The 49,106-nt window shown below is 72.6% G+C and carries 52 protein-coding genes, 1 tRNA gene and 1 pseudogene (1 of these 54 only partly in view); 12 read left to right on the forward strand and 42 right to left on the reverse strand.

Features of this window, described 5'->3' with window-relative positions:
* The 4 genes from AB0D08_RS07130 to AB0D08_RS07145 all read right to left on the reverse strand — a co-directional run.
* A protein-coding gene (locus AB0D08_RS07130; protein ID WP_033817593.1) for an MBL fold metallo-hydrolase crosses the window boundary here: on the reverse strand, nt 1-16 show its 5' end (the start). It extends 806 nt beyond the left edge of the window; only the first 16 of its 822 coding nucleotides appear in the window; its start codon is at nt 14-16; its stop codon lies beyond the left edge, outside the window.
* A 394-nt stretch (nt 17-410) separates the two neighbouring features.
* The gene (locus AB0D08_RS07135; RefSeq protein ID WP_199520231.1) at nt 411-1,283 is read right to left on the reverse strand and encodes an NUDIX hydrolase; all 873 of its coding nucleotides are present in this window, start codon (nt 1,281-1,283) and stop codon (nt 411-413) included.
* A gap of 105 nt (nt 1,284-1,388) precedes the next feature.
* Nucleotides 1,389-1,859, reverse strand: coding sequence for a RidA family protein (locus AB0D08_RS07140; RefSeq protein ID WP_033817596.1), 471 nt, complete (start codon nt 1,857-1,859; stop codon nt 1,389-1,391).
* Nucleotides 1,859-2,017, reverse strand: a complete 159-nt coding sequence (locus tag AB0D08_RS07145; RefSeq protein ID WP_095874066.1) for a DUF4177 domain-containing protein — start codon at nt 2,015-2,017, stop codon at nt 1,859-1,861. Before AB0D08_RS07145 ends, AB0D08_RS07140 begins: the two co-directional genes overlap by 1 nt.
* A 160-nt stretch (nt 2,018-2,177) precedes the next feature.
* On the opposite strand from AB0D08_RS07145, the gene AB0D08_RS07150 reads away from it, so the two are divergent.
* A complete protein-coding gene (locus AB0D08_RS07150; RefSeq protein WP_233288859.1) occupies nt 2,178-3,251 on the forward strand; it encodes an ArsA-related P-loop ATPase in 1,074 nt (357 codons plus the stop codon).
* Nucleotides 3,248-4,396, forward strand: a complete 1,149-nt coding sequence (locus tag AB0D08_RS07155) for an ArsA family ATPase (RefSeq protein WP_033817597.1) — start codon at nt 3,248-3,250, stop codon at nt 4,394-4,396. The genes AB0D08_RS07150 and AB0D08_RS07155 overlap by 4 nt, the downstream gene beginning before the upstream one ends.
* 234 nt (nt 4,397-4,630) lie before the next feature.
* Here AB0D08_RS07155 and AB0D08_RS07160 read toward each other — a convergent pair whose 3' ends face one another.
* Entirely contained in the window at nt 4,631-4,954 is a 324-nt protein-coding gene (locus tag AB0D08_RS07160; RefSeq protein WP_033817598.1) for a WhiB family transcriptional regulator, read from the reverse strand.
* A 400-nt stretch (nt 4,955-5,354) separates the two neighbouring features.
* On the opposite strand from AB0D08_RS07160, the gene AB0D08_RS07165 reads away from it, so the two are divergent.
* A complete protein-coding gene (locus AB0D08_RS07165) occupies nt 5,355-7,616 on the forward strand; it encodes a transglycosylase domain-containing protein (RefSeq protein WP_359886735.1) in 2,262 nt (753 codons plus the stop codon).
* A 180-nt stretch (nt 7,617-7,796) separates the two neighbouring features.
* Here AB0D08_RS07165 and AB0D08_RS07170 read toward each other — a convergent pair whose 3' ends face one another.
* Nucleotides 7,797-8,252: a GatB/YqeY domain-containing protein gene (locus AB0D08_RS07170; protein ID WP_033817600.1), complete on the reverse strand. Its 456-nt coding sequence runs from the start codon at nt 8,250-8,252 to the stop codon at nt 7,797-7,799.
* 187 nt (nt 8,253-8,439) lie between these two features.
* Between AB0D08_RS07170 and AB0D08_RS07175 the strand changes: the two genes are divergently transcribed.
* On the forward strand, nt 8,440-9,381 hold the full coding sequence (locus AB0D08_RS07175) for a metallophosphoesterase (protein WP_033817601.1): 942 nt from the start codon (nt 8,440-8,442) through the stop codon (nt 9,379-9,381).
* A gap of 110 nt (nt 9,382-9,491) precedes the next feature.
* Nucleotides 9,492-9,565 (forward strand) — tRNA-Pro (locus AB0D08_RS07180).
* Between the two features lie 77 nt (nt 9,566-9,642).
* Here AB0D08_RS07180 and AB0D08_RS07185 read toward each other — a convergent pair.
* From AB0D08_RS07185 to AB0D08_RS07250, 14 genes are all read right to left on the reverse strand, one after another.
* Complete coding sequence (locus AB0D08_RS07185; protein WP_359886737.1) at nt 9,643-10,809, reverse strand: site-specific integrase; 1,167 nt, start codon at nt 10,807-10,809, stop codon at nt 9,643-9,645.
* Entirely contained in the window at nt 10,810-11,016 is a 207-nt protein-coding gene (locus AB0D08_RS07190) for a helix-turn-helix domain-containing protein (RefSeq protein WP_359886740.1), read from the reverse strand. It lies immediately after the preceding gene.
* A complete protein-coding gene (repSA, locus tag AB0D08_RS07195; RefSeq protein WP_359886799.1) occupies nt 11,013-12,389 on the reverse strand; it encodes a replication initiator protein RepSA in 1,377 nt (458 codons plus the stop codon). Before repSA ends, AB0D08_RS07190 begins: the two co-directional genes overlap by 4 nt.
* 102 nt (nt 12,390-12,491) lie before the next feature.
* A complete protein-coding gene (locus tag AB0D08_RS07200; RefSeq protein ID WP_359886743.1) occupies nt 12,492-12,662 on the reverse strand; it encodes a hypothetical protein in 171 nt (56 codons plus the stop codon).
* A gap of 1 nt (nt 12,663) precedes the next feature.
* Nucleotides 12,664-12,846, reverse strand: a complete 183-nt coding sequence (locus AB0D08_RS07205) for a hypothetical protein (protein WP_359886801.1) — start codon at nt 12,844-12,846, stop codon at nt 12,664-12,666.
* A gap of 98 nt (nt 12,847-12,944) precedes the next feature.
* Nucleotides 12,945-13,484 carry a GGDEF domain-containing protein gene (locus AB0D08_RS07210; protein WP_359886746.1) on the reverse strand — a complete coding sequence of 180 codons (540 nt, stop codon included), beginning with the start codon at nt 13,482-13,484 and terminating at the stop codon, nt 12,945-12,947.
* 77 nt (nt 13,485-13,561) lie between these two features.
* Entirely contained in the window at nt 13,562-14,098 is a 537-nt protein-coding gene (locus AB0D08_RS07215; RefSeq protein WP_359886749.1) for a hypothetical protein, read from the reverse strand.
* The gene (locus tag AB0D08_RS07220) at nt 14,095-14,298 is read right to left on the reverse strand and encodes a hypothetical protein (protein WP_359886752.1); all 204 of its coding nucleotides are present in this window, start codon (nt 14,296-14,298) and stop codon (nt 14,095-14,097) included. The genes AB0D08_RS07215 and AB0D08_RS07220 overlap by 4 nt, the downstream gene beginning before the upstream one ends.
* Before the next feature lie 13 nt (nt 14,299-14,311).
* Nucleotides 14,312-14,503 carry a mobile element transfer protein gene (locus tag AB0D08_RS07225; protein WP_359886754.1) on the reverse strand — a complete coding sequence of 64 codons (192 nt, stop codon included), beginning with the start codon at nt 14,501-14,503 and terminating at the stop codon, nt 14,312-14,314.
* Between the two features lie 14 nt (nt 14,504-14,517).
* Nucleotides 14,518-15,216, reverse strand: a complete 699-nt coding sequence (locus AB0D08_RS07230) for a DUF2637 domain-containing protein (RefSeq protein WP_359886757.1) — start codon at nt 15,214-15,216, stop codon at nt 14,518-14,520.
* Nucleotides 15,217-15,219: 3 nt separating this feature from the next.
* Nucleotides 15,220-15,459 (reverse strand): hypothetical protein, encoded by a 240-nt coding sequence (locus AB0D08_RS07235; protein ID WP_359886760.1) that lies wholly within the window; start codon nt 15,457-15,459, stop codon nt 15,220-15,222.
* Nucleotides 15,460-15,542: 83 nt separating this feature from the next.
* Entirely contained in the window at nt 15,543-16,913 is a 1,371-nt protein-coding gene (locus AB0D08_RS07240; protein WP_359886804.1) for an FtsK/SpoIIIE domain-containing protein, read from the reverse strand.
* A 20-nt stretch (nt 16,914-16,933) separates the two neighbouring features.
* Complete coding sequence (locus tag AB0D08_RS07245; protein ID WP_359886762.1) at nt 16,934-17,281, reverse strand: hypothetical protein; 348 nt, start codon at nt 17,279-17,281, stop codon at nt 16,934-16,936.
* A gap of 137 nt (nt 17,282-17,418) precedes the next feature.
* Nucleotides 17,419-18,198: a GntR family transcriptional regulator gene (locus AB0D08_RS07250; protein ID WP_359886764.1), complete on the reverse strand. Its 780-nt coding sequence runs from the start codon at nt 18,196-18,198 to the stop codon at nt 17,419-17,421.
* Between the two features lie 17 nt (nt 18,199-18,215).
* On the opposite strand from AB0D08_RS07250, the gene AB0D08_RS07255 reads away from it, so the two are divergent.
* Nucleotides 18,216-18,695 (forward strand): NUDIX hydrolase, encoded by a 480-nt coding sequence (locus AB0D08_RS07255; RefSeq protein ID WP_359886805.1) that lies wholly within the window; start codon nt 18,216-18,218, stop codon nt 18,693-18,695.
* A 1-nt stretch (nt 18,696) separates the two neighbouring features.
* On the opposite strand, the gene AB0D08_RS07260 is transcribed toward AB0D08_RS07255, so the two are convergent.
* Nucleotides 18,697-19,740, reverse strand: coding sequence for a nuclease-related domain-containing protein (locus AB0D08_RS07260; RefSeq protein WP_359886767.1), 1,044 nt, complete (start codon nt 19,738-19,740; stop codon nt 18,697-18,699).
* A 1,012-nt stretch (nt 19,741-20,752) separates the two neighbouring features.
* Here AB0D08_RS07260 and AB0D08_RS07265 point away from each other — a divergent pair.
* Complete coding sequence (locus tag AB0D08_RS07265) at nt 20,753-20,971, forward strand: hypothetical protein (RefSeq protein WP_359886770.1); 219 nt, start codon at nt 20,753-20,755, stop codon at nt 20,969-20,971.
* A gap of 1,164 nt (nt 20,972-22,135) precedes the next feature.
* Here AB0D08_RS07265 and AB0D08_RS07270 read toward each other — a convergent pair.
* The gene (locus AB0D08_RS07270) at nt 22,136-23,128 is read right to left on the reverse strand and encodes an ADP-ribosylglycohydrolase family protein (protein ID WP_359886773.1); all 993 of its coding nucleotides are present in this window, start codon (nt 23,126-23,128) and stop codon (nt 22,136-22,138) included.
* 142 nt (nt 23,129-23,270) lie between these two features.
* Nucleotides 23,271-23,777, reverse strand: a complete 507-nt coding sequence (locus AB0D08_RS07275; protein ID WP_033817602.1) for a pyridoxamine 5'-phosphate oxidase family protein — start codon at nt 23,775-23,777, stop codon at nt 23,271-23,273.
* Nucleotides 23,778-24,007: 230 nt separating this feature from the next.
* Between AB0D08_RS07275 and AB0D08_RS07280 the strand changes: the two genes are divergently transcribed.
* Both AB0D08_RS07280 and AB0D08_RS07285 read left to right on the forward strand, forming a co-directional pair.
* Nucleotides 24,008-25,081 (forward strand): right-handed parallel beta-helix repeat-containing protein, encoded by a 1,074-nt coding sequence (locus AB0D08_RS07280; RefSeq protein WP_033817603.1) that lies wholly within the window; start codon nt 24,008-24,010, stop codon nt 25,079-25,081.
* Between the two features lie 182 nt (nt 25,082-25,263).
* Nucleotides 25,264-26,259: a methyltransferase gene (locus AB0D08_RS07285; protein ID WP_149037855.1), complete on the forward strand. Its 996-nt coding sequence runs from the start codon at nt 25,264-25,266 to the stop codon at nt 26,257-26,259.
* Between the two features lie 68 nt (nt 26,260-26,327).
* Here the strand turns inward: AB0D08_RS07285 and AB0D08_RS07290 are convergent, their stop codons facing one another.
* From AB0D08_RS07290 to AB0D08_RS07325, 8 genes are all read right to left on the reverse strand, one after another.
* Nucleotides 26,328-26,852, reverse strand: a complete 525-nt coding sequence (locus AB0D08_RS07290) for a hypothetical protein (protein ID WP_033817605.1) — start codon at nt 26,850-26,852, stop codon at nt 26,328-26,330.
* A gap of 202 nt (nt 26,853-27,054) precedes the next feature.
* On the reverse strand, nt 27,055-27,405 hold the full coding sequence (locus tag AB0D08_RS07295; protein WP_033817606.1) for a TcmI family type II polyketide cyclase: 351 nt from the start codon (nt 27,403-27,405) through the stop codon (nt 27,055-27,057).
* On the reverse strand, nt 27,402-27,857 hold the full coding sequence (locus AB0D08_RS07300) for an SRPBCC family protein (RefSeq protein WP_033817607.1): 456 nt from the start codon (nt 27,855-27,857) through the stop codon (nt 27,402-27,404). Before AB0D08_RS07300 ends, AB0D08_RS07295 begins: the two co-directional genes overlap by 4 nt.
* Nucleotide 27,858: 1 nt before the next feature.
* On the reverse strand, nt 27,859-28,113 hold the full coding sequence (locus AB0D08_RS07305) for an acyl carrier protein (protein ID WP_033817608.1): 255 nt from the start codon (nt 28,111-28,113) through the stop codon (nt 27,859-27,861).
* Between the two features lie 53 nt (nt 28,114-28,166).
* The gene (locus AB0D08_RS07310) at nt 28,167-29,399 is read right to left on the reverse strand and encodes a ketosynthase chain-length factor (RefSeq protein WP_033817609.1); all 1,233 of its coding nucleotides are present in this window, start codon (nt 29,397-29,399) and stop codon (nt 28,167-28,169) included.
* Entirely contained in the window at nt 29,396-30,661 is a 1,266-nt protein-coding gene (locus AB0D08_RS07315; RefSeq protein WP_033817610.1) for a beta-ketoacyl-[acyl-carrier-protein] synthase family protein, read from the reverse strand. Before AB0D08_RS07315 ends, AB0D08_RS07310 begins: the two co-directional genes overlap by 4 nt.
* The gene (locus AB0D08_RS07320) at nt 30,658-31,098 is read right to left on the reverse strand and encodes a cupin domain-containing protein (protein WP_033817611.1); all 441 of its coding nucleotides are present in this window, start codon (nt 31,096-31,098) and stop codon (nt 30,658-30,660) included. The genes AB0D08_RS07315 and AB0D08_RS07320 overlap by 4 nt, the downstream gene beginning before the upstream one ends.
* A 79-nt stretch (nt 31,099-31,177) precedes the next feature.
* The gene (locus AB0D08_RS07325) at nt 31,178-32,269 is read right to left on the reverse strand and encodes a SchA/CurD-like domain-containing protein (RefSeq protein ID WP_359886778.1); all 1,092 of its coding nucleotides are present in this window, start codon (nt 32,267-32,269) and stop codon (nt 31,178-31,180) included.
* A 337-nt stretch (nt 32,270-32,606) separates the two neighbouring features.
* On the opposite strand from AB0D08_RS07325, the gene AB0D08_RS07330 reads away from it, so the two are divergent.
* Complete coding sequence (locus AB0D08_RS07330; RefSeq protein ID WP_359886780.1) at nt 32,607-34,244, forward strand: FAD-dependent monooxygenase; 1,638 nt, start codon at nt 32,607-32,609, stop codon at nt 34,242-34,244.
* A 9-nt stretch (nt 34,245-34,253) separates the two neighbouring features.
* Here the strand turns inward: AB0D08_RS07330 and AB0D08_RS07335 are convergent, their stop codons facing one another.
* The 3 genes from AB0D08_RS07335 to AB0D08_RS07345 form a co-directional block, all read right to left on the reverse strand.
* Entirely contained in the window at nt 34,254-35,753 is a 1,500-nt protein-coding gene (locus AB0D08_RS07335) for an MFS transporter (RefSeq protein ID WP_051811467.1), read from the reverse strand.
* 169 nt (nt 35,754-35,922) lie between these two features.
* A complete protein-coding gene (locus tag AB0D08_RS07340) occupies nt 35,923-38,151 on the reverse strand; it encodes an MMPL family transporter (RefSeq protein WP_033817614.1) in 2,229 nt (742 codons plus the stop codon).
* A 143-nt stretch (nt 38,152-38,294) separates the two neighbouring features.
* The gene (locus AB0D08_RS07345; RefSeq protein ID WP_033817615.1) at nt 38,295-38,837 is read right to left on the reverse strand and encodes a hypothetical protein; all 543 of its coding nucleotides are present in this window, start codon (nt 38,835-38,837) and stop codon (nt 38,295-38,297) included.
* Nucleotides 38,838-39,001: 164 nt separating this feature from the next.
* Between AB0D08_RS07345 and AB0D08_RS07350 the strand changes: the two genes are divergently transcribed.
* Both AB0D08_RS07350 and AB0D08_RS07355 read left to right on the forward strand, forming a co-directional pair.
* Complete coding sequence (locus tag AB0D08_RS07350) at nt 39,002-40,819, forward strand: prolyl oligopeptidase family serine peptidase (RefSeq protein WP_033817616.1); 1,818 nt, start codon at nt 39,002-39,004, stop codon at nt 40,817-40,819.
* The gene (locus AB0D08_RS07355) at nt 40,816-41,163 is read left to right on the forward strand and encodes a hypothetical protein (protein ID WP_359886785.1); all 348 of its coding nucleotides are present in this window, start codon (nt 40,816-40,818) and stop codon (nt 41,161-41,163) included. The genes AB0D08_RS07350 and AB0D08_RS07355 overlap by 4 nt, the downstream gene beginning before the upstream one ends.
* 37 nt (nt 41,164-41,200) lie before the next feature.
* On the opposite strand, the gene AB0D08_RS07360 is transcribed toward AB0D08_RS07355, so the two are convergent.
* The 8 genes and pseudogenes from AB0D08_RS07360 to AB0D08_RS07395 form a co-directional block, all read right to left on the reverse strand.
* Nucleotides 41,201-41,989, reverse strand: coding sequence for an SURF1 family protein (locus AB0D08_RS07360; protein WP_359886788.1), 789 nt, complete (start codon nt 41,987-41,989; stop codon nt 41,201-41,203).
* A gap of 488 nt (nt 41,990-42,477) precedes the next feature.
* Nucleotides 42,478-43,587, reverse strand: a complete 1,110-nt coding sequence (locus AB0D08_RS07365) for a hypothetical protein (protein ID WP_359886791.1) — start codon at nt 43,585-43,587, stop codon at nt 42,478-42,480.
* Nucleotides 43,580-44,149 (reverse strand): SigE family RNA polymerase sigma factor, encoded by a 570-nt coding sequence (locus AB0D08_RS07370; RefSeq protein ID WP_033817620.1) that lies wholly within the window; start codon nt 44,147-44,149, stop codon nt 43,580-43,582. Before AB0D08_RS07370 ends, AB0D08_RS07365 begins: the two co-directional genes overlap by 8 nt.
* A 355-nt stretch (nt 44,150-44,504) precedes the next feature.
* Nucleotides 44,505-45,785 carry an aspartate kinase gene (locus tag AB0D08_RS07375; protein WP_033817621.1) on the reverse strand — a complete coding sequence of 427 codons (1,281 nt, stop codon included), beginning with the start codon at nt 45,783-45,785 and terminating at the stop codon, nt 44,505-44,507.
* 362 nt (nt 45,786-46,147) lie between these two features.
* Nucleotides 46,148-46,792, reverse strand: coding sequence for a DUF5063 domain-containing protein (locus tag AB0D08_RS07380; protein WP_033817622.1), 645 nt, complete (start codon nt 46,790-46,792; stop codon nt 46,148-46,150).
* On the reverse strand, nt 46,785-47,384 hold the full coding sequence (gene recR, locus AB0D08_RS07385) for a recombination mediator RecR (RefSeq protein ID WP_033817623.1): 600 nt from the start codon (nt 47,382-47,384) through the stop codon (nt 46,785-46,787). Before recR ends, AB0D08_RS07380 begins: the two co-directional genes overlap by 8 nt.
* Nucleotides 47,385-47,625: 241 nt before the next feature.
* On the reverse strand, nt 47,626-47,970 hold the full coding sequence (locus AB0D08_RS07390) for a YbaB/EbfC family nucleoid-associated protein (RefSeq protein WP_082526132.1): 345 nt from the start codon (nt 47,968-47,970) through the stop codon (nt 47,626-47,628).
* Between the two features lie 120 nt (nt 47,971-48,090).
* A pseudogene (locus tag AB0D08_RS07395) lies at nt 48,091-49,106 on the reverse strand (DNA polymerase III subunit gamma and tau); the annotation flags it as partial.

The following is a 49,106-nucleotide window of genomic DNA, read 5'->3' on the forward strand; positions in this document are numbered from 1 at the left end:
GGAGGAGACCGCTCACCGGCCGCCCTCGGTTCCGCTGCGATCCACGTCCGCGCTGTACCGGGTCAGGCTGCGCGCCGGAAGCCGACGCGTCAGCGCCCTGGGCGCGTAAACGTCGTGGGTGGTGGCGCCGCCGGACCGGAGGCGGGGCGTCAGGCTTCGGGCGGGCAGGTCGTGCGCCGTCCGGCGAGCCACGTCGTTGTGAGTCATCGGCCGAGTTTCCTTCCGTGTGCTGACCCGGTCTCTGATCCGGGCACGGTCCAAATGCCCCGGCGCGACTACGCCGGGCCGCTCGTACATGGTCCCGGCCGCGCTGCGCCGGGGCCCTACTGCTGTCCCGGCGCCGCTGCGCCGGGCCGCTTTCCCTTGTCCCGGCGCCGCTGCGCCGGGCCCCTTCCCTTGTCCCGGCGCCGCTACGCCGGGAACTCTCCGTCGATGGTCAGCTCTTCATACCCAGACCATCGCACTGTCATACGATCGCCCGCGACCTCGGCCGTACCGAGCACCGGGGTGATCGTCCGCTGCGCCGCCAACGTCAGTGCCTCGGCCGCCGTACGGGCCGGCAGCAGCTCGCGGAGCACGGTCACGGTGGGCGGCAGCATCCCGAACCGGCCCGCCCGGTAGCCCTCGACCGCGTCCGCGGGAGACAGCCAGGCGACCCGGTCGGCCTCGCCGACGCGGTCGGCCGCCTGCTGCCCGGGCGGCAGGGCGGCGACGAAGAACCAGGTGTCGAAGCGGCGTTCCTCGAAGGCGGGGGTGGTCCACCGCGCCCAGGCCGCCAGCAGGTCACTGCGCAGCACCAGACCGTGCTTGCCGAGGAACTCGCCGAACGACAGCTCGTGCGCCTCCAGCGCAGCCCGCTCGGCGCTCCAGTCCCTGGGTTCGGCCATGGTGTCGGCGTCGGGGCCGGCCAGCAGCACGCCGGCCTCCTCGAACGTCTCCCGGACCGCCGCGCAGACCACGGCCTTGGCCGCGCGGGCGTCCACGCCCAGCCGCTCGGCCCACTCGGCGGGCGAGGGCCCGGCCCAGCGCAGTTCCGCCTCGGCGTCCCTCGGGTCCACCCCGCCGCCGGGATAGGCGTACATGCCGCCGGCGAAGGCCATCGAGGTGCGCCGGCGCAGCAGGTACGCCTGCGGTCCGGCGTCCGTACCGGGCTGTGCGTCGCGCAGCAGCACCACGGTGGCGGACGGCTTCGGCGCGACCGGCGTCAGTTCGCCGGACGCGAGCGCGCGAATCCGGGCCGGCCAGGACGGCGGCATCGGGAGCGACCCTGCTCGATGATCCATGAGCGGATGCTAGACGCGCGGGGCCGGGATTGGACAGACCCGACCCCGACCCCGCGCGCAGGAGCGGGCACACCTTCCGGCAGGCAGGACCGCCGGTGGGGCGGATCAGCCCTCGGCGCGGACCCGGACCTGGATCTCGATCTCGACCGGGGCGTCCAGCGGGAGCACCGCCACGCCGACGGCGCTGCGGGCGTGCACGCCGGCCGCGCCGAGCGCCTCGCCCAGCAGCTCGCTGGCGCCGTTGATCACACCGGGCTGGCCGGTGAAGTCGGGGGCGGAGGCCACGAAGCCGACCACCTTCACGACCTGCTCGATCCGGTCCAGGTCGCCGATCACCGACTTCACGGCGGCCAGCGCGTTGAGCGCGCAGATCTGCGCGAGCCGCTTGGCCTCCTCGGCGGTGACCTCGGCGCCCACCTTGCCGGTGATCTCCAGCTTGCCCGCCACCATCGGCAGCTGGCCGGAGGTCAGCACGTGGTCGCCCGACCGGACGGCCGGCACGTACGCGGCGACCGGCGCCGCGACCCCGGGCAGGGTGAGCCCGAGCTCGGCCAGCCTCTCCTCGACCTTGCTCATCAGCTCTTCTCCCGCTTCAGGTAGGCAACCAGCTGCTCCGGGTTGTTAGGACCCGGCACCACCTGGACGAGCTCCCAGCCGTCCTCGCCCCAGGTGTCCAGGATCTGCTTGGTGGCGTGCACGAGCAGCGGCACGGTGACGTATTCCCACTTGGTCATGGCGCTGACTCTAGCCGTCCGCCACGGTGTGAGGTGGGACACAGCGGGGCGGTCAATCCCGGCGGCCGTCGGGATGCTCCCGCCATCGGCCGCGCTCGCTGGTTACGCTCACGGGGAGGGCACCAGGCGGTGCCGGTCGACGGACGGACGGAGACGGAGCGTGGCGAGCACCCCCGGCCCCGAGGAGCGCGGCCCGGACTGGGAGGGCGTGCGCCTGCATGTCGTCAGCGGCAAGGGCGGCACCGGGAAGACCACGCTGGCGGCCGCGCTCGCGCTGGCGCTGGCCGCCGAGGGCGGCCGGACCCTGCTGATCGAGGTGGAGGGCCGGCAGGGCATCGCCGAGCTGTTCGGCATCGCCGCGCTGCCCTACGAGGAGCGCAAGGTCGCCACCGTCGGCCGGGCCAGGCTGGGGCTGCCGGCCGAGCCGGGCGCCAAGCAGGGCGAGCTGTACGCGCTGGCGATCGACACCGAGCAGGCGCTGCTGGAGTACCTGGAGATGTTCTACAAGCTCGGCCGGGCCGGCAAGGCCCTGCAGAAGGTCGGCTTCGTGGACTTCGCCACCACGGTCGCGCCGGGCGTCCGCGACGTCCTGCTCACCGGCAAGGCCTGCGAGGCGGCCCGGCGCAAGGGCCCGGACGGCCGCCGGGCGTACGACGCGATCGTCATGGACGCCCCGCCGACCGGCCGGATCACCCGCTTCCTGAACGTCAACTCCGAGGTCGCCGGGCTGGCCAGGTTCGGGCCGATACACAATCAGGCGCAGGCCGTGATGCGGGTGCTGAAGTCCCCGGAGACCGCCGTCCACTTCGTGACCCTGCTGGAGGAGATGCCGGTGCAGGAGACGGTCGACGGGATCGGCGAACTGCGCGAGGCGCAACTGCCGCTCGGCGGGGTCATGGTGAACATGGTCCGCCCGCCGCTGCTGGACGCGGCCGCGGTGGAGGCGGTGCACGGCGACCACCGCGAGGAGGTCGCCCAGGCGCTGGGCGAGGCCGGCCTCGGCGGGCGCTCGCGGAAGCCGGAGACCATCCGGGCGGCCGTCGAGCCGCTGATCGACCCGCTGCTGGAGCAGGCCAGGGAGCACGCCGAGCGGGTCGAGCTGGAACGGGAGCAGCGGGCCGACCTGCAGCAGCTGAAGGTGCCGACGTACGAGCTGCCGCTGCTCGGCGAAGGCGTGGACCTGGGCGGGCTGTACCGGCTCGCGGGCGAACTCAAGCGGCAGGGGGCGGCATGACCACGCGGCTGGAGATCGACGCGCTGATCGACGATCCGGCGACCCGGATCGTGGTGTGCTGCGGTTCGGGTGGCGTCGGCAAGACCACCACGGCCGCGGCGATCGGGCTGCGGGCCGCCGAGCGCGGCCGCAAGGCCGTGGTGCTGACCATCGACCCGGCCCGGCGGCTCGCCCAGTCGATGGGCCTGACCGAGCTCGACAACACCCCCCGGGTGGTCAAGGGCGTCGAGGGCCCCGGCGAGCTGCAGGCGATGATGCTCGACATGAAGCGGACCTTCGACGAGGTCGTGCTGGCCCACGCCGACCCGGAGCGCGCCAAGGCGATCCTGGAGAACCCCTTCTACCAGTCGCTGTCCGCCGGTTTCGCCGGCACCCAGGAGTACATGGCGATGGAGAAGCTCGGCCAGCTGCGGGCGGCCGATCAGTGGGACCTGATCGTGGTGGACACCCCGCCGTCCCGCTCCGCCCTGGACTTCCTGGACGCCCCCGGGCGGCTCGGGTCCTTCCTCGACGGCCGGGTGATCCGGCTGCTCACCGCCCCGGCCAAGGTCGGCGGCCGGAGCGCGATGAAGTTCCTCAACGTCGGGATGGGCCTGCTGACCGGCACCCTGGGCAAGATCTTCGGCGCCCAGCTGCTGACCGACATCCAGACCTTCGTCAGCGCGATGGACTCGATGTTCGGCGGCTTCCGCGAGCGGGCCGACCGGACCTACCAGCTGCTCAAGGCGCCGGGCACGGCGTTCCTGGTGGTCGCCGCGCCGGAGCGGGACGCGCTGCGCGAGGCGGCGTACTTCGTCGACCGGCTGGCCGCGGACGAGATGCCGCTGGCCGGGCTGGTGCTCAACCGGGTGCACTCCACCGGCGCCGCCCAGCTCACCGCGGAACGGGCGCTGGCCGCCGCGGAGGCACTGGAGGAGAACGGTTCGCAGACCGCCACCGTGCAGGCCGAGACGCTGGCCGCGGGCCTGCTGCGGCTGCACGCCGAACGGATGCAGATCATGGGCCGGGAGCGGCGCACCCGGGACCGTTTCGTCTCGGTCTACCCCGACGTTCCGATGGTCGAGGTGCCCGCACTCGCCGGTGACGTGCACGACCTGGCCGGCCTGCGGACCGTCGGCGAACGCCTCAACGCGCAGCACGCATGAGCGCCGTGGCCCCGGTGGCGGGCACGGCGCAGCGCGAGTACCTGTGGACGGCCGATCGAGGACCGGGATGGACCCGGATGCCCGGACGGGCCTGGATGTTCGGATGAGCGGCTCGGGCAGCAGACCCCCTCTGGTGCACCGGGCCGACTGCTCCCGCACACCTGCCGACTGCCCGTCAGCTGCGCTGCATCCGCGAGGTTCGAGAAATCCCCGGACTCCTCGAACCGGAGGATGTCAGCCCGCCTGCGCGTAGTCCCGCAGGATCACGCCGGTGGCCAGCGACTCCTCGTACTCCGTCCGCGCCGTCTCCAGCAGCCTCCGCCAGGAGCCCACCGTCGGCCGGCGGCGGAGCAGTGCGCGGCGCTCCCGCTCGGTCATTCCTCCCCAGACACCGAATTCGACCCGGTTGTCGAGCGCGTCGGCCAGGCACTCGGTGCGGACGGGACACCCGCTGCACACCGCCTTGGCGCGATTCTGCGCGGCCCCCTGAACGAACAATTCATCCGGATCGCTCGTGCGGCAGGCCGCCTGTGCGCTCCAGTCGTCTACCCAGCCCATGCTGGCGCCGTCCTCTCCCGATTCGGGGCTCCCCCACGGCGGCAACGGCATATTCACCGTTGCCAGTTGAGGACGTTACGGAAGAACTGGACTCCGCAACAGCCCCTTCGGGCTCAATCTCAAATGACCCAATCGGACTATGGGTACCCAACACCTCACTCGTTGGAGTGATCGCAGGTCGTAGGCCTTGCCGACACTCCCAGAGGCGCTATCGTCACACTCCGTGTCCAAATATGGAGACACGCCGAGGTGCATCCGACCGCAAATGATGCCAAATCGGGCAAAGCTCATCACTCACACGAGTGATGATGATGAACAGAGCGAAGCTGTCGCAGCTTTGTGACAAGCGTAGGCGAACACCTGCCCCCATGGAGGGGAATCCGGCACGTAGGGTTCTCCCATGGCACCTCAGCGAACCACGGGATCAGCGCTCGGAAAGGCGAGCCTCGGGATCAAGTTCCTGGGCGGCAGCGTGCTGGCCGGCGTACTGGTCGCCGGCATGGCCCTGCCGGCGGTCGGCGCGCTCGGGCTCACGGCCAAGGACACGGCCGACAGCTTCGACAGCATCCCCGCCGACTTCAAGACCCCCACCCTCTCCCAGGCGTCGTCCATCTACGACGCCAAGGGCGGGCTGATCGCCAAGGTGTACGACCGGGACCGCACCATCCTCACCGCGGACCAGATGGCACCGATCATGCGCAAGGCGCAGGTGGACATCGAGGACGCCCGGTTCTACGAGCACGGCGCGGTCGACCTCAAGGGCGTGCTGCGCGCCGCCACCAAGAACGCCGAGGCCGGTTCCGCGACCCAGGGTGCCTCCACGCTGACCCAGCAGTACGTGAAGAACGTCTTCGTCGAGCAGGCCGGCGACGACCAGGCGGCGTTCCTGGAGGCGACCAAGAAGAGCCTGGGCCGCAAGATCCAGGAACTGAAGTACGCCATCAAGCTGGAGGAGGACCTGACCAAGGATCAGATCCTCACCAACTACCTCAACATCACCTTCTACGGTCACCAGGCGTACGGCATCGAGGCGGCGTCCAACCGCTACTTCAGCAAGAGCGCCAAGGACCTGACCATCCCCGAGGCCGCCATGCTGGCCGGCCTGGTGCAGAACCCGACGGCGTACGACCCGGTGCTGCACCCGCAGGCGGCCCAGACCCGGCGCAACACCGTGATCGGCAAGCTGCTGGAGTTCAAGCACATCACCCCGGAGGAGGCGAAGGCCGCCACCGACGCGCCGCTGGGGATCAAGTACAACGAGCCGCTGAACGGCTGCATCACCGCGCAGGCGGGCATGGGCTTCTTCTGCGACTACGTCCGCCGGGTGGTCAAGCAGGACCCGGTGTTCGGCAAGACCGCCACCGACCGGCAGAAGCTGTGGAGCCAGGGCGGCCTGAAGATCTACACCACCATCGACCCGGACAAGCAGGCCGCCGCGTTCAACGCGGTGACCAAGAAGGTCTACGTGACCGACGCGGTCTCGGCCGCGGCCACCATGGTCAAGCCGGGCACCGGTGAGATCCTCGCGATGGCGCAGACCCGGCCGTACGGCCTGGACGGCAAGCAGAACCAGACCGTCCTCAACTACAACGTCGACGCCGCGATGGGCGGCGGCAACGGCTTCTCCCCCGGCTCGACCTTCAAGCCGATCCTGGCCGCGGCCGCCCTGGAGTCGGGCGTGCCGATCACCCAGGAGTTCCCGTCCCCGCACGACATGGACTACCCGTCCATGAGCACCTGCGAGGGCACCTGGAAGAACGACACCCGCAAGCCCGCCACGGTCGAGAACGAGTCGGCCAGCGAGATCGGGCCGTTCTCCATGAAGGACGCCATGGCGAAGTCGGTCAACACCTACTTCGTGCAGATGGAGCAGCAGGTCGGCCTCTGCCCGATGAAGCAGATGGCGGACAAGCTCGGCATCCGCAACAAGGCCAACGGCAAGCCGATGGAGCAGGTCCCCTCGATGGTGCTCGGCACCCAGGAGGTCTCCCCGCTGACCATGGCCAACGTCTACGCCACCTTCGCCGCGCGCGGCATGTACTGCACCCCGATCGCGATCACCTCGATGGTCGCGGCGGACGGCAAGAAGCTGGACGTGCCGAAGGCCAACTGCAACCAGGTGATGTCCCAGTCCACCGCGGACGGCGTCACCACCCTGCTGCTCGGCGTGACCGAGAAGGGCACCGGCTCCTCGCTCGGCCTCGACGGCGGCCGCCAGATCGCCGGCAAGACCGGTACCACCGACAACCGGTACGCGGCCTGGTTCACCGGCTTCACCCCGGAGCTGTCCACCTCGGTGTGGCTCGGCGGCACCACCGGCAACGTCTCGATGAAGAACATCAAGATCGGCGGCAAGTACTTCAGCGCCGTCTACGGCGCCGACGGCCCCGGCCCGATCTGGCAGCTGGCGATGAACGACGCGCTGGACGGCACCGCGAAGTCCACCTTCCACACCGTCAACATCCCGGTGCCGCAGACCCCGGTCACCCCGCCGACCGACGGTGCCTCGCCGCCCTCGGGTGACGCGGCCACCACGGCCGGCACCAACGGCGGCTTCACCTTCCCGCCGATCTTCGGCACCGACGGCGGCCTCGTCAACGGCGGTGGCGGGAACGGGAACGGCGGCAACAACGGCGGTGCCACCGGTGGCCGCCGCCACTGACCGCCGTCCCCCACGGTGTGACCTGAACAACGCCCGAGGGCGGCTCCCGGAGTCCGGGAGCCGCCCTCGGGCGTTTGCGGTGCGCGGCCGGTGCGACCTGTGCGGCGGGCGCGACCTGTGCGACCTGTGCGACCTGTGCGACCTGTGTGGCGCCTCGGCGCCGGGTACGGCGGCTGCCGGTCAGCCCGCCAGCGCGGCCTTGATCGCGGCGGCCACCCGGCCGCCCTCGGCGCGGTCGCCGACCTTCGGACGGACCAGCTTCATCACCGCGCCCATCGCCTGCGGCCCGGTGGCCCCGCTCTCGGCCACCGCCGCGGCGACGATCGCGGTCAGCTCCTCGTCCGAGAGCTGCTGCGGCAGGTACTGCGCCAGCACCTCGCCCTCGGCCCGCTCACGGGCGGCCGACTCGGTGCGGCCGGCCTGCTCGAAGGCCTCGGCGGCCTCCCGGCGCTTCTTCGCCTCCCGGACCACGACCTTGAGCACCTCGCTGTCGGAGAGCTCGCGCTTCGACTTGCCGGACACCTCCTCCGCGGTGACCGCCGACAGCGTCAGCCGGATGGTGGAGGAGCGCAGCTCGTCCCGGGCCCTGATCGCAGCCGTCAGGTCCTCCTGCAGCTGCTGCTTAAGCGTTGTCATGCCGACGAGTGTGGCATCCGCCCAGGTCCGGCGCTCCCCATTAAGCCCCCGGCCGGGAAAAGGTCCGCAGCGATGGCCACCCCACGGGCACCCCGCGGAGCCCGGCGCCGGACTCCGCGGCTCGCTCGGCAGAGCGGTGACCACCTGCGCGTTCGGCGGTTGATCCACTGTCTGAGAGCATGGACCGATGCGACCGCTGTACTCCGTCCCGCTCGGAATCGCCGCCACCGGCGCCGCCTGCCTCGCCTACTCCGCCGGGTACGAGGTCCGCTCGTTCCGGCTGCGCCGGGTCGAGGTCCCGATCCTGCCGCGCGGCGCGCGGCCGATCCGGGTGCTCCAGATCTCCGACATCCACATGGTCTCCGGGCAGGGCAAGAAGCAGCGCTGGCTGCAGAGCCTGGCCGGCCTGCGGCCCGACCTGGTGGTCAACACCGGCGACAACCTCTCCGACCCGCTCGGCGTGCCCGCCACCCTGGACGCGCTCGGCCCGCTGATGGAGTTCCCGGGCGTCTACGTCTTCGGCTCCAACGACTACTACGGCCCGGCCCGCAAGAGCCCGACCCGCTACCTGAGCGCCCTGCGCAGCGGCATCCACGGGCTCAACAACCCGGACGGCACCGGGCGCCGCGGCATCACCGGCGCCGTCCACAACCCGTGGCAGAAGCTGCGCGACGGCTTCGACGAGGCCGGCTGGCTGAACCTCACCAACACCCGCGGCCGGCTCACCCTGGCCGGGCTGGACGTCGAGTTCACCGGCCTGGACGACCCGCACATCCGGCACGACCGCTACGAGAAGGTGGCCGGCGGCCCGTCCCCCGACGCCGACCTCTCGCTCGCCGTGGTGCACGCCCCGTACCTGCGCGTGCTGGACGCCTTCGCCGCCGACCGGTACCCGCTGATACTGGCGGGCCACACCCACGGCGGCCAGCTCTGCATCCCCTTCTACGGCGCCCTGGTCACCAACTGCGACCTGGACACCGGCCGGGTCAAGGGCCTGTCCACCCACCAGGCCGGCGGCCACCGCTCGTACCTGCACGTCTCGGCGGGCTGCGGCACCAACCGCTACACCCCGGTCCGCTTCGCCTGCCCGCCCGAGGCCACCCTGCTCACCCTCACACCCCGTCGCTGACCCCCGCCGACCTGCGAGGACGCCCTCCAGGGAATCGGATTTCGTCTCTCGGCGCGCGTCCGGTAGAGTTCTACTCGTTGCGCCGGAGACGGAAGCAACAACAGCAGGACCGGGGTGTGGCGCAGCTTGGTAGCGCGCTTCGTTCGGGACGAAGAGGCCGTGGGTTCAAATCCCGCCACCCCGACCCAGTAGTTGCAGGTAAGGGCCCTGCCGGAGAAATCCGGTAGGGCCCTTCCTCGTTGTGCGTGTCCAACTGCGTGACTACCCCTCAGGGGCGCGCTTGAAGAGCTCGTCCATGACAGTTGCCCCGGTCTGGATCACCGGGCGGATCTGCTTCCGGTAGACCTCCTCGGTGACCGCGGTACTCGAATGGCCTACCAGGCGGGAGATCTCCTCCAGGGGCACGCCGCTGTCCGAGAGCAGGGACACGAAGCTGTGTCGTAGCTCACGCGGAGTCCAGTCCGCCGCGGTGACGCCCTCCGCCTTGGTGATGGCGGCGCGGAAGGCGCGTCGGACGTGGGACGGGTCGAGTTCGTTGCCGACGGCGGAGTGGAAGACGAAGTTGTTCTCTTCCCACTTGTCGCCGGCCGCCAGGCGGTCCCAGCCCTGGTCGACCCAGTGATCCCAGAGCGCCTCCACACACCGGGCCGGGAGGGCGAGGGTGCGCCGGGACTTCCGGGTCTTGGTGTCCCCGCCCGCACGGACCGAGCGCCAGACGGCCATGTACGGCGGGATCGGCGGAGTCGTCTCGGGCTGGCCCTTGAGGAAGACGTGGTCCCAGGTCAGCGCTCGCAGTTCCTCGGTCCGTGCCCCGGTGAGGAGGGAGACCACGATGTAGGCGTGCATGCCGGTCTTCTCGGCCGCCTTGAGCACCGCCTCGGCCTGAGCAAACGTCAGTGCCTTGGACGGCCGTCCCGGCTGGCCGGTCGGGACGGAGCACAGCTCCACCACGTTGCGCTTCACCTTGTCGCGGGCCATGGCGCGCTTCACGGCCCGGTTCAGGCAGGAGTGGAGGCCCTGGAGGGTGCGGGTGCTCAGCGTCTTGGCCTTGGCAGCCAGCCAGCGATCGACGTCCTCCGCACTGAGGTCCCGGAGCTTGCGGGCGCCGAGCGCAGGGACCACATGCAGTCGGCAGAGGACCGAGGCGGTGTCGATGGTGCGCGGGTCCCGGCCAGCGAGGCCGTAGGTCAGCCAGTCGTTCACCGCGTTCCCCACGGTGTAGTTGGTCGGTGCGATGGCAAGGCCGTCCTCGTGGTCCCGCAGGACCTCCTTGAGCTTGTTCTTGGCCTCGGTCTTGGTCTTGCCGCTGCCGCGCTTCACGATGCGCTTACCGCTCGGGTCGTAGCCCAGGTTGGCAGTGGCGATCCAGCGCTGACGCTTCTCGTCCCAGTGGAGGCCGCCGTCTCCCCTGCTGCGGCGGGTGGTCACTCAGCTCCCCCTTGCTTCGCGCTCCAGGAGCGCGACGTAGTCAGCGATGGCGGACGCCGGGATGAGCCGCGAACGGCCTTCCTTGACCGTGCGGAGGCGTCCGGTGCGGATCAGGTCGTAGATGACAGTCCGGCTCATGCTCAGGGCATTCATGGCGTCCGCCACCCGGTAGAGCAGGGGCGGCGCGCCCGCGGTAGCAGTGGTCACTGTTGCCTCTCTTCGGCGGCTAGCTGGGCGAGCAGTTCCTGTCGGTCGGTGGTGCGGCGTTCGTGCAGTTCGCGGGCGATGGTCGCGGCGAGCAGGGATTCGCCCGGGGAGTTGCCGGCACCGGCGAAGGCCCAGTGGGCGAGGACGAAGGTGTCGGTGTTCGAAAGCTCGTCCAGGTCGGGGAAGCCGGCTTCCAGGAGGCGTTCGCGCAGAGCGCGGCGGGCCTCATCGGCGCGGAAGTCGGCCCGGACCTGGCGGAGCGCGCCGAGGGTGGTCGAGTAGGTCGGGGACTTGCTGGAGAAGTGGCCGCGGAAGCCGAGCATGTGGGACCAGTGGGCGAGCAGCCGGTCCGGGTAGAGCGGATCGAGGTCCCAGCAGGTTTCGATCAGGCGGCGGGTGTGGCCGGGGAGGTCGTGCCGGTCCAGTTCCTGGCGCTCCAGGATCCGGCGGTCGACGGTCTCGGTCGTCTCCGCGCTCTTGGTGGCGTACTTGGCGACGTAGGAGGCGACGGCCTGTTCGGAGATCTCGCCGGAGCCGAAGGCGCCGATGGGCCGGACGTCCACCTGCTTGCCCCAGTCGAGGACGCGGGCGGGAAGGTGGCCGACGGCCGGGATCGGGACACCGGCTCGGCGGGCTGCCGCGCGGATCGCGTCGTCCAGCAGAGCGACCGAGGCCCAGGACGGCGGCGGGGAGTCGGGACCGGCCGGGCCGTCGATGCGGATCACGGCGTGGAAGTGGACGGCGCCCCGGCGCTGGTACTCGGCGACCTTGCCGAACGAGATCTTCGCCTGCTCCTTGAACTCCCACTGGTAGAGCCCGGCCATCTTGGCCATCACCCGGAAGAGGTAGATCGTGAAGCGGCGCCACAGGTCGGGTGCGTGGTTGTTCCACAGCACGGCGTGCGCGTAGTCGTACGTGTCCGGGTCGAGGGGCGTGCCGAGGACCGGTGAGCCGTCGGGGTGGTCGGTGCCGCAGCGGCAACGGCCGGTGTCCGGGCGGTTGTGGACCGGGCCGAACGACGGCGCGGTGAGGGTGGCGAAGACGCGGGGGTGTTCGCGGACGGTGGTGGGGATCCCCTTGGTCTCGTCCCCGGCGAGGCCGGCGCGGATCAGGTGGAAGGTGTCGGCCGAGTAGGTGCGGGCGCACGAGGTGCAGCGGGAGGCCCGGCGGTTACCGCAGGCGACCTTGAGCCGGTGGCCGGGTTCGTGCTCGGTCGAGTACCGGTGCAGGACGTTGCCGGTCGGCGTGTGGATCAGGCTGCGGAACCCCTTGAGATGGATCGGGTTCGAGCAGCCGCCGGTGCGGAGGATCTGGTCCTGGAGCCGGGGCAGGTCACCCCGGGCAGCGAGCCGACCGAGGTCCGCGACTGCCAGACGGTCCAGGTCCTGCGGCGGGGTGGTGGTGCGGGGCACGGGTCTATCCCTCCAACAGAGGCCCCGGAGCCGGGCGGTGGGCACGGCTCCGGGGCAGGGCGGTCAGGACTGGTCGGGCGCAGGCTTGGCGTGCTGCTCGGTCCAGGTCTCGGCGCAGACCTTGTGGGCGGGCTTGCCGCGGTCCGAGCGGAGGTTGGTGGGCTGCTCGCAGACGCCGCAGGGGGCGGGCTTGTTGTCCCAGTGGCGGGAGTCGCGCCAGTCGAGGAGGGCCATCTCAGGCGGCCTTGGCGGTGGCCAGCGGGCGCAGGGTGAGGCCGAGGCCGCGGCAGGCCCGGCAGTTGACCAGGACGGTGGCGCGGGACCCGTCGCGCAGGCGGGTGCCGGTGGCGATGGCGGCGCGGGCGAAGCCGTCGCAGTCGGGGCAGATCCGGCCCGGGGTGTGGGCGTGCTGGGGCATCATGAAGGTCTCCTTCGTGGGCTTCGGTTCGTGGAGGGGTTGCGGTTCCCGGGCCGGTGGGATGCTTGGCGGCTTTTGCCGGCCCGGGGATCGGTCTTTCAGCGACGGCGGGAGGTCCGGCCGTCGGGCTTCTGGGCGTACATGGCGCGGTCGGCGGCGGACAGCGCTTCGGTCAGCAGCAGGGCCGCGGGGTGCGACGCGCCGACGGACGCGCCGACGTCGAGCAGCAGGACGCCGTGCGGGACAGGTTCGTGAAGCGCGGCGTACAGCGCCGGGAGCCGGTCGGCCGAGTCGAGGACGACCGCGGCGAACTCGTCGCCGCCGAGGCGGGCGGCCAGGCCGTGAGTGCCGCACCAGTCGGTGATCCGGCGCGCGGTGGCCGACAGGACGGTGTCCCCGGCGGCGTGGCCGTGGGTGTCGTTGACGGTCTTGAAGTCGTCCAGGTCGATGAGCAGGACCGTGACGCGGTCGGGGTGGGAGCGGATCAGCCGCTCGGCCCGGGCGGTGAAGCCGTCGCGGGTGAGCAGTCCGGTGAGCGGGTCGCGGCGGGCGGTGGCCAGGCGGCGGGCGAGCCAGGTGCTGTGGGTGGTCCAGCCGAGGATCGGGACGCCGGCGGCCAGGAGCGGGGCGAGGTCCATGGTGCGAGTCCTTCCGGAGCGGGTTGCGGAGCTCCGGGGCGGCGGGATGCTTGGCGGCTCGGCCGCCCCGGGACCGGTCAGATGCCGAGGGACAGTGCGCGGGCGGACGCCCGGTCGAGAAGGTGGTGCACGTCGGCCTGCCGGGTCGTCGGGGCGTCGTTGTAGACGTCCGGGGAGGCGACGGGGCGGCCGGTGGCGTGGAGGACTTCCATCACCTGGATCCGGGCCCGGACGACGGTCTCCGGGAGTCCGTAGCCGTTGGCCAGCACGGCGGCTTGGGCGCCGAGCAGGCAGACCCGGCCGGCGGTGTCCCAGAGCGCTCCCTGCGTCCAGCCGAAGGCCGAGATGTAGCGCGAGGCGAGCCGCAGGTGGTCGGCGACGGTCACCGGTACGGCCCGGGCCGGACGCTGGGCGAGCCGGTCGAGGAGCGTCGGCCGACGGAGCGGGTGACCGGCGTTCCAGGGCTGGAGGGTGCTGCCGAGCGGGCAGACGTACGGCACGGTGGGCCGGGCCGCGGCGGGGATCGTGGCAAGGTACGCCTCGATCTCGGCGACGAGGGCGGAACCCTCAGGGGTGAGCGCGAGCGGCCCCCAGGCCAGGACGGCGGTGGTCACGGCCGGTCCTGCTGGGTGCCGTTGACGACCTGGACACCGGTGCGGGTGGTCCCGTCGATGACCGGGGCGAGGAAGGAGTGGGCGAGGTAGAAGCCGAAGAGCCCGATCACGACGGCCACCCAGAGGCGGATGCCGAGGAAGCGGACGACGGCCCAGGTGACGATGCCGAGCACGAGGACCAGGGGCAGGGTGATGGTCACGGTCGATCTCCTGTCAGCGGACGGTGCAGCGGTGGGTGCGGGCGGCGATCTCGGCGGCGGCGCGGCCGGTGTACTCGGCGGAGAAGCCGCAGCGCGGGGCGGTGCAGACCGCGGTGTGCCTCTCGCGGCCGCGGCCGTCGTAGTAGGTGGCGACCTGGACGGGACCGAGGCGGACGACGTTGCGGGGGCGGATCGGGCGGGGCATGGAATGACCTCCTGTCAGGTGAGTTGTGCGGCGATGGCGTCGGCGAAGTGCGGCGGGACGCCCAGGCGGGCCCGGAGGGTGTCGGTGTCGATCGGCCGGCCGGTACGGGTCCGGTGGTCGTCGGCGACCTTGCGGGCGTGGTCGATCAGGGCGGCGGGCACGGCCACGGCAGGCGGAGCCGGGGTGGTCACGGTCGGCAGGGCGGGCAGCGGTTCCGGTGCGGCGATGAGCTCGGGAACGGGCTCGGGGACGGGAACGGATCCGGCGGCGGCCTGGTCGACCGGCTCGGCGGTGGCTTCGTAGAGCGGGAGGTCGGCTTCCTCGTCGGCGGGCTCGCCGTGGCCGGCGGGGCCGTGGGCGAGGAGCGTCCCGCCGAAGAAGGCGAGCGCGGGCCAGCCGGCCACGAGGATCCGCAGCCAGGCCGGGACGTCGACCAGGTCGAGGAGTCCGGCGGTGGCGACGTTGGCGCCGAGCGAGGCGGTGAGGGCGATGCCGAACCACGTCCAGGCCGACCGGGCCGGGTGACCGGCGGCGCGGAGGATCCGCATCCGGCGCCAGGCGGCGACCAGGAGCAGATCGACGGAGACCGGGTAGGCCCACGCCTTCCATCCGTGCTGCCCCGCCGCTTCGGCGATGTCGTGAAGGTGGGCGAAGGACAGGGCTCCGGCGATGGCCGCCTGGATCAGGACGGCGTCCGGGCGGGGCAGGCGCATCGGTCAGTCGGCCTTCACCTGGGTGGCGGCGAAGTGCTCCAGCGCGGCCAGGTAGGCGGCGGTCTCCCGCACCAGGGATCGGGCGAAGGCGAGGTGGTCGGGCAGCGAGGTCGTCTCGCGGGCGGAGAGCGTCAGGTGCACACCGCCGCCCCAGATGGCCAGAATCGGGGTGCGCTCCTCGCGGTAGTCGTGGCAGCTCACCCGGGACTCACCGTCGGCGGAGAAGGACATGGACGCGGTCATTTCGGGTCCTCTCGGATCCAGTTCGGGCATGGCGGGGGTAGGGACTTGGCGCGGGGCGGCCGCGCCGGCCGGAGGGCGGACTCCTACTCGGTGGCCGGGTTCGCGGAGAACCGGGGCGGCATCGAGGGCTTGGGCGGGATGACGGCCGCCGGTACCACCGGGCGGAAGGCGGCCAACGTCGCCACGGCGGGCACGAGGTGCGCCGTCTGCTGGCAGATCGCGGCAGCGTCGGCGAGGGACAGGTTCGGTGTCCGGATCCGGGACCAGCCGCCGGAGGTGTCACCGGCCACGGCGGTGCCCGGCATGTCGGGGGCGATCTGCGTTGCGGTGAGTACGGCTTCGGGCGAGATGTCGGCGAGGCCCATTTCGGCGGTCGGCTTGTCGTTGACGCGGTGGACGACGCGGCCGGTTAGCTGGGCACGGAGCATGGTCGCGCCCCGGCCGAGCTCGGCCCCGAACCGTTGGCCGCAGATCTCCATGAACATCCCGGCGGCCCGGCCGAGCTGGGCGAGGCGGATCAGCTGCGTGACCATGTGGTCGCGCCGTTCCTCCTCCTTGCGGGTGGGGACCAGGAACAGCTCCGCGACCTCGTCCACGATCACCACGACGGGCACCGGCCGCAGCTTCGCCGGCAGGCCCCAGATGTCCGAGGCGATCTCTTCGGCCGGGACCGCCCGGGTGATCCCCTGGTACTGGCGGATCAGGTCGTACCGGTCCTCCATCTCGCGGACCAGTGCGTCCAGCAGTGCCCGGGCCATGTCCGGATCGGTGGCGAGCGCGGACAGCCGCGGGGCGAACGGGGCCTGTTCGACTCCCCGCTTGCAGTCGATCCCCACGAGCGCCACGTCCTGCCGGGCGAGCTGGGTGATCAGGTTGCGCAGGTACACCGACTTGCCGGTCAGCGTCGCGCCGAGCGTCATGCAGTGCGGCACCGCCCGGTAGTCCCGGGTGTACGCCGTGCCGTCCTCCCGCATGGCCACGGGCACCACCAGGTGACCGGACGGCGTTCGGCGCGGCATCCGGACCTTCCGCAGGACGTCGAAGCCCGTCATCCGCAGCTCGACGACGCCGGGCTTGATCTCGGCGACGTGGACGGCGTGGACGCCCCAGGCGTGCCGCAGCCGCTCGGCCGAGGCCGCGACGTCGGCCGGTTCCTGCCCGGGCGCCAGCCGGAGCCGGACCCGAAGGCCGGTCGTGGTCGGCCGGACCCGGCGGATCCGCGGCGGCACCGGGCGGATCTCCCGCCGGGTCGTGGCCCGGGTGACCAGCACCCGAAGCCGCGACGGAGCGACCGTCAATCCGCACGCGTCCATCGTGCTGCCGTACGTGGTCGAGAACCGCATGGCCGTCACGGGCAGACCGACCGTCGACCAGAACACGGCCGGAGCCTTGGCCCGGGCGTACGCGGCACCACCGGCGACCGCAGCGAGCGAGCCGCCGAGCTCGGCCAGCATCAGACCCCCCGACACGGCGGTCAGCCCTGAGCCGTGACCGGGACGAGCGAGGTCACCGCGGCCGCGCGGAACGAGATTCCGTGCCGCTTCTGGCCGTTGAACTCGTTCTCCCAGTCGCGCGCCTTGAGCCCGGTCACCGCGACCGGCATACCGATGCCGAGCCCGTCGGAGATACCGGTCTCCGGGACGGAGACGGTGTACAGGTTGGCCTCGCCCTCATCGGCGATCGTCAGCCCGACGGTCATCATCCTGGCGCCGGTCTCCCGGTCGGTGGCGATCTCGCCGGTCTGACGGTTCGCCACCTTGAGCACCGGCGGAACGGCCACGAAGACGAAGGCGGTGGAGGTGTCGACCTTGAACACAGCCATGGCTGCTCTCCTCTAGATGAGGCTTACTCCTGCACTCATGTACAGGAGTGATGAGTAGAAGAGTGCCCGACTCCTATACATGAGTCAACCCGCCGCGAGAAAGAATCTTGCGGCGGGTCGAGTGGGATGAGCGTCCGTCAGTCCTTGGCGGCGAAGCGGTAGTCGAGAACGAACTGGTCAGCGGCCATGACGGTGTCACAGACCTCCACCACGCGGCCTTCCGAGGTGATCGCGTCGCGGACGAGATGGATCACAGGTGACCCCGGGCTCAGCGCGAGCGCGGCGGTCTCGGGCTTCGTCGCCAGGCGGGCCCGTACGGTCTCGGTGAACTCGGCGAGCTGGTAGCCGCGCTCCTCCAGCCGGGCGTAGATCCCGCCGCCGCCCGGGTTCTCCGCGAACATCTCGGGGATGTCCTTGACCACGTCCCACGGCAGGTAGGAGGTGGCTTCCTCGGTCGGGACCCCGTCACGGAAGTACCGCCTCTTGCGGGCGAGTACCTGAGTGCCGGCCCGGACGCTCAACCGGTCGGCGATCTCCGCGGGCGCCTCGGTCGGCCCGACGAACAGCACGGTGACGGATGGCGTCCCGCCGGACACCTCCGCCTCAGCGAGGTACGCGGCCTTGCCGGCGTTCCGGTGGGCCCGGCGGAAGCGGTCCGAGGACTTGCGCTGCACCGGGGGACGGGAGCGGACGAAGGACCCGCGGCCGTGGTGCGTCTCGATCAGCTGCGAGGTCCGAAGCTCCGCGATGGCCTTACGCACCGTGCCGGAGGCGACGGAGTACCGCTGCATCAGCTCGGTCTCACTGGGTACCGCGGAGCCAGGGGCGAGAGCACCCGACTTGATCTGTGCGGCGAGATCATCGGCAATCTGCAGATACTTCGCCTTGGCCGAAGAGGCCACGTCATCACTCGCCATAGTCCTTCAGGGCTCCTATTCTCCTGTACATGAGTAACAGCGCCCCGAAGCCCCAGTCAACGCCGCTCCACTCCGTGTCGGTGGCTGGCGCTGTCGTGCGCGAGGACGGACGGGTCCTGGCGATCCGGCGAGCCGACAACGGGACCTGGGAGCCGCCCGGCGGCGTGCTCGAACTGACCGAGACCGTCGAGGACGGCGTCCGCCGCGAGATCTTCGAGGAGACCGGGCTCAAGGTCAGCGTCGAACGGCTCACCGGCGTGTACAAGAACGTGACCCGCGGAGTCGTCGCCCTGGTCTTCCGCTGCCACCCCGAGGGCGGGACCGAGCAGCTGTCCGACGAGTCGACCGCGGTCGACTGGCTGACCCCGGCCGAGGTGTCCGACCGGATGGGCGAGGTCTACGCCGTGCGCATGCTCGACGCACTCCGCGACGAGGCAGCCCCGAGCATCCGCACCCATGACGGCCGGCAGTGGATCGGCGACCAGGCCGCCGGCTGACTCAGGAGCGCGGGGTCCGACGCCCCACCTGAGCCCAGACGCTCCGGCGGCGGGCCACGGTGAAGACCGCATCGACCCGGGCGGGCGCCAGCACCGGAGGCCGAGCCGCAAGCTCCGCGGCGATCTGCTCACCGGCGAGCACGTTCACCGCCGACTGCCCGTTGTGGATCAGCTTCCGTGCTCCCACGACCGCCACCACCGGCTGAACCGGCACGTCGAAGCCGCACCACCGGGCCAGCAGTGCGGCCGTTCGCCGTGCCTCGAACTCCGCGTTCTCGATGTACGGGTAGCTGTTCCGGTTGACCGTGACCCGCTTGTCGCCCACCCAGACGGAGGCGTCGGGGTGGTGCTTGGTGTTGACGGTGAACACGCCCGGCGGCCCGATGACCACGTGGTCGATGTCCGCCCCGCTCGGCAGCGGCACCCCGTGCAACACGTACCAGCCGGATCCCCGGAGGCCGTTCAGCAGGTTGCCGACGAGCTGTTCACCGTGGAGGCCGGTGACCAACTCCGGGCGGGCGAGGTTCGAACGGGTCAGCTTCACCGCGGCTCTGACCAACCAGTTCTGTCGGCTCTCTTCTGCTCGGATCATGCTCTGCACGCCGGTGCCAGGGAGGTTCCGGGCGAGATCGTCAGCGTCGGACAGCGGTGCCAGCGGCGGAATCGACGTCGGCGGCCTGGTCGGCGGCGGAGGGGAAGGCGGCGAGGCTGGCGGCTTCGGAGGGCGCTTCACGGACGAGGGTGCCCCATGTCGCGGTGCGATTGTCAGCGGCGGGATCGGGCGCCCGCACGAGCTGACCCATTCTCTGATCTTCGCCATCGCAGCAGTCTCGAAGGCATCGTCGGTGATGTCGACGACCCCGGTCAGGCAGTCCAGCCAAGCGACGCTCTTCCCGCGGACGCCGGCCAGGTTGACGTATAGCCGGTCCTTCCCGGGCACCCGCCACGGCTTGACCGTCAGTTCCTGCACGCTTCCCCCTCTGCGCTGGCCCTGACACGAGATCAGCATGGGAGCCCAGTCCCTGACAAGAACGCGATCAGCCAAGCCCGGCGCCAGCGCCCGGCGGGGAGGAGGAGGGAGGGAGATGGGAGGAGGTTGTTACGAGTTTCGCTACTTAATCAAGGCGCCGCGTGCCGCGGCGCGGGCGAGGGTCGGCGGAGCCGGAGGGGCAAGGCACATCACGGCGGCATCGGAGATACCGGCGAAGATTCCCGGCCTCCTGAACTGACTGGTAAGCAGCCTCACACAAGGTTCGGGGTGCCGCGCTGCGCGCGGCGGCGCCGGCCGTCCGCCGGCGCGCGCCCCGCCTCCTGTCTTCGCCCCGGCTGGGGCTTCGCCGTCGACCGGCCGCGCCCGATGGGCGGAAAGCTAAGGCCGGGGCGGAAACGGACAAGGTCCAGACTGACACCCTCCCCGGCCACGGCAGCGGACCAGGAAGACAGGTCAGAACCAACCCCACCGGGGCTGGGGCGGGCGGCTCCACGGTTTTACCCACCTGCCCGGACCGGGACCCGCACCGAGCAAGACCGGGGGGCCACTCGGCCAAATTGCGGTCAGGCCCAAAGAGCCCTGACCGAGTCGCAACAGCTTACGGCCCCCCGATCATGCTCGGACCCAGACCAGACAGGACACCGGCCAAAACCGCTCCACCACCCTTGCATGCCCGTTCGGCCAGGAGCCGACGGGCCCAGACGTTCGAAAGTCTTGACCGAATCGTCCCTCCCGCAGCGCAGGGCAGAACTACCCCGTTGGGCCGAGGCATTCCTCCCTCTTGGCCAGCCGGAGATCGCGCCGGACAATTGATGGGAGCACTGACGTCCCGCTGCAACCCCGCTGGGGGGAGCCAGGGGATGCCATCAAGAAAATATCGCATACATCTGATGCACGATTCAACAAGCACCACGGAGGCGAGGAAATGCCTGCTCGATCATTCCTGATCCGATGCCGGAACCTTACCGGAGATGAATTGCAACGTGGAGAATGGGGCCTCTCGCATGGAATATGGAGCCACGGTGGAAATCTGGCCCCACCCGGGACGATACCGCCCGGAAGATCGGTGACCTGGCAGAGTGAGTCAAGCGGAACACTCACAGGAACGGAAGGCTTTGCCACCTACCAATCAAGCGCGGGATCGTTTTCACTCCACTGGGATGATCCCTTTATTGGAAGTGATTCGCTCGACGTCCAGGTGCCCGCCGGTTTCGAATACTCGGTCGCCGGAGTCCAAGGCAACAATATTGACGCAACAGTTGTTCTTATGCCGCCAGATAGCTGATCCGACCCGCATTACCGCCGATTTCTTCTGCAACCTGACACCACCCCAGAAAGTGCTCCACTGAAACCAGTATGCCGCCGTAATGTCAACTGGCATACGGGGGTTGCAGGAATCCAACACGCGGCCGTGGGCCCCATTTCCGCCGCGCCAACCTGCTTTTCCGCACGCACCACTCAGGCCATGTAAGACACCACCTAGCGGAGCGCGGGGGCACAACTACCCCACGGGAGGGCCTGGCCATTCCTCCCTTTTGGCCAGCTGGAGATCGCGCCGGACAATTGATGGGCGCACCGACGTCCCACTCAACCCAATTGAAGGGAGTGAGGGGACACTGACACGCAAATGTCACACACATCCGATGCGTGGGCTGGGTTAACTAGATACCGAAGGAGGCGAAAGGAATGCCTGCTCGATCATTCCTGATCCGATGCCGGAACCTTACCGGCGAAGAATTGCGATTTGAGGGGGCGAGCCTCTCGCATGGCATATGGAGCCACGACGGAAATCTGGCTCCGCCCGGGACTATACCGTCCGGAAGGTCGGTGACCTGGCAGAGCGAATCAGACGGAACAGGCACAGGAACGGAAGGCTCTGCCACCTACCATTCAAGCGCTGGAAAGTTTTCACTCCACTGGGATGATCCCTTTATTGGGAGTGATTCGCTCGACGTCCAGGTGCCCGCCAGTTTCGAATACTCGGTCGCTGGCGTCCAAGGTAACAACGTTGACGCGACGGTAATTCTTATGGCGCCAGAGTAGTTCGGTCGCCGGAAGGCGCTAATCCAATCGGCGAGGACGGCGGCAAGACCGTAGCAGACAACCCTGTCCGCACCCCGGGTCCCGTGCCTAGCAGCGAGCTGGTGCCAGGAGCCGCAAGTTCCCCGGCAGGCGTCGGCGTGTGCTGAGTGTCTAACTGCGCTACAACGGTGCCGTACTTTGGCGGACGCTCAGGGACGTTCGGGGACTATTCGCGCAGGTCAGCGATGCTTGTCCCCCACGTCGTGTGGGCGCCCGGGTTGCTTCGGGACGAAGAGGCCGTGGGTTCAAATCCCGCCACCCCGACCCAGTGCAGAGGGCCCGTCAGAGAGATCTGACGGGCCCTCTGTCGTTGTGCCCGCATGCGGGCCCGCGGCCCCGCCGGGCGGGGCGCGCCTCCCCCGCCGCCCTACCGGCCGGCCTCGCCGTCGCGGAACCAGGCCGGGAGGGTCTCGGTCGACTCCCGCCAGGCGAGCGGGATGCCGGCCGTGCCGACCCGGGCGGCGACGATGCCGCCGACGATGGCGCAGGTGGTGTCGACGTCACCGCCCACCGAGGCGCAGGCCTGGAGTGCGCCCTCGTAGTCCGTCGGGTGGGCGGCCGCGCACCACAGGGCGAACGGCACGGTGTCCACGGCGCTCACCTGCCGGCCGTTGCCGAGCCGGTGGGCGGCCAGTTCGGCGTACGGCTGGTCGAGCAGGTCCCAGGCCTCCAACACCCCGTCGCGGACCCGGCTCGCGGGAGTGAGCCGGGTGACGGTGCTCAGCAGTTCGCCGCCGCTGAGCGGCGCCGTCCGGCCGCCGACCGCGACCGCCGCGGCGACCGCGACGGCGACCGCGCCCGCCACCGCCTCGGGGTGGGTGTGGGTCACCGTGGCCGAGCGGGCGGCCTGCCGGGCCGCGTGCTCGGGGTCGTCGGCGAGCAGGGCGCCGAGCGGCGCCACCCGCATCGCGGCGCCGTTGCCCCAGGACCCCTGTCCGTCGAACAGCCCGGCGGCCTGCTCGCGCCAGGAGGCGCCCTGCCGTACCAGGCGCAGCAGCCGGTTCATCGCGGGTCCGTAGCCGCGGTCGAAGTCGTGGTGCCGGGCGAAGGACTGTGCGAGCGCGTCCTGATCCAGTGCCCCGTCCTGATCGGCCGCCCCGTCCTGATCGGCTGCCCCGTCCTGATCGGGCGCCCCGTCCCGGGCCGATACCCGCAGGACGGAGCAGGCCATCTCGGTGTCATCGGTCCACGGCCAGGGTGCCGGGGGCAGGCGGTGGGCCCGCAGGCCGGGGAGGTTCTCGGGGACGAAGTGCTGGGCACCGAAGGCGTCGCCGACGGCGAGTCCGTTGAGGCTGTCGTGAGCGGCGGCCCACGGGTCGGTGGGGACCGCAGGGAAGGAGGGACGGTCGGAGAAGGTCATCGGCCGTCATGGTGCCCCAGTTCGGGCCAGCCGGCGACCGGTTATTCGGCTCGTCCCGCAGGCGCCCCCGGCGCTCATCCGGCAGCGGGTGCCGGGTACCGGGACCGCTGCGCCATCCGGTGGGCCCGGGCACCGTCGGGTGTCAGCCGTCCGGGTGGAAGGCCCAGCGGGTCGGGGAGCCGGTGAAGTCCTCCTGGAGGAGCCCGAACACCTCGGTGGGCCGCACCCGGAAGACGGAGTTGACCTCCGGATCGAGGAAGTCGAGGGCGTAGTCGGTGCGGTACTTGGCGTTGAGCGCGGCCAGGAAGGCGCCGATCGCGTCCGGTTCGGTGACGGTCGCGGCCCGGCCCTCCAGGACGACCGGCTCGTGCGGGTTCTCGGTGGCGAGGACGCAGTCGGCGCGGTGGGCGAGGTTGCGGGCCTTGCGGGAGGCCCGGCTGCTGCTGAACCACAGCGCCCGCTCCAGCCAGACGCCCCACACCGGCATGGTGTGCGGCCGCCCGTCGGGCCGGACGGTGGAGAGCCAGTAGTCGTGCGAGCCGGTGAGCTGCCGTTCCGCCCAGGACCACGGCAGCAGCCCGGTGCCCTGGTCCGCGGGCAGGATTCCGTAGCCGGGCATGTGGGGCCGGTACGCGACCGGGTCGGCCATGGGACCACCTCCGTACGACGGGCCTGCCGCCACTGGGCACGGTAGCCGGGCGCGCCCCGCCGGGCCTCGCAGGCGCGCGCCCGTTCACCCCGGGGAATCGACCGGACACCCTGAGTGGCGGGGTGCCGGGATCGCCCATAGCTTCGATTCGGCGGCCGTGCACCCTGCCGGGCCCCGTCACGCCGCCACCCAAGGACTCATCCGGACCCCGGAAGGCAGGTCTCCACCCCATGCCCACGCGACCGATCCACTACTGTGCGGGCCTCTCCGCAGCCCTGATCGCCGGCCTGGGGTCGGCTCCCCCCGCACACGCGGCCACGTGGCACCTGGTGCGGCCGGGCGAGTCGATCCAGCAGGCGGTCGACGCCGCCGCGCCCGGTGACGGCATCCAGCTGATGGCCGGTACCTACCGCGGCAGCGTCGCCGTCGGCACCGCGAACCTGACCATCCGCGGGGTGGGCGAGGCCACGGTCCTCACCCCGGACGAGAGCGGCGCTGCCGCGACCGGCTCGGCCGCCGCGTGCGCCGCGGCCGGCCACGGGCTGTGCGTCACCGGCTCGGCGGCCGCGCCGGTGTCGGGCGTCCGGATCGAGGCGCTGACCCTGCGCGGGTTCCCGAAGAACGGGCTGAACGCCTCGATGACCGACCGGCTGCGGGTGCGCGCCGTCCTCGCCGAGGGCAACGGCCAGCAGGGCATCAGCCAGGAGAAGTCCACCCGGGCGGAGGTGACGGGCAACCAGGCCAGGGACAACGGCCAGGCCGGCATCTTCCTGGCGAACGCCGCCAACGAGGAGGGCGGCGCCATCGACACCCAGGGCGCCCTGATCAGCGGGAACCGGCTGTCCGGCAACCGGATCGGGGTCGTCGTGCGCCGCGCCCGGGAGCTGACCGTCGAGCGCAACGACATCTCCGGGAACTGCGGCGGCGTCTTCGTCGTCGGCGACGAGGGCCTGCCCCGGGCCGGCGCGCTGAGCGTCGAGGACAACTACGTGCACGCGAACAACGCGTACTGCCCGCCCAACCCCCGCCTCGACTTCATCCAGGGCACCGGGATCCTGCTCACCGGCGTGGAGGACACCCGGGTGACCGGCAACCGGGTGGAGGACAACGAGGGCGCCTCGCCGATGTCCGGCGGCATCGTGCTGTTCCGCAGCGTGGTCGGCACCCCGAGCTCCCGGGTCACCGTCGAGGGCAACACCGCGCTGCGCAACGGCCCGGCCGACCTCGCGGACCGCGACACCGGTACGGACAACTCCTTCGCCCGCAACACCTGCCGCACCTCCGAGCCCGCCGGCCACTGCTGAACCTCCGCAGGCAGGCCCCGCCGCCGGTCCGCTGTTCCGCCGACCGCCGAAGCCCCGCCGTCCGGCCCCGGCCGGACGGCGCCCACCATGAGAGAGCTGGCCCGATGACCACCACCGCACAGCCCCCGACCGCCGCACAGCCCCCGACCGGCACCGCCCAGCCCGTCTCCCCGCAGGCCGCGATGCGCCTGCGGGAGCTGGTCTTCGGCGCAGCCTGCGCCGCCGCCGTCCGCGCGGCCGCCTCGCTGGGCGTCGCCGACGCGCTCGGCGAGCAGCCCATGACGGTCACCGAACTCGCCGCGGCCGTCGAGGCCGAGCCCCGGCCGCTGCGCCGGCTGCTGCGCGCGCTGTCCTGCTACGGGGTGTTCACCGAGACGGACGACGACCGCTACGCGCACACCGACATGTCCCGCCAGCTGCGGGTGGACGCGCCGAACAGCCTGCACTACATCGCCCTGTGGTGCACCGAGCCGTGGACCTGGCAGGCCTGGCCGCGCCTGGACGAGGCGGTGCGCACCGGCCGGAACATCTTCCCGGAGCTCTACGGCAAGGAGTTCTTCGAGTACCTGCACGACGACGCGGGCGACTCGGCCCGGGTGTTCAACAACGCGATGACCAGTTCCAGCCGCCAGTCGGCGGCCGAGCTCGCGGCCTTCCTCGACCTCGACGGGGTCTCCAGCGTCGTCGACATCGGCGGCGGCCAGGGCCACGTGATCGCCAGCCTGCTGGAGAAGCACCCCGGCCTGCACGGCACCCTGCTCGACCTGCCGCAGGTGGTCGCCAACGCCGATGCCCGGCTGCAGCCGGGCGGTTCGCTGGCGGACCGGGCTCGGCTGGTGCCGGGTGACTGCCGGGCCGAGATCCCGGTCCGGGCGGACCTCTACATCATCAAGAACATCCTGGAGTGGGACGACGAGAGCACCCGCCGCACCCTGCGCAACGTGGTCTCCGCCGCCGCTCCCGGCGCCCGGGTGGTGGTGGTCGAGAACCTGGTCGACGACAGCCCGTCGATGCGTTTCACCACCGCGATGGACCTGATGCTGCTGCTCAACGTCGGCGGTGCGAAGCACTCTCGGGAGAGCATGCTCGCGCTGATGACGGAGGCCGGTCTGCAGGTGCGTGACGTACGGCCGGTCAACCCGTACCTGCACGCCTTCGAGAGCACCGTGCCCGCCTGAGTCCGGCCCCCCATGGATCCGGCCCGTCAGCAGCGCTGACGGGCCGGATCCGTGCTGTCCGCGAGGGTTCAGTGCGCGCCGAGGCCGGACCGGCGCCGGTGCAGCACCACGGCGCCGGCCGTCACCGCCCCGCCGAGCAGGACGAACGCGGCCGCGCCGGGCTCGGTCCCGAGCTGCGCGGTGCCGCCGCCACCCGCGTGCACCCCGCCCGTCGGGGCCCGGTGCTCGACCCGCGGCGCGGCCTCCTCGCCGATGTCCTCCACCGCCTCCTCCACCGCTCCCTCCGCCGTGCCCACGGCGTCCTCCACGGCGTCCTCCACGACGTTCTGGCCGGTCTCCCCGGCGGCGTCCTCCTCCTCGGCCGCCGCGGCCTCCGCCGCGCGGCTCGCGGCCGGCTCCTCACCGGCGGCGGCCCTGGCCTGCTTCTCGGCCCAGGTCTGCTGCCCCTCGGGGGTGGCGGCCTTGGCCTGCTTCTCCTCCCAGCTCAGCACCGGGCGGGACTCGTCGGAGTCCTCGGCGAGTGCGGCCGGGGCGGCCAGCAGGGTGGTGGCGGCGAGGGCGGCGCCGGCCAGGACGGTACGGACAGAACGCATGAAGATCTTCCTTTCGGCGGCCCGGACGGTGGGCTGACTGACCGTCAGCCACGGTGCCCGCCGGGGCCTCAACCACCGTCCGTCACCGGGCGGTCACCCGCCACCCGGGTGCTGCGTCAGGGTCACGGCGCCCGGGCGGGCGGCCGGGCCCGGACATGGCTGGACCCCCCGGGGGACCGGGGGGTCTGCGCGGCGGCCGGGGTCAGGAGGTGCCGGCGCGCTCCCAGCGGTAGAACTCGCGGGCCATCGCGTCCTTCGGCTCACGCCAGGTGGCGGGGTCGTAGGCCTGGACGAAGGCGGTGAGCTGCTGGCTGACGTCCCGGAACTCGGGGTGGCCGGTCAGCTTGGCGACCGAGGGGCCGGGCGGGCGGTCCGCCTCGATCAGGTGCAGGTAGAGGTCGCCGAACTGGAACAGGCTGCGGCTGGTGACGCCGATCAGGTGCGGCAGCTCGCCGCGGTCGGAGGCGGCGAAGACCTCGGCGATCCCGGCGGCCGACTCGGGCTTCATCCGGGCGACGATGAGGGCGCGGTGGGTGCGGTCGGGCTCGTTCATGCGGCACCGACCCGCTTCTCGACCTTCTCCCGGATCAGCTCCATCTGGATCCGGGAGTTGCGGTTGATGTGGTTGGTCATCGCGTCGTCGTCGACCGGCGCGGTGGGCTTCATGGCGAAGTCCTGGATCCAGCGCATCCGGGTGCCGTCGGGCGCCTCGGCGTACTCCCACCGGATGTCCATGAACTCGAACGGCCCGGGCTCGACCCGGCGTGCCCGGACGGCGAGCCCGTGGCGGTCGGTCTCGCGCTCGGAGACCCAGCTCCACACGGTGCCGTTCTCGTCGGGGTGCATGGTGAGGCGGAAGGTGGTCCGCTGCCCCTCGCGCTCCAGCACCTCGACCGAGGCGTACTCGCTGAACAGCTGCGGCCAGTTCTCCAGGTCGTTGGTGATGTCCCAGACCAGGTCGACCGGGGCGGCGATGAGGATCTCGTTGTCGGTGTGTCCGGGCATGTCAGGCTCCTGTCTTCACGGACGCGTTGACGGCGTCGAGGAACTGCTGCGGGGTCTTGGACATCTCGGCGCCGGGCGCGATCTGGGTCCCGTAGCGGTTCTCCAGCTCGCCGACGATGCCGAGCAGGCCGAGCGAGTCGACGCCGAACTCGTCGAAGGTCGCCTCGGGGTGGCCGATCGCGGCCGGGTCGACGGTGATCCCGGCCCGGCTCTTGATCAGCGCGGCGAGCTCTTCGTGCGTCAGGTGGTGGTCCATCAGGGTGTTCTCCTCGTCGGGGTCGTTCGGGCGGCCGCGGGCCGCGCGCCCGGTCAGGGGCGGCGCAGCACCAGGGCCGCGTTGGAGCCCATCAGCCCTCGGCTGAGCACCAGCGCCGTCCGGAGCTCGGCCGTACGGGCGTAGCCGGTCACCAGGTCGATGTCGTGGGCGACGTCGGTGACGTTGGGGGTGGGCGGGACCAGGCCCTGCTCCATGGCGAGCACGGCGGCGGCCGCGTCGATCAGCGGCGCGCCGCAGTACGCCCGGCCGGTGCCGGCCTTGGGGGCCGTCACCGGGACCCGGGCCGCGTGCTCGCCGAGGGCGTCGGCGATGGCCAGGGCCTCGGCGCGGTCCGCCTCGGGGACGCCGAGCGCGTCCGCGAAGACCACGTCGATCTCGTCGGGGGCGCAGTGCGCCTCCTCCAGCGCGCCGCGGATCGCGTGGGCGAGGCCGTGGCGGGACTCCGCCCAGCGGGACGCGCCGGTGAAGGTGGCCGCGTGGCCCGCCAGGACGGCCCGGATCCGGGCACCCCGGCCGCGGGCCGACTCCTCGGCCTCCGCCACGAACATCGCGCCGCCCTCGGCGGGGACGAAGCCGCGGGCGTCGGCACTGAACGGCAGGTAGGCCCGGTCGGGGTCGGCAGCGAGGCTGAGTTCGCGGTACCCGAGCTGGCAGACCATCGAGTAGGGGGCGAGCGGCGCCTCGGCGGCGCCCACCACCACCCGGTCGGTGCCGCGCCGGATGGTGCGGACGGCGTGGGCGAGCGCGTCCAGACCGCCGGCCTCGTCGCTGGCGACGACCGCGCACGGGCCCTTGAAGCCGCCGCGGATCGAGATCTGGCCGGTGCTGGCGGCGTAGAACCAGGCGATCGACTGGTAGGGGCCGACGAAGTGCGGGCCCTGTCCCCAGAGGTTCTGCAGTTCGCGCTGGCCGAACTCGCCGCCGCCCGAGCCGGCCGCCGTGACCACGCCGACCGCGAACGGGTCCTCGGGACCGTCGCCCAGCCCGGCGTCGGCCAGGGCCAGGTCGGCCGCCGCCATCGCGTAGTGCGTGAAGCGGTCGGTCTGGACCAGGTAGCGGCCCTCGATGGCGCCCTCGGCGTCGAAGCCGTGCACCTGTCCGGCGATCCGCAGCGGCAGCTTCTCGCAGCCCTCGCGGGTGATCGGCCCGAGGGCGGTGGCGCCCTCCCGGGTGGCCTTCCAGAAGTCGTCGGTGCCCACGCCGTTGGGCGCGATCACCCCGACCCCGGTGATCACCACCCGGCGGCCGTTCCGATCGCTCGTCATGCCTTCACCCCTTCCCGGCGCAGGACCACCGCGGACTGGAATCCGCCGAAGCCGCTGCCGACCGACAGGACGTTGCGCAGCGGGATCGAGCGGGCGGTCCTCGGCACGTAGTCGAGGTCGCACTCCGGGTCCGGGGTCTCGTAGTTGGCGGTCGGCGGGACGACGCCCTCGGCGAGCGCCAGCGCGCAGGCCACCAGCTCGATGGCGCCGATCGCGCCGAGCGAGTGCCCGACCATCGACTTGATCGAGCTCATCGGGGTCCGGTACGCGTGCTCGCCGAGCGAGCGCTTGACGGCCGCGGTCTCGTGCCGGTCGTTCTGCTTGGTGCCGGAGCCGTGCGCGTTGACGTAGTCGATGTCGTCGCTGTTGACCTTCGCCTGGGCCAGTGCGCTGTCGATCGCCTCGGACATCTCCCGGCCCTCCTGGGTGAGGCCGGTCATGTGGTACGCGTTGCCGAACGTCGCGAACCCGCCGACCTCGCAGTACACCCGGGCGCCGCGTCGGCGGGCGTGTTCGAGCTCCTCCAGGACCAGGACGGCGCCGCCCTCGCCGAGCACGAAGCCGTCCCGGTTGGCGTCGAACGGCCGGGAGGCGTGCGCCGGGTCGTCGTTGCGCTCGGAGGTCGCGTGGATGGCGTCGAAGCAGGCCACCGTGATCGGTGAGATCGGCGAGTCCGAGGCGCCGGTGACGCAGACGTCGGCCCGGCCGTCCTGGATGGCCTGGAAGGCGTAGCCGACCGCGTCGAGTCCGGAGGTGCAGCCGGTGGAGACGGTCTGCACCGGGCCGCGGGCGCCGGTCTGCTCCGCGACGGCCGAGGCGAGCGTGCTCGGCGCGAACGCCCGGTGCAGGTGCTGCTGGGCCTCGCGGTGGTCCACGTCCCAGCGCGAGCCACCGGCGCTGACCAGCGCGTAGTCGTGCTCCAGCCGGGTGGTGCCGCCGACCGCGGTGCCCAGGGACACCGCGATCCGCCACGGGTCCTCGGCGGCGAGCTCCAGGCCCGAGTCGCGGACCGCCTCGGCGGCCGCGACCAGGGCGAACTGGACGTAGCGGTCGGCGCGGGCGGTCTGCTCGGCGTCGAGTCCGCAGGCCGCCGGGTCGAAGTCGCACTCGGCGGCGATCCGGGAACGGAATCCCGTGGGGTCGAAGAGGGTGATCCCGCGGGTCGCCGTACGGCCGGCGGTGAGCAGGTCCCAGAAGGCCCGCACGCCCAGCCCACCGGGGGCCACGATGCCGATCCCGGTGACCGCAACCCGCCTCGTCACGAGGTCACCCGGGCGTGTTCCGGCGGCACGGCGCGGGGTGACTGGTGGCTGTGGGTCTCCTCGGTGTCCACGTGGCCGACCTCGGGGCGGGGGGCCAGCGGGCCGAGGTGGAAGACCATCCGGGCCTCGGTGTCACCGACGTTGCGGAAGCGGTGGCGCATGTTGATCGGGATCATCAGGCCCTGCTCCGGGCGCAGCGGGTGGGCGACCCCGTCGAGGTCCACCTCCAGGTCGCCGCAGACCACGTACACGAACTCCTCGGAGTACGGGTGGTAGTGCTCGCCGATCCGGTCCCCCGGCTGGACGATGGCCAGGCCCATGAACCCGCTGGTGGCCCCCACCGTGGTCGGTGTGAGCATCGCGCGCAGGTCACCGCCGCGTCGCCGGTTCGGCTCGGCCTCGTCGACGTGCACGATCCGTGGGAACTGCGTGGTCATGGTGCTACCTCCAAGATGACTTGCTGGGAAGGCCCCTGGGCGGCGGTCGCCGGCCGGAGCGAGGACGGCCCGCTGGGGTTCAGGCGTCCTTCGAGCTGCGGTCGGTGACCAGGTCCATCCGGCACTCGGTGACGAAGCGGGCGATGCCCGCGTTGTCGCCGAGGTCGTGGCCGCCGAGCTCGACCAGCCGGGCGAACAGGCCCGCAGAGCGGTCGCCGGCCACGCCGAGCACCGCGGCCGGCGCGTGCTCCCGGTCCGCCGGCAGGTCGACCACGCGGACCACCACGTCCTCGCGCTGGAACAGCGTGGCCGCCGCGATCACCCCGTCCGGGTCGGCCACCGCCTGCTGGTCCTGGCCGGCCAGCAGGTCGGCCAGTGCCGCACCGCAGCCGCTGCGCACCGGGTAGCTCACCGCGTACCGGGTGACGTCGCCGGCCATCCGCCCGGGGCGGGCGACGTGGTGCACGGCCGGAAGCGCGGCCCGCATGAAGAAGGAGCGCGCCGACTCCGGGTTGTTCAGGTCGCGGGCCTCCTCCAGGTACGGGTTGATGGCCTCCTCGACCGCCCGGACCTCGGGCTGCTGCGCGACATGGCGCAGCGCCGCCGCCAGGTCGCCGGCCACCTCGACGGCCCGCACCACCCGGTTGCCGCGCATGAACAGCGAGGTGCGCAGCAGGCGGGTGTGGTCGTCCACCCGGGCCTGCGGCGAGCTGTAGCCCGCCAGGATTTCGGCGACGGCCCGCTCGCTGCCGGGCTTCACCTTGAAGGTGAGGGCGTGCCGGACGGTGCCGTCGATGACCGGCGCCGGACCGTCGAAGGTCTCGTTGCCCGCGGTCTCGCGCATGATGTTGTACCGCAGCGAACGGGTGTCCCGGACGCAGCCGTGCAGCGGCTTCACCATCTCGCGGTGCGCCTCGCTGTCCACCCAGGCCAGGAACGGCTTCGCGCTCTCCCACTCACTGGTGATCAGCCACTGCGACGGGTCCTCGATGGACTGGCAGAGCTGGTCGCTGACGTGCCCGGGCACCGCGGCCACCTGGTGGCGCAGCTGCTCGTAGGCGTCCAGGAAGCGCTGCTGGGTGCCGTCCATGATGTCGCAGAACAGCACCACGCGAAGGCGCGAGGCCACCAGGGACCGGGTCTGCGACACGGGTTCGGTCAGGGTCGTCATGTTCCACTTTCTCCTTGAGGGGGCGAGCGGGCACCGGCGGCGGATGCCGGGTGTGCGGTGCCGCGTCGGCGAGCTGACGCCGTGTTGGACCCGAGGGGCGGCGGGGCCGGGTGGAGCTCCGCGACGAGGGCCTTCGGGTCTGAGGTCGATCGTGGGGTGCCGTCACGGGCGGCGCGAGGGCTGGAAGCCATCCGAGCGAAAACCCGGGACATGACATCCGCTCACCGGGCGTGGAGGGCCGGGCCGCCGGAGTCTGTACCTGGGCTTCCACTCGTCGGCACCCAGCCGCCGGCAGCCCCGGTGTCCCCGCAAGGTCCCGTAGAGACTGGAGTGATCGATGAATTCGAAGGTCGGCGACCGGGTGCCGGTCCTCATCGTGGGCGGCTCACTGGTGGGGCTGTCCGCCTCGCTGTTCCTGAGCCGCCTCGGTGTGGGCCACCTGCTGGTCGAGAAGCATTCCGGCACCTCGCACCATCCGCGCGGCCGGGGCAACAACGTCCGGACGATGGAGCTGTTCCGGGCCGCGGGGGTCGAGCAGGCGATCCGCGAGGCCGCCTCGGTGCTGGCCGAGAACCACGGCATCCTGCAGGCCGACACCCTCACCGGTGCCGACCAGGAGTGGCTGTTCAAGGAGATCGACCCCGGCGGTGCGCTCGCCCGTTTCAGCCCGACCGGGTGGTGCCTGTGCAGCCAGAACGACCTGGAGCCGGTGCTGCTGCGCCGGGCCCGGGAGCTCGGCGGTGACCTGCGGTTCGGCACCGAGCTGACGGAGTTCGAGCAGGACGGCGACGGGGTCACCGCCACCCTGAAGGACCGCGCCACCGGTGAGCTGCGGACCGTCCGGGCGGACTACCTGATCGCCGCGGACGGGCCGCGCAGCCCCGTCCGGGAGCGGCTCGGCATCGGCCAGGACGGGCCCGGCGACCTGTTCCACAACGTGTCCATCACCTTCCGGGCCAAGCGGCTGGCGGACGTGGTGGGCGACCGACGTTTCATCGCCTGCTACCTGACGAACCCGCAGGGCGACGGTGCGCTGCTGCCGGTCGACAACCAGGAGCAGTGGGTCTTCCACGCGCCCTGGCACCCGGAGCACGGCGAGCCGCTGGAGGACTTCACCGACGAGCGCTGCGCGGCGCACATCCGCACCGCCGTCGGTGTCCCCGACCTGGAGCTCGAGATCACCGGGAAGGCCCCCTGGCACGCGGCCGAACGGGTGGCCCGGCGGTACCGGGAGGGCCGGGTCTTCCTGGCCGGCGACTCCGCCCACGAGATGTCCCCGACCGGCGCGTTCGGCTCCAACACCGGCATCCAGGACGCGCACAACCTGGCGTGGAAGCTGGCCGCCGTGCTCGGCGGCTGGGCGGGCCCGCGGCTGCTGGAGACGTACGGCGAGGAGCGGCAGCCGGTGGCCCGGGAGACCGGTGCGCGGGCCTCCGCCCGGTCGGCCGAGCACCGGCACCCGGGGTACGACGCGGTGCCGGGGGCCGGCCGGCAGAAGAACGTGCTGGCCGTCGCGCTCGGCTACCGCTACCCGGTGGGCGCGGTGGTGGGCACCGACCCGCAGCTGTCGGCGGTGCCGGAAAGCTTCGCCTCCACCGGTGAGCCGGGTACCCGGGCGCCGCACCTGTGGGTGCGGCGGGCGGGCGTGCGGCTGTCCCTGCTGGACCTGTTCGAGGAGTCGATGGTGCTGCTCACCGGTCCCGAGGGGGCGGGCTGGAAGGCGGCGGCCGAGCGGCTCGCCGAGCGGCACGGCATCCCGCTGGCCGCGTACCGGGTCGGGGGCGGCCCGGACCACGAGCTGGCACCGGAGCCCGGCCGGGACTGGGCCGAGGCGTACGGGACGACGCCGGGCGGCGCGGTGCTGGTGCGCCCCGACGGGTTCGTGGCCTGGCGCTCCCCGGCTGAGGAGCCGGGGGCGGACCAGTTGGCGGTGCTGGACGGCGCGCTGCGGGCGGTGCTGCGGCTGGAGGGCTGAGCGGGACGCTCAGCGTCCTTCGCCGGCCGGGCTGCGGTCCTCCTCCCGGGGGGCCGCGGCCCCGGCGCGGGCCCGGCGGGCGTGCGGGCCGAAGGCGTCCGCCAGGGCGACCAGCAGGGCCAGTGCGACGAAGCCCAGCGCCACCAGCAGGCCCTCCTGGAAGGCGCCGGCCCAGTCGCCGCGGTGGGCGGCGGTCCAGGAGAAGAACACCGAGCCGACGGCGGCGATGCCGACCGCCGAGCCGATCCGCTGCGCGGTCTGCAGCACGCCGCCGGCGCTGCCGGCCCGTACCACCGGGACCTCGCTGAGGGTGAGGGTCTGGTTGGGCGAGACGACCAGGCCGCTGCCCACGCCGGCCAGCAGGAGCGGGGCCGCGGTCGCCCAGCCGACGTACCGGCCGGACCACAGGTGGACGGCGAGGGCCGCGGCGGAGAGCCCGGTCACCACCAGCACCAGGCCGCCGGTGACCAGCGGCCGGCCGTAGCGGTGCACCACCCGGCCGCCGACCGTGGCGGCCACCGCGGAGCCGAGCGCGAACGGGGTGATGGCCAGGCCCGCCAGCAGGGCGCTGTAGTGCTGCCCGTTCTGCAGGTAGAGGCTGAACACGAAGAAGATCGCGGTGAAGCCGGCGAAGTACACCAGCGAGAGCAGCACCCCGAGCGAGTACGAGTGGGCCCGGAACAGGCTCATCCGGACCACCGGCTCGCGGGTGCGGCCGTAGTGCACCTCCCAGCCGGCGAACGCGGCCAGCAGCGCGGCCGCGCCGAGCAGCAGCAGCCACTTGGCGTCGCCCTGCCACTGCTGCTCGACGAACGGCAGGAGCAGCAGCAGCGTGCCGCCGCCCAGCAGCAGCACGCCGACCGGGTCGAAGTGGCGGTGGTGGGAGTCCCCCGGCCCGCGGGGCGGCGCCTTGGGCAGCAGCCGGTAGGCCGCGGGCAGGGCGAGGGCGCCGATCGGCAGGTTGACGTAGAACACCCAGCGCCAGCCCTCGCGGGGGCCGAAGGCCTCGATCAGCAGGCCGCCGAGGAGCGGTCCGATCGCGGTGGAGATGCCGATGGTGGTGCCGAGCATGCCGAACGCCCGGCCGCGTTCCGCGCCGCCGAACAGCTGCTGGATGAAGCCGGAGACCTGCGGCACCAGCAGGCCGCCGGCCAGGCCCTGCAGCAGCCGGGCGGCGACCAGCCAGGTCTCGTTCTGGGCCGCGCCGGCGAACGCGCTGGCGGCGGTGAACAGGGCCAGGCCCGTCATGAAGACCGCGCGCCGGCTGCGGGCGTCGCCGAGCCGGCCGGCCGGGATCAGGACCAGGCCGAACGCGAGCGCGTACCCGGACAGCACCCACTGCAGGCCGCTGTCGGACAGCCGCAGGCCGGTCCGCGCGGAGGGCAGGGCGACGTTGACGATGCTGATGTCGAGCAGCGTCATGGAGCCGGCGACCAGGCACACCGAGAGCGCCTGCCAGCGCCGGTCGGGGGCCTGGGCGCGGTCGTCTTCGGGAGGGGATGTGGTCACGGTGGGCCTTTCGCGGTGCCGCCTGCGGTGGACGCGCTGACGGTCCGTCCGGGCCGGCCCCCGCCCGCCGGCCCGGACCTGCCGCCGGGTGCACTCGATCATCGTGGACCGGCCCCGGCGGACCGCCGCGCGCCACGCCGGAGCGGCCCCGACGGCCGGAGCAGCCCGGTCAGCCCTCGGGGTCGAGGTGCGGCAGGATCCGGTCGAGCCAGCGCGGGGTCCACCAGGCCCAGCGTCCGAGCAGGGTCATCACGGCCGGGACGAGCAGCAGGCGGACCACGGTGGCGTCGACGAGCACGCTGACGGCGAGGCCGAGGCCGAGCATCTTGACGACGATGTTGTCGCTGACGACGAAGGCCACGAAGACCGAAAACATGATCAGCGCCGCGCAGCTGATCACCCGTGCGGTGATCTCCAGCGCGTGGGCCACGCTCTCCTTGCTGTCCTGGGTGCGCTTCCACGCCTCGTGCACCCGGGAGAGCAGGAAGATCTCGTAGTCCATGCTCAGGCCGAAGACGATGGCGAACATCATCATCGGCACGTAGCTCTCGATCGGGACCTTGCCGTTGACGCCCAGCTCCGGGCCGCCCCAGCCCCACTGGAAGACCGCCACCACCACGCCGTACGAGGCGGAGATCGACAGCAGGTTGAGGACGGCGGCCTTGAGCGCGACCAGCGGGCCGCGGAACACCAGCACGATGATCAGGAAGGCCAGGCCGACCACCACCGCGATGATCACGGGCAGCCGGCTGGAGACGATGTCGAGGAAGTCGACCTGGCCGGCGGTGCTGCCGGTGACGTACCCGCTCGCCGGGGTGCCGGTCAGGGCCTGCGGCAGGACGTGGCGCTTGAGCTGGTTGACCACGTCGGTGGTGTTCTCGGCCTGCGGGCGGGTCGAGGAGTAGACCGTGCCGAACAGCACCTGGCCGTTGGAGGTCGGCTGCAGCTGGGTGACGCTGGAGGTGCCGGGCAGGCCGGTCAGCGCCTGCTGGACGGTGGCCGACTGCGCGGAGCGGTCCGCGGACGGGACGGCGCTCTGGTCGATCACCACGGTCAGCGGGCCGTTGGAGCCGGGCCCGAAGGCGTCGGACATCAGGTCGAAGGCGCGGCGGTCGGTGAAGGTGGTCGGGTCGGCGCCGTCGTCGATGTGCCCGAGCTGGATCGAGAACAGCGGGATGGCCAGGATGCCGATCACCACCAGTCCGCCGACCAGGAAGTGCCAGGGCCGGTACTCCACCCGGCGGGCGTAGCGGTGCCAGAAGCCGTGCGCCTGGTCCGCCGCCGGGTCGGTGCCCTCGGGGGCCGGCGCCGCCTCGGCGACCGGGGTGCGCACCCGGAAGCGGTCGATCCGCGGGCCGATCAGCCCGAGCAGGGCGGGCAGCAGGGTGAGCGCGCCGAGCACCGCGGAGATCACGGTGATGCCGGCGGCGACGCCCAGTTTGGTGATGAAGCTGACGCCGGAGGCGGACAGGCCGGCCAGCGCGACGATCACCGTGCAGCCGGAGACCAGCACCGCGCGGCCGCTGGTGGACACGGCCCGGCCGGCCGAGGAGACCGGGTCCATCCCGTCCATCAGGTCCTGTCGGTGACGGGTGATCAGGAAGAGTGCATAGTCGATCCCGACGCCGATGCCGATCATGGTCGCCAGGGTCGGTGACACGGTGGCGAAGGTCGAGAGCCTGGCGACCAGGCCGAGGCAGGCCAGCCCGACGATCGCCCCGATCAGGGCGGTGAGCAGGGGCAGTCCGGCGGCGATCACGCTGCCGAAGCCGATCAGCAGGACCAGGATCGCCACCCCGAAGCCGATCGCCTCGCTGGTCCGGTCGTCGGCGGCCGGCCTGGCCAGTTCGCCCAGCGCGCCGCCGTACTCCACGTCCACCCCGGCCGTCCGCAGCGGGGCGACGGCCGCGTCCACGCCGTCCAGGTAGGCGTCCTCGAAGGTGCTGGGGTTGGAGTCGAAGCGGACCGTGATGTAGCCGGTCTGCCCGTTGGCGGAGAGCGGGCCGGTGGGCAGCGAGGGCACGCCGAGCGGGCTCTGCACTGAGGTCACGTGCGGGAGCTGCTGGAGTGCGGTGACGGTCTGGCCGATCTGGCCGGTGAAGGCGCCGAGCCCCTGGGTGTCGTTCATGACCACGGGTGAGCTGTAGCCGCCGATGTTGGGGTCGTTGTCCTGGAGGACGGCCTGGCCCTTGCTGGACTGCGAGCCGGGGAGGGCGAAGTCGTCGGAGTAGTCGCCGCCCCAGAGCCGGTTGACCGCCTGCAGGCCGCCGAGGGCCACCAGCCAGACCAGGATCACGATCACCCAGTGCCGGGCGCACCAGGCGCCGAGGCGCCAGAGCACCCCGGGACTGCTGGCGGCCTGCTCCGCCGGGGTGGACGGCTGCTTCGGCACGGACATGCGCTCTCCCGGAGGGCTTCTGACGCTCGGCCGGACAGGCTGCGGTCATCTTGGTCGGTTTTCTGACGATACGTACCGACCGGGCGCGGTCCGCGCCGACACACACCGCCGGACGGGTGGCCGGTGGCGCCGCGGACGGGCGGTCAGATGCCGAGCAGTTCGGCGCGGGAGGCCGCGTGTTCCAGCAGCCGGTGGACGTCGGCCTGGGTGGTGGAGGCGGCGTCGTTGTACGCGTCGGGCGAGCTGACCGGCCGTCCGGTGGCGTGCAGCACCTCCATCACCTGGGCCCGGCCCCGGCGGGCGGTGTACGGGGTGCCGTAGCCGTGCGCGAGGACGGCGGACTGGGCGCCGAGCAGGCAGACCCGGCCCTGGCAGTCCCACATCGCGCCCTGCAGCCAGCCGTGGGCGGTCAGGTAGCGGGAGGTCAGCCGCAGGTGCCCGGCGACCGTCACCTCGACCGGGCGGGCCGGCCGGCGCGCCAGCCGGTCCAGCAGGGTGCGGCGCGGCAGCGGGTGCCCGGCGTTCCAGGGCTGCTCGACGCTGCCGAGCGGGCAGACGTACGGGAGCTGCGGGCGGGCGGCGGCGGGCAGCGTGGCCAGGTAGGCCTCGACCTCGGCGACCAGGCCGGACGCCTCCGGGGTGAGCGTCGGCGTCAGGCGGTCTCGGCTCAGCAGGGTGACGGGCATGTGCGCGCTCCATTTGTCCGGGTCTGTCCGGATTCATTGATAACCCGGGCCGGAACCGGCGGCGCGGCAGGCGGACCACCGCCGCGTGTTGGGCCGCCCCTCGCCGCGGGTGGGACCGTCCCTCGGCGTTCCGCTACCCGCCGCCGATCGGGTTGGATGGGGACATGAGCGAGGAGACGAGCGCCGCACCGGCGTGGGAGCAGCGGTTCCGGGCGGCGCGGGTGTCACTGCCGGACTGGGCCGAGGACGCCCCCGAACGCGCGCTGTACGTGTCGAACGCCACCGGCACCTTCGAGGTGTACGCCTGGGACCGGACGACCGACAGCCACCGCCGCGCGACCGGCCGCCCGAACGGCACCACCGACGCCGAACTGAGCCCGGACGGCGAGTGGATCTGGTGGTTCGACGACACCGACGGCGACGAGCTCGGCGTCTGGCGCCGCCAGCCGTTCGCCGGCGGGCCGGACGAGGAGTGCGTGCCGGGCGTGCCCGCCGCGTACTCCACGGGGCTCGCCCTCGGCCGGGACGGCACGGTGGTGATCGGCACCTCCCGGGAGGAGGACGGCACCGCCCTGCACCTGCGGCGGCCGGGCGCCGCGAAGGCCGAAGTGATCTACCGGCACGCCGAGTACGGCGGCATCGGCGACCTCTCCTACGACGGCTCGCTGCTGGCCGTCGAGCACACCGAGCACGGCGACGCCATGCACGCCGCACTGCGGGTGATCCGCACCGCGGACGGCTCAACCGTCGCCGAGCTGGACGAGGTGACCGGCCGGCCGGACCCGCGCGGGCTGGTCTGCCTCGGTTTCGCGCCCGCCGACGGCGACACCCGGATGCTGATCGCCCACCAGCGCCGCGGCCGCTGGGAGCCGGCCGTCCACGACCTGGCCACCGGCACCGAGACGGCCCTGGAGCTGCGCGACGAGCAGGGCCGGGAGTTCCCCGGCGACCTGTCCGCGCAGTGGCGTCCGGGCGCCGCGAGCCTGCTGATCGAGCACGAGTACGAGGCCCGCAGCGAGCTGTTCTCGTACGAGCTGGCGAGCGGCGCGCTCACCCGCCTGGACACCCCGCGCGGGACCGTCGCCGGGGCCACCGCCCGGCCGGACGGCACGGTGGAGTTCCTGTGGTCCTCGGCGGCCGAGCCGCCGGTGGTCCGGTCCACCTCCGGCGCGGTCGTGCTGCGGGCCCCCGGCCCGGTGCCGCCGGGCTCGGTGCCGGCCGAGGACGTCTGGGTCGAAGGCCCGGGCGGCCGGGTGCACGCACTGGTCCAGCGCCCGGCGGGGACGGGCCCGTTCCCGACCGTCTTCGAGGTGCACGGCGGCCCGACCCACCACGACAGCGACTCCTTCGCCGCCGGTCCGGCCGCCTGGCTGGACCACGGCTTCGCGGTGGTGCGGGTCAACTACCGCGGCTCCACCGGCTACGGCCAGGCCTGGACGGACGCGCTGCGCGAGCGGGTCGGCCTGATCGAGCTCGAGGACATCGGCGCCGTACGCGAATGGGCGGTGGCCTCCGGCCTCGCCGACCCCGCCCGGCTGGTGCTCTCCGGCGGATCGTGGGGCGGCTACCTGACGCTGCTGGGCCTCGGCGTGCAGCCGGAGCACTGGACCCTCGGCCTCGCCGCCGTCCCCGTCGCGGACTACCTGACCGCGTACGCCGACGAGATGGAGGCGCTGAAGTCCCTGGACCGCACGCTCTTCGGCGGAACCCCCGAGGAGGTCCCCGAGCGGTGGCGGGCCTCCTCGCCGCTGACCTACGTCGACGAGGTCCGGGCGCCGGTCTACATCAGCGCCGGGGTCAACGACCCGCGCTGCCCGATCCGGCAGATCGACAACTACGTGCGGCGGCTCACCGAGCTGGGCAAGGTGCACGAGGTGTACCGGTTCGACGCCGGGCACGGCTCGCTGGTGGTGGAGGAGCGGATCAGGCAGCTCCGGCTGGAGATCGACTTCGTCCGCCGCCACCTCGGGGACGCCGGGTGAACCGGCCCGCGCGCCGGTCCGCGGCGGCCGCCTCCGCCGCGGTGCTCACCCTGCTGCTGACCGCGAGCGGATGCGCGTCCTCGGACGACTACGACTGCGTGCAGGCGCTCGGGGCGCCGGCCCAGGTGCTGGGCAAGAGCAGCGGTGGCAAGAGCAGTGGCGGCGGCAGCAAGAGCTCGGGCGGCAGCTCGGGCAGCTCGTCGAAGTCGAAGTCGAAGTCCACGTCGAAGAGCAGCCGGACGGTGCACCACCACACCACCTCGCGCTCCGGCGACGACGATGACGACTGCGGGCCGGCGCCGACGCCGTCGTTCGGGTGGCCGTCGCCGACCCCGAGCCGGTAGGCGGTAGCCGGGGATCCTTCCGGTGGCCGGACGTCCGCTACAGGGCCGGGTCCGGGACCGGGTCCAGACCGAGGGCCCGGTCCTGGGCGGCCTCCGCCTCGCGGCGGACCAGGCGGAACCACATGAAGACCACGAAGCCCGCGAAGACGAACCACTCCAGGGTGTAGCCGAGGTTCTGGAAGGCCCGCAGGCTCAGCCCGTCGCCGCCCTGTGGCTGCACGGTCGGGACGGCCGTCAGGCCGCCCGGCGCGTCGTCGGCGGCCACCCAGCCGTCGTAGACGGGGTAGGGCAGCACGTTGACCAGGGTGGCCGGACTGATGGTGCCGAGCTGCCCGGCGGGCAGGCCGCCGGCCACCGCACCGCCGCTGCCGGCGTTCTCCGGGGCCTGCAGGCGGCCGGTCACGCTGACCGTCCCGGCCGGCGGCGGCGGGGCCGCCCCCGGCGTCCCGGCCGCCCAGCCGCGGACCACCGCGACGGCGCGGCCGTCCGCGGTCCGCAGCGGGGTCAGCACGTAGTACCCGGTGCGGCCGTCGACGGCGCGGCCCGGGACGAGGAGCTGACGCCCGGCGTCGTAGTCGCCGGTGGCGGTGACCTCACGGCCGACCGTGTCGCTGCCCACCCTGGCCTGCGGCCCGTCCAGCACGGAGCCGAGCGGGGCCGCCGGGCCGCCTGCCGTACCGGGGGCGGCCGCCGAGGCGCGGTGGGTGCCGAGCCGGTCCTCGAACCGCCCGAGCTGCCAGGAGCCGAGCAGCACGCAGACCACGATGGCGACCAGGCCGAGGGCGGTGCCGCCGAGCCAGCGCGGGGTCAGGAGAAACCGGTACACACCCCCCACGGTAACCAGTCCTCACGCCCTCCCGGCCGCCGGGTCGGGCCCGGGGTGGGGCGAGAAGGCCCCGGCCGGGCGGACGGGAGGTCGCGCCGGGAGCGGATGGGCGGTCCGGGCGGTCCGGGCGGTCCGGTGATCGAGGACACGGGCGGCGGTCCAGGACGGAGGCCCGGGACGGCGATCAAGACCCGTGGTCGGGGTCGGCGGGCCGGTCGGCGGCCGGACCGGGGCGGTGGCAGGTCGGGAGCCTGACGGCCGCCGCGCCGGGCCTCCGGGTCTGGCCGGCCCGGCCGCGGATGGGCAAGGCGGACGCCGGGCTGGGCGCCAAGGGGACCGACGGCGCTACAGGACGGTGGTCATGAACCGTGGTCAGGGCCCGGGCACCGGGGCGGTGGCGGGTCAGGAGCCTGACGGCCGCCGCGCCGGGTGGGCGGGCTGGTCGGCCGCTGCCGCCCGGCAGGTGGCCCCGGCCGGGTGGTGGGTGGTCAGCCGCCGGGGGGTGGTGAGGGCTGGGCCGCGGTACCGCCCGGTTCCGGGAGGGCCTGGTGGACCGCCCCGCCGCAGGCGCCCTTGAGCACCGCGGTGGCGACCGGTTGGCCGTCGGCCCGTGGTGCGTACGCCAGGGTGAGGGAGTGGTCGGCGACGGTCGGCGACGGGCTCGGGGTCGGGGCCGGGGTGGACTGGTCGGTCGGGCTCGGGCTGCTGCCGGGGACCGGGTCCGCCCCGCCCGGCGCCGCGGACGCGACCTCGACGAAACGGGCCGGCACCATCGCGGGCACCGCCTGTCCGCTGGGCCCGCCGCCCGGCGACGTACAGCTCTCGCCCGGCACCCAGCCGAACCTGACCCGGTACCAGGCGCCCGGTGTGAGCAGCAGCTCCGCCGGGGTGGCCGGTGGGGCCGGCAGGGCCGTCGCCGCGTCGCCCGCGCGGTGCGGCACCACCTTCACGCCGGCCGGGTCACCGCCGACGGCGGCGCTGACCGTGAGCCGGCCGTCGTCCGCGACCCGGCAACTGCCGGTGGAGGTGTTCCGCAGCGCGAACCAGCCGTACACCTTGCCGGCCGCGTCCGGGGCCTCCACCCGGCTCTCCGGCGAACCGAGGTCCGCCGCGGTGCACCAGGGAGCGGGCGCCGGGGCCGGCTGGGTGCCCGGCCCGGCCGTGGCGGCCTGGCTCGGCGCGGCGGTACCGCTGTCCGAGGGCACGCCCGCGGCGGCGTTCGAGTCGCTCGGACGGACCGAGGAGACCGGGTGCTGGGCCGTGCCCGCACCGGTCGGCGCGGCGCCGGTGTGCACCGGGGTGCGGACCGTGTCGCCGCCGGCGCCTCCCGAGAGGCCCAGCGGTCCGACCCCCTGGATCGCCGGGACCGCGGCCGCGGCCATCAGGACGGCGGCCGCCGCGCCGGTCCAGGTGTTGCGGTAGCGCACCCGTCTACGCGGCACACCGATCCGGATCCGGCGCAGGGCCGCCGCATCGGGCTCGACGTCGGCGACCGCCCGGTGCAGCAGCAGCCGTAGCTCGCACTCCAGCGGGGTGCCCTCACCGGGCTGACCGTTCGTCGGATCGGCGCCGGGAAGCCGCCCGTGGCCGTCAGTCATCGCTGGTGTCCATCACGGCCCGGAGGGCGGTCAGTCCGCGGGAGCCGTACGCCTTGACCGATCCGACGGAGATACCGAGCACCTCCGCGGCCTGAGCCTCGGTCAGATCCGCGTAGTAGCGCAGCACCAGTACCTCCCGCTGACGGCGTTGCAACCCCCGGAGCGCCGACCGGAGCCGGTCGCGCTCCAGCGCATCGTAGGCGCCCTCTTCTGCACTGGCCATGTCAGGCATCGGCTTGGGCAGCAGCCGCAGACCGAGGATCCGCCTTCGCAGCGTGGACCGGGACAGGTTGACCACGGTCTGCCGCAGATAGGCGAGGGTCTTCTCCGGATCGCGGACCCGCCGACGGGCCGCGTGCACCCGGATGAACGCTTCCTGCACCACGTCCTCGCAGGAGGACAGGTCGTCCAGCAGCAGGGCGGCCAGGCGCAGCAGGGACCGGTAGTGGGCCTGGTAGGTCTCGGTGAGCTGGTCGACGCTGGCCCCGGACGCGTCCGCTGCCGCCGCAGCAGCTGCCACGGCGCTATCGGCCGGCCGCCGGGCCGCCCCCGGCAGCGTCATCACCGGCAGCGTCGCCACTCCCACTGCCCCCATCGCATTCGCCACGCCTGTTGGACACTCGAACCCCTGTCATGGTTGCCCTGACCCCGGAAGCATTCTTCCGTACCGTCGGAATTCCCCTCCAGGGTTCTGGGGAGGGATTCTGACCCGTCGTCCGGCGGGGTCCGGGCCCGTGGCGGTTGCCCCAGGTCAGCGAGGTGCGGCCGGGCCGGACGGCCCCGCTCCGCGATCGGTCACCGTCGGGCACCGGGTCGCGAACGGCGTCCGGCCGGCCACCCGAGGGTGGCCGGCCGGTCCGTCATGGGCCAGGAGGGAGCGCCGATTCGGCCTCGGCGGGCCGTCCCGGCGCCTCGCCTCAGCGCCCGGTGCCGCCGTAGACCACGGCCTCGTCGGTCTCGGTGTCCAGGCCGAACGCGCTGTGCACCGCGCGGACGGCCTCCGGCACGTCCTCGGAGCGGGTGACCACCGAGATCCGGATCTCCGAGGTGGAGATCAGCTCGATGTTCACCCCGGCCTCCGAGAGCGCCTCGAAGAAGGTCGCGGTGACCCCGGGGTTGGAACGCATACCGGCGCCCACCAGCGAGAGCTTGCCGATGGCGTCGTCGTAGCGCAGCGACTCGTAGCCGATGCCCTCCTTGACCCGGCCCAGTGCGTCGATGGCCTTCTGGCCGTCCGCCTTGGGCAGGGTGAAGGAGATGTCGGTCAGTCCGGTCGACGCGGTGGAGACGTTCTGCACCACCATGTCGATGTTGACCTCGGCGTCCGCGATGGCGCGGAAGATCCGGGCCGCCTCGCCCGGCTTGTCCGGCACGCCGACGACCGTGATCTTGGCCTCGGACGTGTCGTGGGCGACTCCGGAGATGATGGCCTGCTCCATCTCGCCCCCTTCGGGCTTGTTCGGGTTGGTGCCACTGACAATTGTCCCCGGCAGGCCGGAGAAGGACGAGCGTACGTGAATCGGGATGTTGTAGCGCCGCGCGTACTCGACGCAGCGGTCCAGGAGCACCTTGGAGCCGGACGAGGCCAGCTCCAGCATGTCCTCGAAGCCGATCCAGTCGATCTTGCGGGCCTTCTTCACCACCCGCGGGTCGGCGGTGAACACGCCGTCCACGTCGGTGTAGATCTCGCAGACCTCCGCGCCCAGCGCGGCGGCCAGCGCAACGGCCGTGGTGTCGGAGCCGCCGCGGCCGAGCGTGGTGATGTCCTTGCTGACCTGCGAGACGCCCTGGAAGCCGGCGACGATCGCGATGTTGCCGCCGTCCAGCGCGTTGCGGATCCGGCCGGGCGTGACATCGATGATGCGGGCCCGGTTGTGCGTGGAGTCCGTGATGACACCGGCCTGGCTGCCGGTGAAGGACTGGGCCTCGTGGCCCAGCGTTTTGATCGCCATCGCCAGCAGGGCCATGGAGATCCGCTCTCCGGCGGTCAGCAGCATGTCGAACTCACGGCCGGACGGAATAGGCGTCACCTGCTCCGCGAGTTCGATGAGCTCGTCCGTCGTGTCGCCCATCGCGGACACCACGACGACGACCTCATGGCCGGCCTTCCTGGTGTCGACGATCCGGCGGGCCACGCGCTTGATGCCCTCGGCATCCGCAACGGATGAGCCGCCGTACTTCTGCACGACAAGGCCCACGTGCGCTCCTCGACTTGAGTCGGTTTCGGGGGGTGGATGGCCCCCTCACCCCCAGGGGAAGGGGGCTGTGCGGTCCGCGTCAGTCTATCGAGCAGGTCAGGGCGATCCGCCGCATTCCATATGATGAGACGCCGGTATCGCCTGCTGGAACGCCGCGGGCGGGCCGCACCGGCAGGTCTCCTGCCGGGCCGCCGCCCGCCCGCAGAATCGCCGGGCCACCGGCCGCCCGGCACCCGGGATTCCAGCACCCGGCGAATCGCTGACGGCTTCGTCACACTCCGCCCGGCGCACCGCGACGGACGGCCCGGGCCGGACCCGATCCGGGGCCGGAACCCCGGGCCCGGGAGGCGGCGGCCCGGGACTCAGAGCCCCAGCTCGGCCGCCATCAGATCGCCGGCCTGCTGCTCCAGCTGTTCGTCGGTGAGCCCGTCGTCGTCCGTGTCGGCCCCGTCCGGAGCCGCGCCGATCGGGCTGTCCAGCCGGACGTGCGCGATCAGCGACTGGAGCGCCCGCAGCACCGCCGTGCAGGTGGAGCCCCAGTTCGACAGGTACGAGAACTGCCACCACCAGAGCGCCTCGCTGATCCGGCCCTCCCGGTAGTGGGTGAGCCCGTGCTGCAGCTCCGCCACCACCCCGGCCAGGTCGTCCGAGATCCGGAACGCGCTCGGCTTCTCCGGCGGGCCGTACGGGTCGAAGACCTCGTGGTAGACGTCGATCGGCGCCAGCAGTTCGGCGAGCCGCTCCCGGAGCTCCACGCCGTCCGGCTCGGGACCGGTGTCCGGCTCGAAGCGGTCCTCGGGCAGGACGTCCTCGATCGCCCCCAGCCTTCCGCCCGCCAGCAGCAGCTGGGAGACCTCCAGCAGGAGCAGCGAGACCGCGCTGCCCGGCTCGTCGCCCTTGGCGACCTCGGAGACCGCCAGCACGAAGCTCTCCACCGAGTCGGCGATCTGGACGGCGAAGTCGTCCGGCTCATCGGTATGGGTGAGGCTGTGGGTTACGTCAGACATCGAGCAGTCGTCTCCCTTCGAAGGCCCGGCCGAGGGTGACCTCGTCGGCATACTCCAAGTCCCCGCCGACGGGCAGACCGCTCGCCAGCCGGGTCACCTTCAGGCCCATCGGCTTGCACAGCCGGGCCAGGTAGGTGGCGGTCGCCTCCCCCTCCAGGTTGGGGTCGGTGGCCAGGATCAGCTCGGTGACCGTGCCGTCCGCGAGCCGGGTCATCAGCTCGCGGATCCGCAGGTCGTCCGGGCCGATGCCCTCGATCGGGCTGATCGCGCCGCCGAGTACGTGGTAGCGGCCCCGGAACTCCCGGGTGCGTTCGATCGCCACGACGTCCTTCGGCTCCTCGACCACGCAGATCACCGCGAGGTCGCGGCGCGGGTCCAGGCAGACCCGGCACTGCTCGGCCTCCGCGACGTTGCCGCAGACCGCACAGAACCGGACCTTCTCCTTGACCTGCTGCAACGCGAACGCCAGCCGGCGTACGTCCACCGGATCGGCCTGCAGGATGTGGAAGGCGATCCGCTGCGCGCTCTTGGGCCCGACGCCGGGCAGCCTGCCCAGTTCGTCGATCAGGTCCTGAACCACGCCCTCGTACAACTCCGCGCCTTCCGTCGGCCGGGCACCGCTCCGGGGCCTGTTACCCCGGCGCCGGGTGCTCCGGTGCCATCATCCAACGAATCGGGCGTCGGACACACCGTCCGACGCCCGACCACCTCATAAATCACACATCACGCGCCCGCGGGGCAGTGGCAGCGGACCACCGCGGACCGCCACGCGGCGCACCAGGATTCCGGCGCGGCGCCGGGTCCCCGGACCGGTCCGGGCCCGCGGGAGTGGGTCAGAACGGCAGACCGGGAATCCCGGCGCCGCCGCCCAGGCCCTGGGTCAGCGGGCCCATCCGCTCGGCCTGCAGCTTCTGCGCCGCCGCGTTGGCGTCCCGGACCGCGGCCAGCACCAGGTCGGCCAGGGTCTCGGTGTCCTCCGGGTCGACGGCGGCGGGCGCGATCGTCAGCGCCACCAGCTCACCCGCGCCGGTCACCTTCGCCTCGACCAGGCCACCGCCCGCCGAGCCGCTCACCTGCGTCTCGGCCAGCTCGCGCTGCGCCTTGCCCAGCTCCTCCTGCATCTTCTGCGCCTGCTTCAGCAGCTGCTGCATGTTGGGCTGGCCACCACCAGGGAACACGGCTCTCTCCTGCCTGTACACGGAAGGGTCGCCGAAACCGACGACACCCTTCCGAGCCTACGCGCCACCCGGTCGGCCGCCGGGTGGGGCGGCCGATGCGCCGGTCGGCCGCCGTCCCCGTCACCCGTTGTGGTGGATCTCCTCCAGGACCGTGGCACCCAGCTCGCGGATGATCAGCTCCTGGCCGGAGAACACCTGCTCGTTCAGGTCCGGGTCGTCGTCCTCGGGTACGTCGTCCTCCGGGGCCACGTACGGCTGCGGGGCCTGCGGCTGCGACGGCCCGGGGTGGCCGGCGGACGGCTGCGGGGCCGCCGCCTGCTGCTGCGGCTGGACCGGCGCGGCCTGCACCGGCGCGACGGACGGCGCCTGCTGCATCGCTCGGCCGGGCTGGCCCGCCTGATCGGCCTGACCCGGCTGGCTCGGCTGCACGGGCGTGGCCACCGCTGCCGGGGCCGCCGGTGGCGGGTACGCCGAGGCGGGGCGGGACGCCGGCGCCGGTGCTCCCCAGCCACCGCCGCCACCCCCACCGCCGGGCGGGGCCGGGGGCAGCCCGCCCGCCGAACCGCCGGACGGGTCGACGATGCACTCCACCCGCCAGTCCACGCCGAGCGAGTCGGCCAGGGCCTGGCGCAGCACCTCGTCGCTGTTGCTGGAGACGAAGCTGTCGCGGGCCCCCGCGTTGACGAAGGAGACCTGGAGGACGCTGCCGTCGAAGCCGGCCACCTGACCGTTCTGGCTGAGCAGGATCCAGGTGAAACGGCGGCGGTTCTTCACCGCGTCCAGGATCTGCGGCCACATCTGGCGGATCTGCGCGGCGCCCTGCTGTGCACCGGCGGACGGCTGCGCCTGGGCCGCGGCAGGCGCCGCCACGGGCGAGGCCGGCGGCGGCGTGGGCGTGGGCACGGGTGCGGTCGGGGCAGCGGGCGGGTACGCCGGGGCGGCCTCCGCGACCGGGGCGGCGGCGGGCGCCGCAGCGCCGGGCTGCTCGGCCGGGCCACCCGGCGCGGGGAAACTGCGCGGGATCGGCCAGGCGCCGGGGGCGGCCCCGGCGGGAGCCGGTGCGGCCGCGGGCGCGGGTGCCCCACCGCGTACCTGAGGACGTTCGAATCGCGCACCTCGAAACCGAGCGTGCGGTA

It is taken from the genome of Kitasatospora sp. NPDC048540, from assembly GCF_040651175.1.
Taxonomy (GTDB): domain Bacteria; phylum Actinomycetota; class Actinomycetes; order Streptomycetales; family Streptomycetaceae; genus Kitasatospora.

What these genes read in the sequence shown, in the direction of transcription:
- AB0D08_RS07235 (WP_359886760.1), bottom strand. Translation starts at nt 15,459, where the DNA reads ATGACCGCGTCCATGTCCTTCTCCGCCGACGGTGAGTCCCGGGTGAGC.
- AB0D08_RS07345 (WP_033817615.1), bottom strand. Translation starts at nt 38,837, where the DNA reads ATGCCCGTCACCCTGCTGAGCCGAGACCGCCTGACGCCGACGCTCACC.
- AB0D08_RS07160 (WP_033817598.1), bottom strand. Translation starts at nt 4,954, where the DNA reads ATGGGCTGGGTAGACGACTGGAGCGCACAGGCGGCCTGCCGCACGAGC.
- AB0D08_RS07285 (WP_149037855.1), top strand. Translation starts at nt 25,264, where the DNA reads ATGCGCCTGCGGGAGCTGGTCTTCGGCGCAGCCTGCGCCGCCGCCGTC.
- AB0D08_RS07290 (WP_033817605.1), bottom strand. Translation starts at nt 26,852, where the DNA reads ATGCGTTCTGTCCGTACCGTCCTGGCCGGCGCCGCCCTCGCCGCCACC.
- AB0D08_RS07365 (WP_359886791.1), bottom strand. Translation starts at nt 43,587, where the DNA reads ATGACTGACGGCCACGGGCGGCTTCCCGGCGCCGATCCGACGAACGGT.
- AB0D08_RS07240 (WP_359886804.1), bottom strand. Translation starts at nt 16,913, where the DNA reads ATGCTGGCCGAGCTCGGCGGCTCGCTCGCTGCGGTCGCCGGTGGTGCC.
- AB0D08_RS07165 (WP_359886735.1), top strand. Translation starts at nt 5,355, where the DNA reads ATGGCACCTCAGCGAACCACGGGATCAGCGCTCGGAAAGGCGAGCCTC.
- AB0D08_RS07295 (WP_033817606.1), bottom strand. Translation starts at nt 27,405, where the DNA reads ATGAACGAGCCCGACCGCACCCACCGCGCCCTCATCGTCGCCCGGATG.
- AB0D08_RS07370 (WP_033817620.1), bottom strand. Translation starts at nt 44,149, where the DNA reads ATGACGCTGCCGGGGGCGGCCCGGCGGCCGGCCGATAGCGCCGTGGCA.
- AB0D08_RS07250 (WP_359886764.1), bottom strand. Translation starts at nt 18,198, where the DNA reads ATGGCGAGTGATGACGTGGCCTCTTCGGCCAAGGCGAAGTATCTGCAG.
- AB0D08_RS07200 (WP_359886743.1), bottom strand. Translation starts at nt 12,662, where the DNA reads ATGGCCCTCCTCGACTGGCGCGACTCCCGCCACTGGGACAACAAGCCC.
- AB0D08_RS07155 (WP_033817597.1), top strand. Translation starts at nt 3,248, where the DNA reads ATGACCACGCGGCTGGAGATCGACGCGCTGATCGACGATCCGGCGACC.
- AB0D08_RS07350 (WP_033817616.1), top strand. Translation starts at nt 39,002, where the DNA reads ATGAGCGAGGAGACGAGCGCCGCACCGGCGTGGGAGCAGCGGTTCCGG.
- AB0D08_RS07135 (WP_199520231.1), bottom strand. Translation starts at nt 1,283, where the DNA reads ATGGATCATCGAGCAGGGTCGCTCCCGATGCCGCCGTCCTGGCCGGCC.
- AB0D08_RS07270 (WP_359886773.1), bottom strand. Translation starts at nt 23,128, where the DNA reads ATGACCTTCTCCGACCGTCCCTCCTTCCCTGCGGTCCCCACCGACCCG.
- AB0D08_RS07140 (WP_033817596.1), bottom strand. Translation starts at nt 1,859, where the DNA reads ATGAGCAAGGTCGAGGAGAGGCTGGCCGAGCTCGGGCTCACCCTGCCC.
- AB0D08_RS07330 (WP_359886780.1), top strand. Translation starts at nt 32,607, where the DNA reads ATGAATTCGAAGGTCGGCGACCGGGTGCCGGTCCTCATCGTGGGCGGC.
- AB0D08_RS07225 (WP_359886754.1), bottom strand. Translation starts at nt 14,503, where the DNA reads ATGCCCCGCCCGATCCGCCCCCGCAACGTCGTCCGCCTCGGTCCCGTC.
- AB0D08_RS07325 (WP_359886778.1), bottom strand. Translation starts at nt 32,269, where the DNA reads ATGACGACCCTGACCGAACCCGTGTCGCAGACCCGGTCCCTGGTGGCC.
- AB0D08_RS07170 (WP_033817600.1), bottom strand. Translation starts at nt 8,252, where the DNA reads ATGACAACGCTTAAGCAGCAGCTGCAGGAGGACCTGACGGCTGCGATC.
- AB0D08_RS07145 (WP_095874066.1), bottom strand. Translation starts at nt 2,017, where the DNA reads ATGACCAAGTGGGAATACGTCACCGTGCCGCTGCTCGTGCACGCCACC.
- AB0D08_RS07245 (WP_359886762.1), bottom strand. Translation starts at nt 17,281, where the DNA reads ATGGCTGTGTTCAAGGTCGACACCTCCACCGCCTTCGTCTTCGTGGCC.
- AB0D08_RS07340 (WP_033817614.1), bottom strand. Translation starts at nt 38,151, where the DNA reads ATGTCCGTGCCGAAGCAGCCGTCCACCCCGGCGGAGCAGGCCGCCAGC.
- AB0D08_RS07320 (WP_033817611.1), bottom strand. Translation starts at nt 31,098, where the DNA reads ATGACCACGCAGTTCCCACGGATCGTGCACGTCGACGAGGCCGAGCCG.
- AB0D08_RS07305 (WP_033817608.1), bottom strand. Translation starts at nt 28,113, where the DNA reads ATGGACCACCACCTGACGCACGAAGAGCTCGCCGCGCTGATCAAGAGC.
- AB0D08_RS07310 (WP_033817609.1), bottom strand. Translation starts at nt 29,399, where the DNA reads ATGACGAGCGATCGGAACGGCCGCCGGGTGGTGATCACCGGGGTCGGG.
- AB0D08_RS07280 (WP_033817603.1), top strand. Translation starts at nt 24,008, where the DNA reads ATGCCCACGCGACCGATCCACTACTGTGCGGGCCTCTCCGCAGCCCTG.
- AB0D08_RS07275 (WP_033817602.1), bottom strand. Translation starts at nt 23,777, where the DNA reads ATGGCCGACCCGGTCGCGTACCGGCCCCACATGCCCGGCTACGGAATC.
- AB0D08_RS07300 (WP_033817607.1), bottom strand. Translation starts at nt 27,857, where the DNA reads ATGCCCGGACACACCGACAACGAGATCCTCATCGCCGCCCCGGTCGAC.
- AB0D08_RS07210 (WP_359886746.1), bottom strand. Translation starts at nt 13,484, where the DNA reads ATGGACCTCGCCCCGCTCCTGGCCGCCGGCGTCCCGATCCTCGGCTGG.
- AB0D08_RS07230 (WP_359886757.1), bottom strand. Translation starts at nt 15,216, where the DNA reads ATGCGCCTGCCCCGCCCGGACGCCGTCCTGATCCAGGCGGCCATCGCC.
- AB0D08_RS07380 (WP_033817622.1), bottom strand. Translation starts at nt 46,792, where the DNA reads ATGTCTGACGTAACCCACAGCCTCACCCATACCGATGAGCCGGACGAC.
- AB0D08_RS07175 (WP_033817601.1), top strand. Translation starts at nt 8,440, where the DNA reads ATGCGACCGCTGTACTCCGTCCCGCTCGGAATCGCCGCCACCGGCGCC.
- AB0D08_RS07205 (WP_359886801.1), bottom strand. Translation starts at nt 12,846, where the DNA reads ATGCCCCAGCACGCCCACACCCCGGGCCGGATCTGCCCCGACTGCGAC.